Source organism: Sagittula sp. SSi028, from assembly GCF_048553715.1.
Taxonomy (GTDB): Bacteria; Pseudomonadota; Alphaproteobacteria; order Rhodobacterales; family Rhodobacteraceae; genus Sagittula.
Genome location: NZ_JBLZNC010000012.1, coordinates 1 through 57,671, shown reverse-complemented (window position 1 = coordinate 57,671; position 57,671 = coordinate 1). Strand labels below are relative to the sequence as shown.

Sequence of the window (57,671 nt, the reverse complement as noted above, 5' to 3'; positions counted from 1 at the left end):
GTGACGCTGGTCTATATCTTCCTGCACAAGGGGTGGTTCTTTATCCCCGACACCAACAGCTTTACCGATGCGGATCCGCTTTTGGGCACGATCAAATCGACCTCCTTCGGGGCGGTTGGTGCGGCGCTGAACTTTGCCGTTGCGTTTATCGTGTCGCGGATCACCGCCCCGATCCCGCGTGAAATCGAAGAACTGGTGGATTCGGTCCGCGTGCCGCGCGGCGCCGGTGCTGCTGTCGATCACTGACGCATTGCACAATGACTGTGATGACCGGCCTTTGGAAACCGAAGGCCGGTCATTGATTTAAGAAGGCCATGTTGCGGGGGCGCTGCCCCCGCGCCCCCGAGGTATTTAAGCCAAGAAAAAACGATGTGTTTGGGCAGGTGAGGGCCCAAGGGAGGACGTGCAGATGGATCGGCAGGAGATAAGGGACTTTCTGGCGGGCGTGCATCCCTACGACACCTTGGAAGCAGATCAATTCGGCGCTGTGGCGGGGGCGTTTCGCTGCGCGCGATTTGCAAGTGGCGATCTGGTTTACGGCTATGGCACGCCTTTGGCGGGGGTGTTTTTGATCTACCGTGGCGCCGTGGAGGTCTGCGATGCGCGCGGTTGTGTGATCTCGGAGTTGGGGCCGCGGAATTCCTTTGGGGAACGGGGCGTGTTGCGCGATGGTTTTGCGGTCACGCAGGCGCGCGCGGTGGACGACTGCGAGATATTGGTGCTCCCACCTGCTGCGTTTCATGCGATGTATGATAGCGCGGAGGCGGTTCGGCGGTTCTTTGATCGCGGGCCGGGGGTGCGCAAGGCGGCGTCCGGGACCGGGCGTTTGATCCGCTCTGTCATGGAGGTGGATGTGGTCACCTGCCCGGGATCGACGCCCGCGCAGGAGGCGGCGGCGCTTTTGTCGGAACGACAGGCCACGGCTGTCTGTGTTGTGACCCGGTTCGGGACAGCGGAGGGCATCGTGACTTTGGGGGATCTGGCCCGACGGGTTCTGGCCCAAGGGGTTTCGCCGTTGACCCCGCTGTCCCAGATCATGTCGCGCGACCTGCTGTGCCTGCCGCCGGAGGTGACATGTGACAGGGCGCTGGAGTTGATGCAGGCACGCGGTGTGGACCATTTGCCTGTGGTCGAAGGCTGTGTCTTGGTTGGCATGGTCAGGCGGTCCGATCTTTTGCAGGTGCGTGATCCCAGCACCACCGGTTTGGTAGCGCGGATCATGCGGGCCGCTGACGTGGCCGCCATGACGCAGGTGATGGAGCAACTGCCGATCGCGCTGTCGCGCATGGTTGGTCAGGGTTTGCGGCACGGGTTGGTGACGCGGTCTGTCAGCGATGTGGCCGACGCGGTGACCCGCCGCCTGCTGGATTTGGCAACTGCCCGCCTGGGCCCGCCGCCTGTGCCCTTTGTCTGGGCGGCCTGCGGCAGTCAGGGGCGGCAGGAGCAGACCGGCGTGTCGGATCAGGACAATGTGCTGATCCTCGACGACCGGTTCACAGAGGACATGCGCCCCTATTTTGCCGAGCTTGCGCAGTATGTCTCGGACGGGTTGAACGACTGCGGCTATGTCTACTGCCCCGGCGGCATGATGGCCACCACGGCGCGGTGGTGCCAGCCCCTGTCCGTGTGGCGGGGCTACTTTCGCCAATGGATCGACCGCCCTGACACGTCGGCGCAGATGCTGGCCTCTGTGATGTTCGATTTGCGCGCGATCTTTGGAGAGGATGCGTTGCTGACGGAATTGCAGGAGGCCACGATGCAGGCGGCGCAGGCCAACAGTATCTTTGTTGCGCATATGGTGTCGAATGCCCTGACACATTCACCGCCGCTGGGGCTGTTGCGTGGCCTTGCCACAATCCGGTCGGGCGAGCATCGCAACCAGATCGACATGAAGCTGTCCGGTGTCGTGCCGGTGGTCGATCTGGGGCGCATTTATGCCTTGCAGAACGGGCTGCGCGTCGTGAACACGCAAAGCCGGTTGCAGGCAGCCATGGACGCAGGCGGGCTGAGCCAATCGGGCGGGCGGGACCTGTTGGCGGCGTATGAGTTGATCGCGGACATGCGGCTGGAACATCAGGCACGCCAAATCCGGCGGGGCGAGGCTGCGGACAACTATGTGGTGCCGGCGCGACTGTCAGATTTTGAGCGCAGTCATCTACGGGATGCGTTTGTCGTTGTGAAATCAATGCAATCGGCCGCCGGACATGGCAGAGCATGGATGAGCTGACAACGGGTTTCGGCGAATCGGGGGGAGGTCCACACCATGATATTCGAACTGCTTGCGGTCATATTCGCAGGGCTGGCCGGTGCGGGTCTGATGCTGATGATCTCGCGGTTTGCCTCCCTTCCGCGCTGGTGGGTGCCGATGGGGGCCGGGGCTACGATGCTGGCCGCGACCCTGTCGTCGGAATACGGGTGGTACGGGCGCACCGCAGCCTCCTTGCCGCAAGGCGTGGTCGTGGCGCAGACCCTGCCCGTCAGCGTGCCATGGCGGCCATGGAGCTACGTCATGCCCCTGACCGAAGGTTTCGTGGCCGTGGATCGTGGCAATTTGCGGCCCAACAGCCAGACCCCTGATCTGTATCTTGCCGATGTCTATCTTTTTGGCCGCTGGCAGCCTGTCCGCGTGATCGAGGTCATGGTCGATTGTGCCGGACAGCGCCGCGCCGATCCCGGCCAGAGCCAAGCGGCCGAGCCTGTCTGGCGCGATGTCGGAGCGGACGATCCCGTTGTGGCCAAAGTTTGCGAGGTGGCGTGATGTTCGACAAACTGTCCTTACGGTTGCGGGTGTTCTTGTTCTTCTGCCTGATGGGATTGGGCGGCGCGGCGCTGTTTGTGGGCGCGCTTTATGCCGGCTGGTTGCGCGCCATGAGCTCTGGCATCACGGACGGGTTTATCTTTGCCGCTGTCTTGGCGTCTTTGGCCGTGGTGGCGCTTGCGACCGGGGTCTGGCTGTTGTTTGACGAACATCTGGCCAAGCCGATCCAGCGCCTGTCCACCGAATTGCGCATTCGCGCCCATACCGATGCAGCCATCGATTTCGATTTCAACTCGACCCGCTATCTGGGGGATTTGACGCCCGCCGCATCGGCGCTATCGACGAAGGCCACGCAAAGCGCCATGGCGATTGCCGACCAGATCGCTGCGGAAACCGCGCGGCTTGATCGCGAGCGCGCCAAGCTGACCGCGCTTTTGTCCGATATTCCGGTGGCCACTTTGCTGATCAATGCCTCAGACCGGATCGTGCTGTACGACGGGCAGGCCGCCGAGGTGCTGGGCAGTCAGGCAGTGCCAAAGCTCAACGCCGCGCTGTCGGATTACTTCGACGAGGCGTCTTTGATGCAGGCGCGCCAAAAGCTGGGCCAATCGGGGCGCGAAGTCAGTTGCACCCTGAAGGGGCGCAACGCGGTGCAATTCTTTCCCGCGCGCCTGCGCCCCATGCGCGAAGGCGGCTACATGATCTTGATCGACGGCGCCGAAGTTGACCTGAAAAGCGATGAAGACCGCCCCCTGACCTATGATTTCGACCTGCTGGAAACAGAGACCACTGAAACCGATGAAAAGTCCCTGCGGCGGCTGAGCTTTACCGTCTTCGATACCGAAACCACCGGGCTTTTGCCGCATAAGGACGACGTGGTGCAGATTGGCGCGGTCCATGTGGTCAATGGCCGGATCGTCCCGGGCGAGACCATTGACCAGCTTGTTGATCCCGGGCGGCCGATCCCGGTTTCCTCGACCCGGGTTCACCACGTCACAGATCAGATGGTGGCGGGCCAGCCCGATATCATCGAGGCCGGGCGCGCCCTGCACCGTTTCGCCAAGGGGTCGGTGATCGTGGCGCATAACGCGCCCTTCGACATGGCCTTTCTACACCGCCACAAAGGGCGCATGGACGTCGATTGGGACAACCCCGTGCTGGACACGGTTTTGTTGTCCGCGATCCTGTTTGGCACGACAGAGGACCATACGCTGGATGCGCTTTGCGCGCGGCTGGATGTGTCGATCCCGTCCGAACTGCGCCACAGCGCGCTTGGCGATGCGATGGGCACGGCACAGGTCTTTGTGCGGATGCTGCCCATGCTGGAAGCCCGCGGCATGATCAAACTGGGCGATGTCATTGCCGAATCCAAACGCCACGGGCGGTTGCTCAATGATCTGAACTAGGCGCGCGAGGCCCGCGCGCCTGGACCGTATCAGCGCTGTGGCAGTCGCACAGCGGCGTCCAGCCGGATCACGGTCCCGTTCAGATAGCGGTTCTCGCAGATCTGGCAGACCGTCTGCGCATATTCCGCAGGATCGCCCAACCGGTGCGGGTAGGGAATGTTTGCGACAATGCCGTCAACGGTCTCTTGCGGCAGGCCTTGCATCATGGGAGTGTTGAACAGCCCCGGCGCAATGGCCATCACCCGCACGCCCTGCTTTGCCATTTCGCGCGCGGCGGGCAAACACATCGACGCAATGGCCCCTTTGGACGCGCTATAGGCCACCTGCCCGATCTGACCGTCTTCATAGGCCACCGAGGCGGTGTTCACGATCACGCCGCGTTCTCCATCCTCAAGCGGCTCCAGCGCCATCATCGCACGTGCCGCATGGGACATCACGTGATAGGTCCCCAGAACGTTCACCTGCAGCACGCGGGCAAACATATCGGTGGCAAGCTGCCCGTCGCGGCCCACGACCCGTGCCGCCGGAGCGATACCCGCGCAGTTCACCACGATACGCGGCGCACCCAGTTTGTCCACGATGGACTGGACCGCCTGCGCCACCGATGTCTCGTCCGACACATCTGTCTGGACCGCATGACCGCCGATCTCGCGGGCGACCTCAGCCGCGCCGTCGAGGTCGAAATCCAGAATGCCGACACGTGCGCCTTCAGCGGCCAGCTTGCGCGCCGTTGCCGCCCCCAGCCCCCGCGCACCGCCTGTGACGATCGCTGTCTGTCCCGATACTTGCATGAATCCTCCCCTGTTGCAGGCGCCCCCTGCCCCCCGCGCGATCGTCTGCACGGGTCAGGCTCCTCCACCAAAGGGGCGCTATGCGGGTAACAAGAACAGCGTGATGGCGGGAAAGGCAACCAGAAGCACAACGCGAAGCAGATCGGAGGCCACGAAATAGGTCACCGCCGCGTAGGTCCGGCTCATGGGCGTCTCAGGGTCCATGCCGTTGATGACGAACAGGTTCATCCCCACCGGTGGCGTGATCAAACCGACCTCCACCACGATCAGCACCAAAATGCCGAACCAGATGGCCGTGTGTTCGGGGCTTAGCCCGAAATCCATCGCCTCGATCACCGGAAAGAAGATCGGCACCGTCAGCAGGATCATCGACAGGCTGTCCATGAAACACCCCAGCAGCAGATAGATCACAAGGATCGCCGCCAGCACCGCCAAGGGGGTCAGACCCAGATCGACCACCCAGGCCGACAGCTCTTGGGGCACGCGGGTCCGGGCAAGGAAGGAGTTATAGAACGCAGCCCCCAGCACGATGAAAAAGATCATCCCCGATGACCGCGCCGTATCGGTGAACCCCGCCCCGAGGCTGCGCCACGTCAGACCGCCATTGGCCCATGCGATTACACCGGTCCCCAGCGCGCCCACGGCGGCCCCTTCGGTCGGGGTGAAGATACCGCCATAGATGCCACCCACCACGGCGATAAACACCAGCAGCACCGGCCAGACGTCCCGCAGCAGCCGGAACCGTTCCGCAATCGCCACCGGCGCACGCACGCCTGCGCTGGCGGGGTGGATGCGCACATAGAGGGAGACGGCGATCATATACCCGACAGCGGCCAACAGCCCCGGAACAAAGGCCGCAAGGAACAGCTTGGCGATATTCTGTTCGGTCAGCATCGCGTAGATCACCAGCACGACCGACGGCGGGATCAGGATGCCCAGCGTGCCGCCCGCCGCCAGCGTCGCGGTCGAAAACCCGCCATCGTAGCCGTAGCGGTTCAGCTCTGGCAGGGCGACGCGGCTCATGGTGGCGGCTGTGGCCAGCGACGACCCGCAGATTGCGCCGAACCCGGCACAGGCTCCGATGGCGGCCATGGCAACGCCGCCCCGCCGATGACCCAAAAAGCTTTCGGCGGCGCGAAACAGCGATTGCGACATGCCGCCCAGCGTGGCGAAATACCCCATCAGCAGAAACATCGGCACGATCGACAGCGTGTAGCTGGAGAACGTCGTGTAGGCGAGATCCTTGAGCTGGGCCATCGGCAAACGGGTGTTGCCCATCACCAGCCACAGACCCGCAAACCCGGTCGAAAACATGGCCAGACCGATGGGCATGCGGGCAAAGATCAGCACCAAAAGCGCAGGCAGGGACCAGATCCCGATTTCCAGATTGCTCATATGCGGACCTGCTGCGGCGCGCGGACAAAGGCCCGCCCCGTGATCAATTCCATCCCAGCGATCACCGCATTCACACAGGCTGCCACGGCGGTCAGCACGGCGCCGGCCAGACAGGCAGCATAGGCCCACCAGATCGGCAGCTCCAACAGCGTGGTGGTCTGACCGGATTTGAGCTTGCGGGCCAGCCCCTGTTCAAGTTGTAGCGCGATGATCACCAGCACCACGGCCATCAGCACCGCCACGACAAGTTCCAGACCACGGTTGATCCGCTGCGGCAAAGCCCGCGCGAGAATGTCCACGGACGCGTGCCCCTTGGTCAACGTGCACAGCGGCAAAAAGGCGAAGATGCAAAAGGCCATGCCTGCTTCGACCAGCTCATAGTCGCCGCGCACCGCGCCAATGCCGGTGTCGATCAGCGATTGCATCAATTGCGGCGCAAAGCCCGTATCGCGCAGACTGTGCAGAACCGCGTTGATCTCGCGCCCGAGGATGGACAGGCAGGTCAGCACGATCAAGCCCGCCAGAACCGCCCCCCCGATCCAGGCCGCTGCCCGCGCCAGTATGTCCACCATGCGGTATGCCACCGTCATCGCAGTCCCCCAAAACCCGTTTTGCCGCGTCCGTCTGCGGTATTTTTGCCGCGCTGTCCATCTTGGCCGCGCAGATGTACCACCAAAAACCCCAGCCTGTCGCGCAAACGGCATACTGCCCGGATCGGCATAAACCGGCGCAAACCCTTACCCGATCAAGACCTTGCCTGCCAAAGCCAGACGTCGCCAAGCTTGCGCGATGGCCATTTCCGCGTCTATGCTCGGTGCCATACTACACCGGTTTTCAACAAATTATCAGTTCGCCAACAGGACCGTTTGCCCCGTATGTCACGCCTATTGCTCAGCTCTCCGGCAGATCTGCGACATTTCTCGGTGCTGCAAACCCCGATCTGGGTGTTTGATCTGGACCGTCACGGCATCTGGTGGGCCAATGATCCGGCTATCACGTTCTGGAAGGCCGACAGTCTGGAGGATCTGCGCGGGCGCGATTTCTCGGACGACAGCGACACCGTCCGCACGCGGCTGCGCCAGATTGTGCGGGATTGGCGCGGTGGCCCTGCGGTGCAGGAAACCTGGACGCTTTACCCCAAGGACGAGACCATTCCGACGCTTTTGTCGTTTCAGCCCGTGCGCCTGGGGGGGGCCGTCGATCGTGACGGTGTTCTGGTCGAGGTCTGCCGCACATTCGAGGAGGTCGACGACCCCGACACCCGCCGCCTGATCGAGGCCGCGCGCGGCATCTCGGCGGCAGTGGCGAGCTTTACGCTCGACGGGCAGTTGCTCACGCAAAACCCCACGGCGGCCAGCTGGTATGGCGGCGCGACCAATCTGCAGGACCGCTTTGCCGATCCTGAAACCGCACAACGCGCGCTGACCTGCGCAAAGACCAATCAGGCCCTATCGGTCGAGGCGCTAATGCGGCGCGATCACGGGTTGCGCTGGCATCTGGTGTCCGTGCAACGCGGACGCGATCCCGTCACGGGGCAATACACCCTTGTGCTGTGCGAGGAAGATATCTCTGCCCAACGCATGAACAGCATGCGCCAGCAACAGGCCAACCGCATCCTGAAGGGCACCGTCGCCGAGCGCACCAACCGGCTGCGCCTGTCCGAGGAACGCTTTGCCCTAGCTGCCGAGATGGCCGCGATCTGGGATTGGAATGTGCTCGAGGACAAGGTCTTTCTCTCTGCCAGCCTTGCGCGCGATCTGGGCTACACCGAGGACGAAATGCGCGACATCATGCGCGCGGAGGGTGTTCTGGCGCTGGTCTCTCCCAAGGATCACGCCCAGTTCCGCGCCATCATCGATCTGCGCAGCCGCTCCCCCGAAGATCCCATTTCCGAAGAGCTGCGTTTCGTGCGCAAGGACGGAACGCTGCGCTGGTATCACGCGCAGGGCCGTATGCTGTGCGATGCGACCGGGCAATTGGAACGCTCTGTCGGCCTGCTGACTGACATCACGCAACGCAAACAGCTTGAAAGCACCCTGCGGGCCGCGCACCGGCTGGAGGCCATCGGCCAGCTGACCGGCGGCATCGCCCATGACATCAACAACCTGCTTACCGTCATTCAGGGCAATGCTGAACTGTTACAGGAGCTTGGTCAGGCGGACCCCGATCTGACGCAGGAAATCGTATCCGCTGTGGCGCGGGGCGCGCGGCTGACCGATCACCTGCTGGCCTTCGCCCGTCGTCAGCGGCTCAAACCCTGCACGAATGATCTGGCCGAGATCCTTGACCGGCTGGAGGGGTCGCTGCTGCGGCTGCTGAATGACCGCGTCAGCGTCAACATTGATGTGGCCGAGGAGCTTTGGCCGGTCTGGGCCGACACCGGCCAGCTTGAGGCCGCGCTGATGCATGTGGCGCTGAACGCGCGGGACGCCATGCCCGACGGTGGGCAGTTGACCCTGACCTGCCGCAACCGCGTGATCCATCCCAAGGATCTGGGCGAGAACAGCGAGCTGACACCGGGCACCTATGTGGAAATCGCCGTCTCGGACACCGGCGCCGGCATGATCCCCGACACGCTGTCGCGCGCCTTCGAGCCGTTCTTTACCACCAAGGGGGTCGGCGGCGGTCTGGGCCTGTCGATGGTGCTGGGCTTTTCGCGGCAATCAGGCGGTGACACCCGCATCGAAAACCGTCCCGAAGGCGGCACACGCGTGGTCCTGTATCTGCCGCGCGCCTTGACGCCCGAAGCAACCCAAAGCCCCTCTGCGCCCGCCACATATACCCGTGGGTCAGGGGAACACGTCCATATCCTCGAGGACAGTCTTTCCGTGCGCAACGCGCTGAAACGGATGCTGCATTCGCTTGGCTACCGCACCACGGCGTCGAGCACTGTGAACGATGCCCTTGGCGCCTATGGCGGGACCGACCGACCCGATGTTTTCCTTGTCGATGTGCATTTGGGCAGCGGCCAATGCGGGCTGAACTTTCTGCACGCCTTGCGGGCCTTGGACACGGCGCATCCGGTGGTCCTGATGTCAGGGCTGCCGTTAAACCCCGAAGAGGTAGGGCTGGCCCCGCAGGACATGCCCGCGTTTCTGCCCAAACCCATTGAACGCCAGCGACTGGCCTCGACCTTGGCCGGTGCCGTTCGCGCGATGCCGCGGGTCACGTGACGCGCTTGGAGCGCGAGAGGCATAGCGAAAGCAGTTGACGGCACACAGGGTGACTGACAAAAGTCAGGCAATTGAGCCAGGAGCCTGTCATGCCCACCGATCCCGTCGCGCGCATGCGCCGTTTCAACCGCGCCGTCACCACCGAAGCAGGGCTGCTCGACAGCTCGTTTCTGGGGCGTGGGCGTCCGCTTGGCCCCGCGCGGGTTCTCAATGCGATCGGGCATGGGCTGTGCGATGTGGCCGAAATCCGCGCCTATCTGCGGCTGGATTCCGGTCTGACCAGCCGCCTGCTGCGCGGGCTGGAGGAGGAGGGGCTGATCACGCTAAGCCCGTCGCCCCAAGACGCCCGCCGCCGGATTGCCGCACTGACCCCTGCGGGCGAGGCCGAGTTCGCCGCCTATGAAAGCCTGTCAGACGATCATGCCCGCGACGTGCTGGCCCGTCATCCCCGCCCCGATATCCTGCTGGATGCGATGGATGTTGTCGCAACCGCACTTGGGCTGGACCGTATCACGCTGGAAGAGGTCGCCCCCGAAGACCCGCGCGCTCGCGCCTGTCTGGACATCTACTACGGCGAATTGGCCGAACGGCTGCGCACCGGTTTCGATGTCACCCTGTCCGCCGACCCCGAGGCCGCCGATATGACCGCACCGCGCGGGGCGTTCCTGATTGCCATGTCCGACGGCATGCCCATCGGCTGCGTGGGGCTGAAAGGCACGGACAAAGGCTATGCCGAGATCAAACGGCTTTGGGTGTCGCAGGCGGCGCGCGGCATGGGGCTGGCCGGGCGGCTGATGGATGCAGTCGAAACCCGCGCCCGGGATTTGGGCATTAGCCTGCTGCGTCTGGACACCAATTCCGCCCTGCCTGAGGCCGTGGCCTTTTACCGCAAACGCCAGTGGACCGAGATCGGGCGCTTCAACGAAGACCCCTACCCGGACATCTTTTTCGAAAAGGTGCTGTAAGACACCGCAGACGACCGCGCGCCCATGCCCAAAACCGCCTTGTTGACACATCAAAGTAATTTTGTCGGGATTGACAATGCCGAGTAAACTACTCAGGAAGGGGCAAACCAAATCCAAAGGGAACGCGTCATGAAACTGTTCAAGACCTCCGCAGCCGTCGCGGCATTGTGTGCAACACCTGCATTGGCTGTCGAAAAATCCGAAGTGCTGACAACCTATGCCGACATTGCGCATGCGGGTTACGAGGATTCGCTGATTACCGCCAAAGCGCTGCAAGATGCCGTTGCCGCTTTGGTCGACGCGCCCTCTGACGAGACGCTGGCCGCTGCCCGCGAGGCATGGCTGGCCGCGCGCGTCCCCTATCAGCAGACCGAAGCCTTCCGTTTTGGCAATGCCATCGTTGATGACTGGGAAGGCAAGGTAAACGCATGGCCGCTGGACGAGGGTCTGATCGACTATGTGGATGCCTCCTACGGCGGTCCGAGCGATGAAAACCAGCTCGCCGCGCTGAACGTGGTGGCCAACCCGACCTTCACCCTGTCGGGCAATGAAATCGACGCGACAGAAATCACGCCCGCGCTGATCGCAGACACCCTGCACGAGGCAGACGGCGTCGAGGCCAATGTGGCATCGGGCTATCACGCCATCGAATTCCTGCTGTGGGGTCAGGACCTGAACGGCCACGAGGCCGGTGCAGGCGACCGTCCTGCAAGCGATTTCGCCACCGGCGACGATTGCACCAACGGCAACTGTGACCGCCGCGCGGCCTATCTGCAGGCGGCCACCGACCTGCTGGTGTCCGATCTGGAATGGATCACCGAACAATGGGCCGAGGCAGGCGAAGCCCGCACCACCCTGTTCGACGACGAAGACGCAGGCATCACCGCGATGCTGACCGGCATGGGCTCGCTGTCCTACGGCGAACAGGCGGGTGAGCGGATGCGCCTTGGCCTGATGCTCAACGACCCCGAGGAAGAGCACGACTGCTTCTCGGACAACACCCACAACTCGCACTTCTATGACGGCAAAGGCATCCAGAACGTCTATCTGGGCAGCTACACCCGCGTGGACGGCACCGAAGTCACAGGCCCGAGCCTGAGCGACCTTGTGGCCGAGACCGACGCCGATCTGGACGCCGAACTGACCGCCAAGCTGGACACCACCATGGCCAAGCTGGGCGAGATCGTCGCGGCGGCCGAAGGCGGCTTTGCCTATGACCAGATGCTGGAACGCGGCAACGCCGAAGGCGAGGCGCTGATCATGGGCGGTGTGGACGCGCTGATCGACCAGACCCGCAGCATCGAACGCGTGGTTGCCGCTCTGGGTGCCGCAGATGTGACCATCGAAGGCTCCGACAGCCTCGACTCCCCCGACGCGGTCTTCCAATAAGACAAGATAACAGCTCAGGCGGCAGACCACGTCGCCTGAGCCATTCCATGGCCGCATCCTTCCGGCGGCGATGTCCGCGACGCAAAGGAAGGCATAGGCCAGACATGACGATTTCCCGTATCCGACCAGCCTTGGGCATGATGATCCTCGCCAGCGCCGCCACGGCGCAGCCGCTCGACGACATCCACCTGAATGTGATCCCCCGCACCCAAGCCGAGACCGCCCGCATCCAAGGCGCGCTTGCGGCACCGGACAACTTTGACGCACCGCAGCCGTTTGAACAGATGTCCGGCGGCGCGGCCACGGTGCGGGCGCGGCTCAATCAGGACGCGTTTTCGCAGGCCTCGGGCAATATCTCCTTTGAACGCGAGCTGGATTTCAAGGTCGGCAACGGGCTGTTCAAGAAGATCTGGGTCTCTGCCCCCTCCTCGACGCTGGCCTCTGACGGATTGGGGCCTTTGTTCAACGCCCGCTCCTGCCAGCGTTGCCACATCAAGGACGGGCGCGGCCATCCGCCCGAAGGCCCCGAGGACTCCGCGATTTCGATGTTTTTGCGCGTCTCTGTGCCCGCAGGCCACGACGATCTGGTCCCCGACATCGAGGGCTATCTCGCCACGGTGCCCGAACCCACCTACGGGCTGCAATTGCAGGATTTCGCCGTGGCCGGTCACAATGCGGAATACCGGCTTGAGGTCAGCTACGAAGAAAGAGAGGTCGCGCTGTCCGAGGGGGAGACCGCCTCGCTGCGGGTGCCCAGCTACCGCGCTGCCGATCTGGGTTATGGCCCGCTGGCCGAAGACGCCATGCTGTCGCCGCGCGTCGCCCCGCAAATGATCGGTCTGGGCCTGCTGGAGGCCATTCCCGCCGAGGATATCCTTGCGCTGGCCGATCCTGATGATGCGGACGGCGACGGCATTTCCGGCAAGGCGCAGATCATCTGGTCACCGGAATTCGACCGCCCCATGCTGGGCCGCTTCGGGCTGAAGGCCGGTGCCGCCACTGTGCGCGAACAATCCGCCGCAGCCTTTGCCGGTGATATCGGCATCTCCACCACCATGTTCTCGGCAGGTGCGGGCGAATGCACGGCGGCACAGGTCGATTGTCAGGCCGCCACCCATGGCGACAACGATTTCCGCGGGGTGGAGATCGACGACGACGGCCTGGATTTGGTGACCTTCTACAGCCGCAATCTGGCGGTGCCGGAACGGCGCAATGTGGACGACCCGCAGGTTCTGCGCGGCAAACAGGTGTTCTACGACACCGGTTGCACCGCCTGCCATACGCCGAAATTTGTCACCCATCGCCTGTCGGACCAGCCCGAACAATCGTTCCAGCTGATCTGGCCCTACACCGATATGCTGCTACATGACATGGGTCCGGGACTGGCGGACATGCGCCCCGAGGCCCGCGCCACGGGCCGTGAATGGCGCACGCCACCGCTGTGGGGGATTGGTTTGACCAAGGAAGTCTCGGGCCATACGCAATTCCTGCATGACGGGCGCGCGCGGTCCCTGCTGGAGGCGGTCTTGTGGCACGGGGGCGAGGCCCAGCCTGCCCGCGACCGCGTGGTGTCCATGCCAGCCGCCGACCGCGCCGATCTGATTGCCTTTCTGGAGAGCCTTTGATGCTGAAACGTCTCACCCTGACTTGTACCTTGATGGCTGGCAGCGCGCTTGCCGCGCCCGACCCTGCCGATGTGGTCGCACAGGTCGTGCTGCCCGCGTTTGACAACTTTGTCCAAGAGGCGTCCGGTTTGGATGCGGCGGCACAGGCGCATTGCAACTCCGACGATGCGGAACTGCGCCGCGCATGGGGCGAGGCATTCGACGCATGGATGCGCGTCAGCCACCTGCGGTTCGGCCCGACAGAGGCGGACGACCGCGCCTTTGCGCTGGCCTTTTGGCCCGACAGCAGGGGTGTGACGCCAAAGACGTTGCAGCGCCTGATCGCCGAGGCCGATCCGGTGGTCCAAGACGCGGATGCCTTTGCCGAAGTGTCCGTGGCGGCACGCGGTTTCTACGCCATGGAATTCCTGCTCTATGACGATGCCTTTGCCGCGCAGGGCGATTACACCTGCGCGCTGACGCAGGCCATGACGCATGACATCGCCAAGATCGCGCAGGATATTCGCGCCGACTGGACAAACTTCGCCGAAGAATTCGACCAGACCGGCGGGCGCTACCGCAATGATGCCGAAGCCCTGCAAGAGCTGTACAAAGCGGTGCTCGGCGGGCTGCAATTCACATCCGATGTGCGTCTGGGGCGCCCCATGGGCGACTTCGACGCCCCCCGCCCTGCCCGCGCCGAGGCGCGCCGGTCAGAGCGCTCTCTGCGCCATGTCGCCCTGTCGCTGGAAGGCACGCGCACGCTGGCCTTGGCGCTGGCCGCCGATCATCCCGAGATCGCCCAGTCCATCGAAGACGCCTATGCCGCGGCTTTTGCCGAAATCGACGCGCAGGACAGCCCCGTGTTTGCCGGTGTGACCGACCCAATGGGCCGCTTCCGTGTCGAAGTGCTGCAGCGCGCCATTGATACCATTCGCTACACCATCGGCACAGAACTTGGCCCGAAGCTTGGCGTGGTCGAAGGCTTCAACGCTTTGGACGGGGACTGACATGCTCTCACGACGCGGGATGTTGCGCGGATTGATGGCCGCAGGCCTGTGCCCTGCCCCCACATGGGCGGACACCGGCAGCCCGCGCTATCTGGCGGCGGCGCAGGCATTGGGCGGCGGTTATGAATTGCACGGCTTTGACCGTGGCGGTCAAAGCCTGTTTGCCATCGCCCTACCGGATCGCGGGCACGCAGCAGCGGCGCATCCGACGCAGGCCGTTGCTGTCGGGTTTGCCCGCAGGCCCGGCACCTACGCGCTGGTCATCGACTGCGCGCTGGGGGCGGTCCAGACCCGCCTGACAGCGCCGGAGGGGCGGCATTTCTACGGCCACGGCGCCTACACGCAGGATGGCCGCTATCTGTTTACCACAGAAAACGCCTTTGACACCGCCGAAGGGCGCATCGGCGTTTGGGATGCACTGGACGGCTATCGCCGCGTTGGGGAATTCGCCTCTGGCGGGGTGGGTCCGCACGAGATGCTGCTGATGCCCGATGGCGAAACACTGGCGGTGGCCAACGGCGGGATCGAGACCCATCCCGACGCGGGACGTGCCAAGCTCAACATCCCGTTCATGGAACCGAACCTCAGCTATCTGACGCTGACGGGCGCGCTGCTGGAACAGGTGGCACCCCCGGCCGCCGAGCACAAGAATTCGCTCCGCCATATCGCAAGCGGCCCTGATGGCCAAATCGCCGCCGCCCTGCAATGGGAGGGTGATGTGGCGCAGGCCCCTGCCCTGCTGATGCTGCACAGCCGGGGCGAAACGCCCATCTGGTGCCGCGCGGACGGGGCGGATCACGATGCCATGGACGGCTACGCAGGCAGCGTGTCCTTCAGCGGATCAGGGGCCGAAGTGGCCATCACCTCGCCGCGTGGCGGGCGTGTGCAGGTCTTTGATGCGCGCGATGGGCAACTTCTGCGGCAGGTCATGCTTGATGATGTCTGCGGACTGGCCCCGCATGAGGGCGGCTTTGTGGCCTCTACCGGCGGCGGAGAGGTTTTTGCCCTGCATGGCGATGGGGCCGTCCCGCTCAGCCGTGCGGAATTGGCTTGGGACAACCACATCGTCGCGCTGTAACCATCGCCTAGTGCGAGATCATCCACGGCCGCGCGCTGGGAAAGCTTTTGGAGCCGTCGGGCCGGTGCAATGTCCGCGACGCGGTCTTTGACGTGCCCGAACAACAGCCACAGCCCGGCGGATGCGCGCGGGACGATTTCGGCGCGTGCTGGCTGCGTTCATTGGTGGCAAAGGCCGTCCGCCGCCCCGCGTCCATATTGGCAAAGCGCGGGGCCTGCAGCAGGACGCGCGGCGCAGCCGTGCCACAGGCGGGACAGTCGCAGGGCTTGTCGAAATCCGCCATGGGCGCGCTTTCGGTGAAAGGCCCACAGGCGTCGCAAAGGTAGTCGTAATAGGGCATGGTCTGTCGGTCCTCGAAAGGGTCTGAATGCGCGGCGGCCCGAAATGGCCCGCCGCCCTGATCTGTCAAACAAAGGTCAGATGTCCGGTGCCAACGGAATGTCTACCGACCCGTCAAGGAACTTTTTCGGGCCATCGCTGCCGGGCATGATGTCGAATTCAAAGATCTCGTTGGGCAACCACAAAGTCGCGCAAGCATTGGGAATATCGACCACCCCGGAGATATGCCCCTGCACCGGAGCCGTCCCGAGGATCGCATAGGCCTGCGCACCGGTGTAGCCGAATTTCTTCAGGTATTCGATCGCGTTAAGGCAGGCCTGACGATAGGCGATATGCACATCGAGATAATGCTGCTCGCCCTGTTCATCGACGGAAATCCCCTCGAAGATCAGGTAGTCGTCATATTTCGGCGTGATCGGCGAGGGTTTGAAAATCGGGTTCTTGATCCCGTATTTCTCCATCCCGCCCTTGATCAACTCCACCTGAATGTGCAGCCAGCCGGCCATTTCGATGGCCCCGCAGAAGGTGATCTCGCCGTCGCCCTGACTAAAGTGCAGATCCCCCATCGAAAGCCCTGCGCCATCAACATAGACGGGGAAATAACAGGTGGAGCCGCGCGACAGATCCTTGATGTCGCAGTTGCCACCGTGTTCGCGCGGCGGCACGGTGCGCGCGCCCTCGGCTGCGGCCTTCATGCGCTCGTCGCCCTTCATTGCACCCATATGCGCGCTTTGCGTCGTGGGCAGCGCCGCCAGTTGCGGCGTGCGGTCCGGATCCGTGTCGAACAGCGCCTTTTCACGGGTATTCCACATATCCAGCATCTTGCGGTCGGGCAGACAGCCAATCAATCCGGGATGGATCAGACCCGCATATTTGACCCCCGGCACATGCCGCGACGAGGTGAACATGCCATGGAAATCCCAGATCGATTTCTGCGCCTCGGGGAAGTGTTCGGTCAGGAAACCGCCGCCGTTCTGCTTTGAGAAGAAGCCGTTGAAGCCCCAGTTCATCTCTTCCTTGGCGCCGATGTCGAGGATGTGGACCTTCAGAAGATCCCCCGGCTCTGCCCCTTTGACGCCGATGGGACCGGACAGGTAATGCACCTGTTCCAGCTCCACATCCCGCACATCTGCGGCATCGTCGTCATTGGCGATCTGCCCGCCCGTCCAGTCGTAGGTCTCGATCTTGAAATCGTCCCCCGGTTCAACCCAGACCGCAATCGGGATATCGGGATGCCAACGGTTATGGACCTTTTCGTTGGTGTGCGGGCTTTCCGATAGATCGACGGAAATCAGCGTGTCTGCCATGTGGTTAACTCCCTGTGGTTGGTTCAGACGGATAGGAATTTCGAGACCTTGGCCTCGTCGATGCCCGCACGCGGGCTGTCGTGGACAAATTCGCCGTTCTCGATGACGACGACGCGGTCGGCCACATCCAGCGCGAAAGACAGCACCTGTTCAGACACCACGATGGACAGCCCCTTTTCGTCGCGGATGCGGCGCAGGGTGCGGGCCATTTCGCGGATGATCGACGGCTGGATGCCTTCTGTCGGCTCGTCCAGCAGCAGCACCTTGGGTTTGGAGGCCAGCGCACGGGCAATCGCCAATTGCTGCTGCTGCCCCCCCGACAGGTTGCCGCCGCGCCGCCCCTTCATTTCCAGCAAAACGGGGAACAGCTCGTAGATGTCGCCGGGCACGGTCCGCTCGCCGGTGACGGTCAGACCGGTTTCGACGTTTTCCTGCACCGTCATGGACGAAAAGATCATCCGCCCCTGCGGCACATAGGCCAGCCCGTCGGCCACCCGCTGATGCGGCTTGCCGGTGGTGACCTCGCGGCCGTCTACCGTGATCGCGCCGGATTTGGCGGGAACAATCCCCATCAGGGACTTCATCAGCGTGGTTTTGCCCATGCCGTTGCGGCCCATGATGGCCACGATTTCGCCCGGCGCCACGTCGAGGTTGAGCCCGTGGAGCACCTCGCTTTCGCCATAGGAGGCGCGCAATTGGTTTACGTTCAGCATGTTGACCTCTCAGTGACCCAGATAGACTTCGACGACTTTGGGATCGTTCTGGACGTGGTCCATCGACCCTTCGGACAGCACCTTGCCCTGATGCAGAACCGTGACGCGTGTGGCGATATCGGCGACAAAGCCCATGTCGTGTTCGATCACGATGACCGAGCGGTCCGCGATGATCCGGTTGAGCAGCTCGGCGGTTTTCTTGCGTTCCGCCACCGACATGCCCGCCACAGGTTCGTCCAGCATCAAAAGCTCGGGGTCCTGGATCAGCAGCATCCCGATTTCCAACCACTGCTTTTGGCCGTGGCTGAGATAGGCGGCTTTCTGGGTGAGCAGATCCTTGAGAAAGATCATCTCCGCGATCTCTTCGATGCGTGCCTTTACGGCGGCGTCACGGCGAAAGAACAGCGCACCGAACACGCCATGTCCCTTGGGGTAGCTGAGTTCGAGATTGGCAAAGACCGACAGATCCTCGTAGACGCTGGGCGTCTGGAATTTGCGCCCCACACCTGCGTGCACGATCTGGTCCTCGCGCATCTTCAGCAGCTCGTTGCCCTTGAACGCCACCGCGCCAGAGGTCGCCTTGGTGCGTCCGCAGATCAGGTCCAGAACCGTGGTTTTGCCTGCACCATTGGGGCCGATGATCACGCGGCATTCGTTGGGCTCTACGTAAAAGCTCAGGTCGTTGACCGCCTTGAACCCGTCAAAGGACACGGTCAGCCCCTCGACCATCAGCACATAGTTGGGATTGGTTGCATCAAGCATGTCAGATCACTCCGCCGGGGTGGCTTGGGCTGCGGGTTTCGGCCCGCGTCCCAGCAGTTTCATCAAGCGTGGTTCAACCTGTTCAGCCCAGACCCCCGCCAGCCCGTTGGGGAAGGCCATGACCACGGCGATGAACAGCGCCCCCAGCCCCAGCAGCCACAGTTCGGGAAAGCTTTCGGAAAAGGTCGTCTTGGCCCAGTTCACCAGAAGCGTGCCCCAGACCGCCCCGAGGATGGATAGCCGCCCGCCGACGGCCGCAAAGATCACCATCTCGATAGAGGGCACGATCCCCACGAAACTGGGGGACATGAACCCGACCTGCAGCGTGAACATCGCCCCGCCAATGGCCGCAAAGGCCGCGCCCAGACAGAAGACGAAGATCTTGAAGTTGGCGACGTCATAGCCGGAAAAGCGCACCCGGTCCTCTTGGTCGCGCATGGCGATCAGCAGACGGCCCAGTTTGGATTTGCGCACGAACTGCGCCACCAGCAAAACGGTGAACAAAAGCGCTCCGTTGACGAAATACAAGATGGTCTTGGCGCTGTCGGTGCGGATGTCCCAGCCGTGCAGCGTGCGCAGATCGGTGATCCCGTTGACCCCGCCGGTGAACCCTTGTTGCCCGATGATCAGGATCGTCAGGATCGCGGCGATGGCCTGCGTGATGATGGCGAAATAGACGCCCCCCACACGGCGGCGGAACATGGCCACGCCGATGATGTAGGAAAAGATCACAGGCACCGCGATCACCGCCACCAGCGTGAAGGCAAAGGAATTGAACGGGACCCACCACCACGGCAATTCGCTCAGCTGGTTCCAGTCCATGAAATCGGGAATGCCGGGGGTCGATTGAATGGCGGTGTTCTCGGGGCTCGAGGCCTCGAGCTTTAGAAACATCGCCATGCAGTAGCCGCCAAGGCCAAAGAACACCCCCTGCCCCAGTGACAGGATACCGCCCACGCCCCAGCACAGCACCAGCCCGATCGCCACAAAGGCATAGGTCAGGTATTTGCCGAACAGGTTGAGCCGGAAGGGTTCAAGCAGCAGCGGAAAGACCACAAAGATCACCGCTGCAAGGATCGCATAGCCGATCATGTCGCGCGGCGTCATGAAGGCCTGTTTGAAGGGTTGAGCTTGCATCATATCCTCCGGGATCACTTGCGCAGTTTCAGGGCGAACAGGCCCTGCGGACGCAGCATCAGGATGCCGACCACGGTCAGCAGGGTCAGAACCTTGGCCATCGAACCGGAGAGGAAGAACTCCATGATGGATTGGGCCTGAGAGATCGAAAAAGCGCTGGCGATGGTGCCCAGTAGGCTGCCCGCACCGCCAAAGACGACCACAAGGAAGGTGTCGACGATATAAAGCTGCCCTGCCGTGGGCCCGGTCGAGCCGATCATGGTAAAGGCGCTGCCCGCCACACCTGCTACACCGCAGCCGATGGCAAAGGTCATCCGGTCGGTCCAGGCGGTGTTGATCCCGACCGCATCCGCCATGACACGGTTGTTGTTGATCGCGCGCACCTGCTGGCCCCAGCGCGAGCGGTACATCATGATGTAGACCGCGACGGAAATGCCCACGGCCAGAACCATGACAAAGATCCCGTTGATCGGCACCTCGATCAGGTCGGTCAGCGGCAGCGACCCCATCATCCAGTCAGGGATGGTCACGCCGACTTCGCGCGCGCCAAAGATCGACCGGTAGAGCTGCTGCAGGATCAGCGACAGCCCCCATGTGGCCAGAAGCGTGTCCAGCGGGCGCTTGTACAGATGCCGGATCAGCGCCCATTCGACCAACATTCCGAGCGCGCCGGAGGCTATGAACGCAAGGATCATCGCCACAAAGAAATAGCCAGAGAACAGCGCCGGCATGAAGTCGGCAAAGAGATTGGACACCAGATAGGTGACATAGGCCCCGAGGATCATGAATTCGCCATGGGCCATGTTGATGACGCCCATCTGGCCGAAGATGATCGCCAGACCCAACGCCATCAGGACGAAGACGGAAAAGAGGATGAGACCGGCAAAGCCCTGCATCGCGAAAATCGCGCCGAGCTCGCTGGCAGTGTAACTGGAGAACATGCGCAGCCTATGAGGTTTGTGAGGAAAAAACGGGGGAACGCACCGCTTTGCGGATACTCGTCCCCCCAAAATGCAGACCCGGGGAGCGCGGGCGCTGCCGTGCCTTGACGCGGTGCCCCCCGGAACCGGTCACCGGCCCAAGGGGGCGCGTTATGCGTCTTACTGGTAGCCTTCCGGGAAGGGGTCCGGCTCCACCAGCTCGGCGGTCTCGTAGACAACTTCGTACTGCCCATCGGCCTGCGCGCGACCCACGCGGGTCTTCGACCACAGGTGGTGGTTCTCGTGCACTTTCACATAGCCCTCTGGCGCGGTTTCCAACTCGATCCCGGGCGAGGCCTCGCGCACCTTGTCGATGTCAAAGGACCCTGCCCGTTCGACCGCGGCCTTCCACAGCCATGGCCCCAGATAGGCCGCCTGCGTGACGTCACCGATCACGATGTCATCGCCCCACATTTCCTTGAATGCGGCAACGAAGGCCTCGTTGTTGTCGTTCTCCAGCGACTGGAAGTACTTCATGCAAGCGTAGGAGCCTTCGATGTTCTCGCCGCCGATGCCAAGGATCTCGTCCTCTGTCACAGAGATGGTCAGAACGATGGGGCTTTCTTCGGTCGGGTCGATGCCGGCCGCCTTGAGCTGCTTGTAGAAGGCCACGTTCGACCCGCCCACCACGATGGCATAGATCACATCCGGCTTGCGCAGGCGGATCTTGTTGATGACCGAATTGAACTGCGTGTGGCCCAGCGGATAGTATTCCTCGCCGACGACTTCGCAGCCCTCCATGAAGTTCTCGATATGCTTGCGCGCGATCTTGTTCGAGGTGCGCGGCCAGATGTAGTCGGACCCCAGCAGATAAAAGGATTTCGCGCCCTTGGTCTGGTTCACCCAATCCAGGCCCGCGATGATCTGCTGCGTGGCCTCTTGGCCGGTGTAGATCACGTTGGGGCTTTCTTCGAGCCCCTCGTAGAAGGTCGGGTAATAGAGCATGCCGTTGTATTGTTCGAACACCGGCAGCACAGCCTTGCGCGAGGCAGAGGTCCAGCAGCCCATGACCGATGCGACCTTGTCCTGCACCAGCAGTTTCTTGGCCTTCTCCGCGAAGGTCGGCCAGTCAGAGCCGCCGTCCTCCTGGATGTATTCAATCTTGCGCCCCAGAATACCGCCTTGGGCGTTGATCTGCTCGATGGCCAGCTTTTCCGCCTGAACCGATCCGGTCTCGGAGATGGCCATGGTGCCGGTGACGGAATGCAAAATGCCCACTGTCACTGTGTCATCGGTCACCGCAAGGCCGGTTGTGTTGACCACATCGGTCGGAAAGTCCTGAGCGCGCAGGCTTTTGGGTGTGAACAGCGACGCGGTCAGTGCCGCGCCCCCTGCCAGAACGGCACGGCGCGACATGCCATTCGCAGAGACGGGTGTGCCCTTGGATTTGTCGGATTTCGTCATCTTTCCCTCCAGGTTGGACGGTCATCTGGTGACCGGCGCTTTGTTGTTTTGGTGTCGATGAGGGGAGGCTGACAGCAATTGCCGCGCCGCAGTATACGTCAGATGACGTATGGAGCTGCGCGTTTTTACCGTGCATCTTTTACCCAAATGGTGCCGGGACCACGGCCTTTGTTGCGTAATCCCTTGCAATCGTTGACACCTCACTGGTCCCCTGACGCCATGCAAAGGCCTGCCCCCGCAGGCCGCCAAAAACCGGAGCCGTCCCGACACGGCCCAGACAGGGACAATATGGTCGTCGCATTCAGCGCCACTGGCGGTCGCCGCAGTTACAACCGGTGGGTCGCCAACGAGACGAAAGAGGATTTCGCGCTCCGCTATACCGCGCGGCGCACGCGGCGTTGGTCGCACGGGCGGGTGGCCAACACCGCACTCGGGTCGATTTCATTTCTCGCGCTTGAGGCGATTGGCGGTGCGATCACGCTCACCTACGGCTTCGAGGCCGCCATCGTCGCGATCATGCTGGCGGGGCTGATCCTGTTTCTGACAGGGCTGCCGATCAGCTATTATGCCGCGCGTTACGGGGTGGACATCGACCTGCTGACGCGGGGGGCGGGCTTTGGCTATATCGGCTCGACGATCACATCGCTGATCTATGCAAGCTTTACCTTTATCTTCTTCGCGTTAGAGGCCGCGATCCTCGCCTTTGCGCTGGATTTCTGTTTCGGCGTGCCAGTGGCCATTGGCTACTTGTTGTCCACGCTAGCGGTCATCCCGTTGGTCGTGAACGGTTTTGCCAAGATTTCCGCCTTTCAGGCATGGACACAGCCGATCTGGATCATCTTACACGTGCTGCCTTTTGCCCTGCTGGTGATGAGCGGCGTGGACATTGCGGCGTGGACGGAATTCACCGGTGCGCGCGGAGCATCCGGGCCCACGACCATGATGGTTGGCGCGGCCATGGGGGTTGTTCTGTCGCTGATTGCGCAGATCGGGGAACAGGTTGATTTCCTGCGTTTTCTGCCCGAACCCAAAACCCGCACGGACCGTGTACGCTGGTGGGCGGCGCTGCTGGCTGCTGGACCCGGCTGGACGGTTCTGGGCGTGGCCAAAATGCTGGCAGGGTCGTTTCTGGTGGTGCTTGTGCTGGCCTCTGGCGTGTCGCTCAGGGCGGCGACAGATCCCACGCGCATGTATTTCGTGGCCTTTGATGCGGTGCTGCCCTCTGCCGGTCTGGCGGTGGTGTTCACCGCCGCCTTTGTGATCCTGTCCCAACTCAAGATCAACGTCACCAACGCCTATGCGGGATCGATTGCCTGGTCGAACTTTTTCGCCCGCCTTACCCATTCCCACCCCGGGCGCGTGGTCTGGCTGGTGTTTAACGTGGGCATTGCGCTGATCTTGATGGAGCTGGGCGTCTTTCACGCCATCGAGGCCATTCTGGGCCTCTACAGCCATATCGCGCTGGCGTGGATCGGCGCGCTGGTGGCCGATCTGGTGATCAACAAACCGCTGGGATTGAGCCCGCCGGGGATCGAATTCCGCCGGGCGCATTTGTATGACATCAACCCCGTCGGCACAGGGGCGATGCTGGCCTCGGCCATTTTGTCGCTGCTGGCGTGGAGCGGGGCGTTTGGTCCCTTGGCGGAAAGCTTCTCGGCGCTGATTGCGCTTGTGGTGGCCTTGGCGGCCGCGCCGGCCATCGCATGGGCCACGGGGGGACGGTATTACACGGCGCGCCCTGTCCCACGGGCGTGGCAAGTGCCCCACGGCCCCCTTCCGTTGCCGGACAGCTGCGACCACGGAGAGGCCGGTCACACCACGGAATGCTGTGTTTGCGAGTTCCGCTTTGACCGTGAGGACATGACCGACTGCCCGTTTTACGCAGGCCCGATCTGTTCGCTGTGCTGCACGCTCGATGCGTCGTGCCGCGATGCGTGCAAGCCACAGGCCCGCGTCGGATATATCTTTGTCACTACCATGAAACGCTTGTTACCTGCCCGCATCTACGATGTTCTGGCCACGCGGGTTGCCTTGTTCATTGCCGCGACACTGGTGCCGGTGTCCATCTTTGCCGCACTGCTGCTGCTGATCCGGTCGAATGCAGGCGGCGCCAATTTCGACGCGGTTCTGGCCATCATATTCTGTTCGGTTCTGGTGGCCATCGGGGTGATTGTCTGGACTTTTATCCTGACCGCCGAAAGCCACCACAAGGCGCGCGACGAGGCGGACATCCAGACCCAGCGCCTGCTGCGTGAGATCCGCGCCCATGAACGCACCGATGCCGCCCTGCAAGCGGCCAAGGAAAAGGCCGAGGCCGCCAATCTGGCCAAGACACGCTACATGGCGGGCATCAGCCACGAGCTGCGCACACCGCTGAACGCCATCTACGGCTACGCGCAGGTGCTGGAACGGGACCGCGCCCTGCCCCCACGCAGGCGCGATGCGGTGCTGGCGATACGGCGCGGGTCAGAGCATCTCGCCGGTCTGATCGAGAACCTGCTCGACATCTCCAAGATCGAGGCGGGCCGGTTGGAAATCCATCGCGACAGGATCAACCTGCCCGGTCTGTTGAACCAGATCTCGGCGATCTTTGCCCGACAGGCCCGCGAAAAGGGGCTCGACTTCGGAATCCGCACCCACGGCAATATCCCCGAATGGATCGATTTTGACGAAAAGCGGCTGCGCCAAATTCTGATCAACCTGCTGTCCAATGCGATCAACTATACGGCCAGCGGATCCGTTGCCCTGACATTGACCTACCGCAATGAAATTGCCCGTTTCGACATTGCCGACACCGGCATCGGCATCAATCCCGCGCAGCAGGACCGCATCTGGAAGCCCTTTGAACGGCTGGCGCAGAAAAGCGCCTCCGGTTCGGGTCTCGGGCTGACGATCACCCGCCTGCTGGTCGATATCCTTGGCGGAGAGATCACGCTGGACAGCGAACCGGGCCGCGGCACTACATTCACGGTACGGCTGATGCTGCCCTCGGTACAGGCGGGCGAGGCAGGCCAGACGCAATGGCACGGGCCGGAACGGCTGGCGGCGGCAGGCTACAACGGACCGCGCAAGACCATTTTGGCCGTCGATGACGCCGGCGATCATCTCAGGCTGTTGGAGACGGTTCTCAAACCCATGGGGTTCTTGTTGCATTGCTGCCCGGATGCCGAAAGCGCGCTGGGAGTTTTGGACGATGTCAAACCCGATCTGTTCCTGCTCGACATCGATATGCCGGGGCTGACGGGATGGGATCTGGCGGAGACCTTACGCGCGCAAAAACGGTTTCGCGCCACCCCGATCGTGATGGTCACCGGCCATGCGCTGGAGGCGCGGCAACCGGTCGATCGTGAAGGGCTGTATGATGCCTTTGTTGTGAAACCTTATTCGCTCAATGATCTGGTCTCGCGCATTGGTGGACTGCTGCAGATCGATCTGTATCTCGAAGCGGGGCCATCATCGCAGCCGGGCCAGCCCGATAGCATTCCCGCCGAGGCGCGCCGCACCCTGCTCAGCATGGCAGAGATCGGCCATGCGGCCGGGATAAAGCGCGTCTTGCGCACGCTGGAGGAGAACGGAGAGATCGCTGACGGGCTAAAGATGCGGCTGGACGCGCATCTGGCGGAATATGATCTGGCCGCAATGACGCGCATTCTCAAGGAGATGGAAACATGACCGCGCCGATGTCGACAAACAGCCTGACCGCTGGACGCTATATCGTTCTGGTGATCGACGACGCGCCAGAGACACTCGGGATGGTCAGCGATGCCTTGGAAGATGACGGTATGACCGTTCTGGTGGCGCGCTCAGGCGCCGAGGGGATCCACCTTGCGCAGCGTGTGCGGCCCGACGTGATCTTGTTGGATGCCATGATGCCGGAGATGGACGGGTTCGAGACCTGCCGTCGCCTGAAATCACCGCCCCTGTCTGAAACCGCGCCTGTGATTTTTATGACCGGGCTGAGCGACGGCGCGCATATCCTTGCGGGGCTAGAGGCGGGCGGCGTCGACTATGTGACCAAACCGGTGGTGGTCGACGAGCTGATCGCGCGCATCACCCGCCACGTGATGAACGCCCGCGCCATTCATTCCGCGCGCACCGCGCTGGAATATTCCGGCCAGTCTGTGCTGGCCGTGACCTCCGACGGGCGGCTGTCATGGGGCACGCCCGGGGCCTTGGCCCGCATTGAGGATCAGGAAGGTGCCACATTGTTCGAGGCAGGCCGCGCGGTGCCCGATCTGCGGCTGTGGCTGACCGAGATCATCCGCCAGCCCGTATCACAGGCGCGCCCCTTGGTGATTGGACCGCTGACCCTGACGGTGATCGGTCAGGCCGATGACGAGCTGATTTTGCGCCTGCGCGCCGATACCGGACGCTCGGAGACCGAACGGCTTGAAAGCGCCTTTGAGCTGACCGCCCGCGAAGCGGAGGTGCTGCTTTGGCTGTCGCATGGCAAGACCAACCGCGACATCGCCGATATCCTGACGCTCAGCGCGCGGACCGTGAATAAACATCTTGAACAGATCTTTCACAAAATGGGCGTCGACAACCGCACATCGGCTGCTGTGAAAGCGGACCGTATCTTGCAGACGACCTGAATTGTCGGCCATGTGCCCGTTTATCGCTGCAAGGCCTAAGAGGCTTTCCACGCGGTCACATCGCCCGGATCACAACAGTCCGACAGAATACAACGTGATTACGCACGGTTTGCGGCCTACACGGTGCGGAATGCCTGCGCGCTGCCACGGATATTCTATAGCTTCTCCATTTTTCGATAACATTTATGACAGCCTTTCCCTTTGAGGGGATTGATCCAAGTCTACCCTGTAGAAACGTCGTAAAATTGCGGGTTTTCAATATGCTGCCAAAGTACCAAATTGTGATAGGCTCGCTTTTAACCTTCGGCGAATGGTGACCTTTATGGACGAAAACCATGCAAGATCCACTTTACGCGCGCATCCTGCGTAGCCTTATCAGCGAAATCGGGCGCGGCGAAATTGCCCCCGGTGAACGTCTGATGGAAAACCGGATTGCGGACCGGTTCGGTGTCTCGCGCGCGCCCGCGCGTCAGGCACTGTCCGAACTCGCGGCAAAAGGTCTGGCGGTGAAGGCAAAGCCACCCGCCCGCGGGTTTGCCGTGGCGCTGGACGCCGCAGAGGTCGCGCGCCCTCTGACACATTCGGATGATACCCCGTTTTCATCGCAAACCGTGCCGACGTGGCAATTGCTTTTGTCCGAGGTCGAGAAGGAGCTGACCCGCCGCGTGGCCTATGGCAGCTGGCGGCTGGTGGAAACCGCGCTTGGGCGGGAATACGGTGTCAGCCGCACCGTCGCCCGCGAGGTGCTCGCCCGACTGGAGGCGAATGGCCTTGTCATCAACGAGGGGCGCGGCTGGGTCGCGCCAGAGCTGTCTGCAAAGCGGGTGCGCGATCTGTACCAGTTGCGCAGCTTGCTGGAACCCGCGGCACTGGCCAATGTCAGCACCACCCTGCCCGCCGCACGGTTGGACCAGATGATTGACGACCTGCAACAGGCCGCAGACCTCCCCCCGACGGCGTCCCTTCTGGACAAGCTTGAGGCGGATCTGCATATGGATCTGCTGCGACAATGCGATAACATTCCGCTTCGCAAAGCCATGACCGAGGCTCAGTCGCTGCTGTTGGCGCACCAGTTCCTGTATGCACATACCGCCGACATATACCCACAAGAGCCCCTCATCGCAGAACACCTGGCAACGCTGACAGCCCTGCGGGCTGGACAGCTGGAACAGGCGCAAACGGCGCTGCGCGACCATCTCCTTGCCGCAAGCGATCGGGCGATTGAACGCACCGAACGTCTTCGCGGCGCGTTCCAGAACACGCCGGTCAGCTATCTCGAACAGATCTGACGGCATGCGCGCACCTTGCGGCGGGCCTGTTGCACAGGACAATAGCGGCAAGAAAAGATCCAATGCGACTTGCCTTTGCGCGAGATTCACTCCTTTCGCCTAAAACGCGTGAAACCTTTGGTGTTTCAAGCGGACGGCGCAGATGACCACTTACGCGATCACAGCTATCAATTGGAACGATCCGTCTTTCTGGGCCGGGATCACCGAGGGCAGTGGAGGGCATAGCTTTGATTTCACTGCCTTGCCGTCCAATTTCAGCGTAGATTTTGATCCCTCATCCAGCAGCCTGATAATCGAAGACGGCTCTACCAGCTTTGTGATTCAGGATGCCAGTGGGTCTGGCGGCGCGGATGCGACGTTGGGCGGCGCAACATTGCTGAGCTATTTTACCAACGTCAGCGGAGGCGCAGGCCACGACAGCCTGCAGGGCGGGGCAGGTAGTGACACGCTCACGGGCGGAGACGGGCGCAATACGTTGGAAGGCGGGGATGGCGACGACCGCCTTATGGGCAATGCCGCCTCTGGCGGGCACACCCATTTCGTGGGCGGCGCGGGCGCAGACACGCTGGACGGATCGGCGGGATCCTACGATATCGCCAGCTACTATAATGCCACCACCGGCGTCACAATCGACCTGAGCGACGGTCTGCCCGAAACTGGGGGCGAGGCCGCAGGCGACGTGCTGATCGGGATCGAGCAGATCGATGGCTCGAACACTGCGGACGATTTTATTCGCACCGATGACAGCGGCACCCAGCTCAAAGGTTGGGGTGGCAACGACACCCTGCAAGGCGGCGCAGGCAATGACCGGCTGTTGGGCGGCACCGGAAATGACAGGCTGACTGGCGGTGCGGGCGACGACAGGTTCTTCTACGCGGCAGGTGACGGGCATGATACGATCACCGATTTCAACACCGGCAACAGTGGCACCTTGTCTGACGGGAATGCCACGAACAACGATGCCATCGACCTCTCCGCCTTTTACGACAGCATCTTTGAACTGCACGCAGATCAGGCCGATGATGGCATTCTGAACCAATCCAATACGGAGACCGATTATAGCAATAACGCGCAATTCGGGAGCGGGTCTCTGACCTTTGACGGAGCGTCTGGCGACAATTCGTTCTTCACCGCCGAGAACACCAATGTCACTTGTTTCACCAAGGGCACCGCCATTCTGACACCCACAGGGGACCGGCTGGTCGAGGATCTGCGCGTCGGGGATCTGGTCTGCACCATGGACAATGGCCCCCAGGCAATCCGTTGGATCGGGGTGCAGCGGTTCGGTCGAACCGTGCTGGTTGCGGTGCCGCGACTGCACCCCGTTGTGCTGCCACAGGGTGTACTGGGCCTGCGACGGCCCCTGCGGGTATCACAACAGCACGGCATGCTGCTGGGCCAAGATCGCCTGATCCGCGCGAAACATCTGGCACAGGCGCCCAAAAGCGGCGTTCGCATTGCGCGTGGTTGCCGGTCGGTGACCTATATTCATCTGCTGTTCGACGCCCATCAGATCGTCTTCGCCGAGGGAGCCGCGACCGAAAGCTTTTATCCCGGTCCGATGATCCGTCGGATGCTGCACGCCTCGGCCCGTGCCCAGTTGCGCCGGATCGTGCAACCGAAGTTTTTTGCGGGGGGCGCTCCCTCTGCACCGCCCGGTCAGGTGCGCGGGTTCCTGAGTGGGCGCGCGGCACGCGATACCTTGCGGCGAACACCCTTGGGGGCCTTGGTTCGCCCCCAGATGTGATGCGGTTCGCGGTCGCGCACGCGGGCAAACCTTTGCCACCACTCGGGTTTTCTGCGTGACTTGGCTTGCGATGCACTTAGGTGTGCTCCCAGACCCTATGAAACAAAAGGACACAGCCATGACCACAACCGGCAAACAGCTGTTCACCACCCTAGAGGCAAATGGCACCCTTACCGTGGCCATTGAGGATGTGACATTCCCCGACCCGACCGGCAATCAGGTGCTGGTCCGTATGGAAGCTGCACCGATCAACCCGTCCGATCTGGCGATCCTCGTCGGGGGCGCGGATATGGAGAACGCCGAGTACTCGTCCGGCAAATACGTGGCGCAGATGCCGGAAGGTGCAAATGCCGCCTCCACGGCGCGCCATGACATGAAACTGCCCGCCGGCAACGAAGGCGCAGGCATCGTGGTGGCCGCAGGCGACGGCGAAGCTGCACAGGCGTTGATGGGACAACGGGTGTCCTGTGTGCCGGGCAATGCCTACAGCCAATACTGCATTGCCGACGCCGCCATGTGCCTGCCGCTGGGCGACCATACTGCCGAGGAAGGTGCCAGCGCTTTCGTCAACCCGATGACCGCCTTGGGCTTTGTCGAGAATGCCAAGGCCGATGGGCAAAGCGCGATCCTGCACACGGTAGGGGCGTCAAACCTTGGGCAGATGCTGACGCGCATCTGTCAGGAAGACGACATCGGGCTGGTGAACATCGTGCGCAAGGACGATCAGGTCGAACTGCTGAAAAAGCTCGGTGCCGCGCATGTGGTCAACTCGTCCAAGGATGACTTTATGGCGCAGCTGACAGAGGCGGTCCGCCAGACCGGGGCCTTTTACGGCTTTGACCCTGTGGGCGGTGGCAAGCTGGTGGACACGGCCTTTCGCGCGATGGAACGTGTCGCTGTCGAACAGATGGACGACTATTCCCGCTACGGATCGAACCAGCAAAAGCGCATGTTCATCTATGGCCGTCTCGACACCAGCCCCACCCTGCTGACGCCCAGCTATGGCTTTGGCTGGACGTTGTCGGGCTGGCTGTTGTTCCCCTTCCTGCAGTCAGTGGGCCAAGAGGTCATGGGCCGGATGCGCCAGCGGGTCCGCGACAACCTGACCACCACGTTTGCCAGCCATTACAAGGCGCATGTCACGCTGGAAGAGATGCTGACCAAAGACGCGGTCATGGACTACCGCGAGATGCGGACAGGGGAAAAATACCTCGTCACCCCTTGGGGCTGATGGCATCGTCTGGCGCCGCTTGCATCACGCGGCGCCAGAATTTCAAAGGGGTCGCCGTGGCGGCCCCTATTTCCCCTCACGCTTGTCGGCCAAAGCCGCAATATCGGATCGAAGCGCACGGATTTCCGCACGCAGGGCATCCAGATCCTCGTGTTGGGCGGCGTGCTCCTCATCGCTGGCTTGGGCTTGCATGCCCTCGACGATGATACCGATGAACAGGTTCAACACGGTGAAGCTGGTCAGCAGGATAAATACCACAAAGAACACCCAAGCTATGGGGAAGACTTCCATGATGGGACGCACGATCCCCATGGACCAGCTTTCCAGCGTCATGACCTGAAACAGCGTATAAAAGGACTTTCCGACAGAGCCGAACCATTCCGGAAAGGCGTCCCCGAACAGCTTTGTCGACATGACCGCAAAGACGTAGAACACGAGGCTGAGCAGCACCACGACAGAGGCCATGCCCGGAAGCGCGGCCATCAGCCCGTTCACCACCCGCCGCATGGACGGCACGACCGACACCAGACGCAGCGCGCGCAACACCCGCAAGGCACGCAGCACCGACAGTCCGCCCGACGACGGCACAAGGGCAATGCCCACGACAGCCGCATCAAACAGGTTCCAGGGGTCAAGGAAAAACCGGCTGCGGTAGACGATCAGCTTGGCTACAAGCTCCGCGACAAAGATGGCCAGACAGATCGTATCGATTGCCACCAGCAACGGCCCCACGGCGCGCATCACGGCGTCGCTGGTTTCCAGCCCCAGAACGGCTGCGTTCAAAACGATAATGCCCATGATCGTCTGCTGGAAAACATTGCTTTCCAAGAGGCGTTCCAGCCGCGCCAGCGGCCCGGTGTTTGCGTGGTTTGGTTCAGCTGCGCTCATCTGTCGTCGTCCGTGTTATTCACCCGCCCAGCGCCGTTGTCAGGCGGTCGGGCGGGCTTGTGTCAGCTCGATTTAATGTGCACGGCGCAGGTGTCTGCAAAAGCGCCGATTGGCCTGTCCACTAACGGATGACGAGGATTTTCACCACACAAAACACCGTCAAAGGCGACCAAGGTGATCCCCGTCCGCGTGCCGCGTTGCCCGTGATACAGGATGCATTATAACCGTGAGTAACGGGGGGATCGCGCGCGTCATTTGCCTGCCGCGCCGACTGAAATTCCGCAGGTCAGCAAGCGACATGGTGTCAATACAAAACGGGCGGCCCAGCGCAGTGGACCGCCCGTTTTCTTCACTACATCAGGCCGTTACAGCAGGAAATTATCAACACCCAAATCCGCCAGATCCACCGACTTCCGGATCAGCTTGTCCTCTGCCTCTGCGCCATCGAGTTTCGACAAATCAACAATGGTGGCCCACCCCTGATCGTCACAAACACCCAGCAGCGATGCCATGTCGGTCTTGTAGCCCGTCAGATCCAGCACGTCATGCTCGGCCTCGAAATCATGGACAAAGTCTTTGCCCGACCCGGTGGCAAACACAAAGGTGTCCGCGCTGTCATCAGCAGACCAGTTGCCGCCCCAAAGGTGATCGTTGCCGGCGCCGCCTTCGATGGTGTCGGACCCCGTGCCGCCAACCAGCTTGTCAACATCCGCACCGCCAGACAGCGCATCCGCGCCCTGCCCGCCATTGAGGTAATCGCGACCCTCCTCGCCCGACAGGCTGTCGTTGCCGTTCTGACCCTGCAGGCTGTCGTTGCCGATGCCGCCCGACATGATGTCGTTGCCGTCCGCGCCGCACAGGTTGTCGTGGCCTTCGTCACCGTTCAGCGTGTCTTCGCCAGCGCCGCCGTTGAGCGTATCATCCCCCGCGCCGCCAAAGATCAAATCGTCGCCGGTCCCGCCGTTCAGCGTGTCGTTGCCGCCCTCGACAAGGGTCAGGCTAGGCTCGCGCAGCAACACGGCCGAGTCCGCATCCACAGTCAGGAACGCATCGGTCGAGCGGGGATCAACGGCCCCGTCATTCGATCCGGTGGCGGGGGCGGTGGACATGAACGCGGCATAAGCCTGGCCGCTATCCCAATCCATCTCGACCTTGAAGATCGCGCCTTCCGTGCCGGTGCTCGCGTCAAGATCATGGTCGCCCTTGTTCAGACCGTAATACAGGTTGCCGTCGCCATCAAAGAACACCGCACCATAGGCTCCGCGCGCCATGCTCGACACCATTTCATCGCCGTACAACGTGCCGGTGATAGCCAATTCAGACACCTCAGGCGTGCCGCCATCCGCCACACGGGAGACGTCGATCTTGACCACCTTGCCGTCACCACCATTGGTGGTGGGCGACACCACGGCGTAAAACGCCCGATCTGCCGCGCTATAGGCCAGATCGTAGGTGCGATCGGTGAACATGCCTGCATCAAAATGGTGGAAGCTGATGGCGGGGTTGCCGTCGGCGTCGCGGTTGTCCACATCCACAACGCTGATCCGGTCGAGGGAGGTGTGGAAGGTCCACAGATTGCCCTGATCGTCGAAATCACCGACGTAATCGCCGTAGAAGCCCTCACCGATGCGGTAGGTCGCGCCGTCGGCATCGATCATCACGATGTCGGAGGAGTTCACCTGTGTGCCTTGCGAATCGACCCCGCGCGACTTGGCCACACCGTAGATCAGGTCGTCTTCGACGTTAAAGCCGACAGCATTGATCTTGAACGACGGCGCATCCCCCACAGCGGTATAATCGCCCGCCTTGGTGTCAAAGACATGCAACTGGCCATCGATGACCTGATACAGCGCGCTTTGACCGGGGGCGAAGGCGGCCACGGTTGTCTCGGCCCCGCCGATGGTCATAGCCTTGTCGTAAGAGACGATCACACCGGAGTGGTCGTAGGCCACGGCATCGACCGGTTCGACCGCACGAAAGCTCAGCGCGCCTTCGGCACCGGTGCTGACCACGTCGATTTCATAGGTGGTGTAGGCTGCGCTGTTGGTCTGGACCGTTTCGACAAGTTCGCCATTCCACAGGACCTCGACCATGGCGGCAGAAAAACCACCCGCAAGGTTCGCCGCCAGATCAAAAGAGATGGTGTAGGTTTCGCCCGCAACCGTGGCCGCCGATTGTGCGATGGCGTCGCGGCCCGCATCGTCAGACACGGTCCAACCGCCCTGCCCTGCGAGCGCATCAAAAGACACCGGCGCTGCGCCATTGTTGAGAAGGTTCACCCCCGCATCATCGCCGTAGATCACATCGTCGCCCGCGCCGCCGTTGATCAGGTCATTGCCCATGCCGCCCTCGGCATAGTCGTTCCCTTCTTCGAGGTTCAGGGTGTCGTTGCCTTCGCCGCCGAACAGATCATCCGCGCCCCAGCCCGCGTTCAGAACGTCATCGCCCAGACCGGCGCGCAGGGTGTCGTTGCCACGGTTGCCCAGCAGAACGTCGTTGCCCGCGCCGGTTTCGATCAAATCATCAAAGGAATGCGCGGCGCCCCAAGCGCTGGCCACAACTGCGGCGGCGTCATAGACCCAGCGGCCATCGACATACTGCCATTCATCACCAACCATATCGCCCGCGGCCAGATCGTTGCCGAGGCCGGTGTTGATCACGTCATCGCCCTGGAGGCCGTTCACACGGTCAACCACCTCGGCCGAGGGTGCGACCGGCGTGGCATCTGTGGCAGCAAAGCCTTCAACAATGGCGTCGTCCAGCACGGTGCCCAAGGTTTTGACAACGGGTTGGTTCAGGATCGTCGGCATCGGTCTTCCTTTCGTAGCGGGCTGTTTCGGCCCGTTGGTGGGACGCGATTTGCTGCGGCCACATCAGGGTTAATGCTTGCTGAGATCTCTGTGCCACCCGGCGGTGGCCTGCCGCTATTCCACGGCGGGATCACAATCGGGACATAGGGATAGGGTCACTGTACCGACTTGAACCGCCCTCCCCGAGCGGAGACGCCCTACGCTCCTTCGTCCCTTGCAAACCCGTTTGTGCGGTCAATCGTTGGGCTGAGCATTCGGCTGAAATACGTTGGCTTCCGGTCGAATTTTCGAGGATTCGACGAGGTGCGGGCAATCGCCATGTTGGCGAACTACAAACACCCGCCATCTGGAGGATGACGGGTGTGGTTTCAGGGCCGCGCGCCCAGCGGACGCAGCACACCGTTTCAGAACGTCCTAGTCCGGCGTGGTGCAAAGCAGCGCATCGAGGGCGTCAAGCGCCTGCGGGATCTCCAAAGCACGCGCCTCTTCTCCCAGCACTTGGGCCAAGGCGTCGCGCGTTTTGCGGCCCGGCAACCCGTCGATCGGGCCGGGATCGGCGCCGGCGTCAACCAACAGCAATTGCAGCGCGCGCCCCGGTTCTGCATCGCCAACGGTGGTAAGGCCACATGGCGCGGGTTCCGGCTGTGTCTCTGGCTCTGGCTCGGGTTGCACCGTTGGCTCTGGAGCAGCGACCTCCGGTTCAACGGTATTGTTGGTTGCATCGTCCTCCTCCGTAGTCGGGGCCAATGCCCAACCTTCGGTGGGCGGGGCCACCTGAACCGGATCAGGCGCCGGTGGGGGGAGCACGCGCACCTCATCAGGCGCCACGAAACAGCGCCCCATCATCTCGCCCACCTCGCGCATATTGGCGGGCGGATCGCCCTCTTGCGTCACATCACAAGTGGCGGCCTCCAGATCGCACTGGACAAAGACGGACCATGCCGGCTCTTCCGCGCCTTCCTCGATTGTCGCTTCTCCGTTGGCGTAGAGGACATACGCGTGACCGTTGATCCGCCCCTCCTGCCACAATCCGGGAAACCTTGGGGATGGGACATCCGCGCGGCGGGTCTGGACACCGGTGGCCCCGGGAAACGGCAGATCAAAGGCTGCGCCGACACAGGGCTCCGCCCCCGCCTGCCCTGCCATCACAATACCGGTCAGCGCGCCTGCCACCAGCGCACGGCCAAGGCGACCCGTCATTGATCCACCCGCCCAAGCGGGCCGTTTGCCCGAAACGCCAAAGCCGCCAAAACCACCGCATTGGTGTTGGTTGTGACCGATCCGTTTGTGGAACCATCCGCCTCGTACAGACCTTCGGGCCAGCCGCGGTCCGGATCGCCCAGCGGCGACAACGCCGTCACCAGCTCGCGCGTGTAATCGGTGCCAAAGAGCGCATCCCATGCAAAGGCGGTCTTGACCGTCACAGTGCGTTTGCTGTCCAGCCGGTCACCTTGGAACGTCATCACAGCCCAAGGCGCACCCCCGCCCCAGATTGTAGAATAGATAAAGTACGGCGCCTCATCGAGATGGCTTTCGCTGACGGCGGTCAACTGCCCCGTGTCGCGCCAGCGGGTTTCCTGCGCCTGATAGATCGCCGTGGCAAACCGATGCGACCGCGCGTCAAAGCCGAATTCCAGACCGTCGAACACGTAAGGCTCAGACACGGTAAAGGCGGGCGTCACATTGCGGTGCAGACGGTCGTCCACCGGGATGGGCTGGCCGTCCACATCCTTGACCATCAAATGCGCCTCGGCGTCGTAGGCGTGGACCATGTCATAGCCGAACAACATCATCGCCTTGGCCGCATATTGGCCATAGCCCACACGGCCCTCTTGGTCGCGGCGCAAGCCGTTTTCGCCGATGTTGCCACCGATCAACTGGCCGCTGTCCACCATCTGGTCGAGATCCCAGTGATCCATCACAGCCGCCACTTTGGGCGACAGGGCGGGATAGCTGTTTTGCGCATGCGCCATGGCACCGACCATGCGCGCGATGTCCAGCGCCGACCAGCCAAGCCCCCGCTCGACCGGCTGGTTGGCGTAGTTCACCAGTTCCGCCGTGCCCGTGTGATAGGCCTTGTTGGGCAGCATGTCGTCGAACAGGCGGATCGTGGCCAGCGTATCCAGCGCGCGGCCCAGCCGGTCCTGCGCCGCATCGCTGTCGATCAATCCCAACAGATCCGCAGAAATCACCGCAATGAAATAAGATCCTGTCTCCCACATGGTGGTTGACGGGTATTGATCTGCCGAATTCACAAGGCCCGTGACGGGGTCTGTGTTGTTCTCGAAGTAGGTCCAGGCGATGCGCGCATGGGACAGATCCTCGGGGCGGCTGGCCCCTGTGTGTGCCAGCGGCAAGGGCGTGACCGCGTCAAAGGACGCAATCGCGGCGGGGCGCGCCACGGGTGCGGAAAACTCGGCAGGCTGGCCCGGACGGGCGGTGCTGCGTGTCGGGGTGGGCTCGGCGGGCATGTTCTTCTCCAGCGAGATCACCAAGCCCAGACCACAGGCAAGCGCGACCAGAAAGATGATATGACTGCGTGCGTTTATCAGATTCTGACGGAAACTCATGCCGCGTGATCCTTTTCCAGTTCTGCAGGCTGCCAAAGGGCCGCCGCGATAATCCCGCTCATGGCGAAACAGTTGTTCAATCCCCAAAGAACGTTGGCGACAACGCCGCTGGCGGAATGGCTTGTCCCGCCCAGCCACAGCGCCCCCAGCCCCCAGGCCGCCCCCGCCACAGTCAGGACAACCACCGCGATCTGTGGGCGGACCAGCGACAGGAAATTGCCGGACTGGCGGACCTTTGGCGTGACCTTGAAGCTGATCTTTTCGCCCCGTGCCACGGTCGCAATCGCCTTAAGGCCCAGCGGGAAAAACGACAGGTAGCTGGCCTTGGCCGCGTAGCCCGCGATCCCCCAAGTGCCCATCATGATCGCCAGTTCCAGCGTGACCAGAAAGGGGATGAGGTGCAGGAAAAATTCCGTCGAATAGGCCGAGACCGGCGAAATACCGGTGAACAGATACAGCACCGGTGCAAACAGGAACACGATGTTCCACAGCGGGGCGAGGTAGCTGTAGAATGTGGTGCCATACATCAGCCGCTGTCCAAGGCTCAGCCCTTTGCGAAAGATCGGGTTGTCATGCACCAGAATATCCAGACTGCCCCCGGCATATTTGAACCGCTGCACTGTCCATGTCAGCAGATCCTGCGGCGACAGCATCTTGGATTCCACGATGGGGTGCATCTTTGACTTCCAGCCGCGCTCTGCATCCGAATGCAGCACAATCGAGGTGTAGATGTCTTCGGAGACATGGAAACGGTAGGGTGTCAGCACCTCGTCGGCGGCGGCCTCTGTTTTGATCGCTTCCATTAACTCGGGGGCGATATCGCGCTCTTTGGAGGACACGGTGATCATCTCTTCGACCGCCCATGTGCGTTCTTCGACTTTGCGGCCAAAACTGCGCAAGGCGGCCTCCATGACGGCTTCGCGCCGGTGAATCGACCCCGCGCCACAGCAAAAGGACGCGTTGACCCAGTTCCGGCGGCGCTGGATGATGTCGTAGAACATCTTGGGGTCGTTCACAAAAGGGTCTGCGCCATAGGTGACAGGGCCGATGATCTTTTCGATACCACACCCCAGCAGCCGCCCCGGCGCGCCCAGATAATTCGCCAGACGCGCGGGCAGACGTTCGCCCTCGGGCAGATCATAGAACCATTGCGGCGTCTGCACCCAAGCCATCTTGGGATCGCGGAAATACCCCATGGTGTGTTCCAGCAAGGTCGAAAACGGACGGGTGTCCGCATCACAGATCACCAGAAAATCGCCGTGGGTTTCCTCCATCGCGTTGCGCAGGTTGCCCGCCTTGAACCCCTCGTTGGTCTGCCGCGTGATGTAGCCTACGCCCTCTTCTTCGGTGACGGCGCGCATCTCGGGGCGGCGGCCATCGTCAAGGATATGAATGCGCACATCGATGGGGTGCGGATAGGTCATGTTCTTGGCGTCCAGAATGCCAAGCCGCACCAGCTCCGGGTCTTCGTCATAGGTCGCAAACATCACGTCGACGACAATCTGGCGGTCGCCTTCGGGGTGGGACGGGTCCACATCGCCCAGGCGTGCGGGCGGCTCTTCAAGGCGGACCGGCTCGTCTTTCCACAGGTTGAAAGCAAACAGCAACATGCCGAAATAAGCGCAGGTTTCGGCCAGCGCCAACGGCACCGCAAACCACATGGCATCGGGGTTCAACGACCCCGTCCAACGCCACCAGATGTACCAGCCGCCGACCACCAAGGCGACCGTGACAATGAACTGCCACAGCGCCTCGCGCCACGGATTGTAGACCAAGGGCGGCGGTGGTGTGCGATCCTCGAACTTGAGGAAATAGTCGTCTTGTATCATTTCACCGCCTGCGCCCGCCGCGCTTCCCAAGGTGTGGGGCCAAGCCCGATGGTCCAGGCCAAGGCGCCCACTTTGGACAGCCCCAAGGTCACCAGAAACGATCCCGGCAGAGCCACCGCATAGCGCAACACCACAATCGCCGTGGGCGACATGCCGTCCGACGCGCCAGAGGTGAACAGCGCAATGTCACACAGATCGATCACCGCCGGGTGGACCAGATAGACGCCAAAAGAATACTTCGCCAGCTTCGACCAGATCGGCGACCAGTCCAGAAATTGCCCGCCGAGAAAGATCAAAAAGATACAGATCGGCATCAGGAAATGGCCGTAGAAATCCCAGCCTGCACGAATGCCCCAGTTGCCGGTCTCATAAGCCACGTGGAAAAACGGCAAGGTCGCCACGTAGGCCAGCGCCGCAAAGTAAAAGCCGCCGCGCCGCAACAGGCGGCTTTCCCCGCGCGGGATGCCGTCCTTCCACAGCCCATACAGCGCAAAGGCCGCAAACCCGTAGCCCACATAGCCAAAGATCTTGAGCGCCCGGATGATGTAGTCACGGGTCTCCGCCTCCAACCCCAGCCCCCAGACCCAGGCCTGCGTGTTGTTCATAATCCCCAGTGTGACAAACAGCGTCAGCCCAAGAATGGGATAGCGCGTTGCCCCGCGCATCAGCGGGTAGAACAGGAACAGGGCGAACAGGGTGGGCAAAAAGTGCATGTGGTACTGCACCTTACCCAGCACAAAGTACCCCGCCCAGGATTGGACCTGCCCCAGCTGGGTCCAGATGTAATCGGTGTAGTTAAACGCTTCGGCCTTGAGCAGCCGGAAGAAGGCGTAAAACACCACCCAGAACGCGAACGGCACCAAAAGCCGCGAGGCCTGAGTTCCGATGGCCGACCCGTAGCTGGGCATTTTGCGATCCACCCGCATCGCCATCAAAAACAGCGAGAACAAAAAGAACATCTCGGAGCCGGAAAACTCCCCGATGGACCGCAGCAGGATCGGGATCAGACGCTCTGAGGGCTCTGCATCGGCAAAGGGCTTGCCGCCGAAATCGGTGGTCGAATGGATCAGCACCACCCCCATCGCGGCGAACACGCGGTTGGCGTCAAACCAGACAAGACGTGATTTGGCGCTCATGGGTTGGCCACTGTGTTAGGTGCCGAGCAGGACGCGGGCAGAACGCGGCGCGGCGTGGGGACCGGCAGGTTATGGGCCTTGGTGTCGCAGTCCGTGGCGGCGGTTTCGCCCGTAGTCGGCACCGGACGGCAGTAGCGGAATTCATCCAGCGGGATCACCGGCGGGATATCGGCACCTGCGCAATTGCAGCAGTTCACCACCTCTTCCATCATACGCGGATGGCATTTGTTGTCGCGCAGGTCGGTCCCGGCAAAGCGCGTGTCCCAGACCTGCGTGGCGTTGGACACCTGTTGCAGGATCGGGCCTTGGACCTTGTACAACAGGGCCGCCAGAATGATGCCGTTGTTGTTGGCGGTCTGCAGCGGAATATAGCCATTGCCGTTCTCGTAGAGCCCTTCAAAAAAGCCCAGCTCGGGATCGTAAAGATCGGCCACGCTTTCAAACAGAAGGTCGGTGTACTCCGTCTCCCATAAAGCCCACATGCCGATTGCGGCCTTGGCCGCGATGGCGGCGCGGTCGGGCTGGTATTCTCCCGTCGGATCAAGCGTGTTCCACGCATAGCCGTCCGCGAAGATGGAATCGTAGACGAAATAGGGCTTGCCGTTGACCTGATGTTCGGATCGCGCGGTGACCACGCCGGTCTGTTCGTAGCGACGCTGCTGCACCAGATAGATGCGCTGTGCAAACTCCGCGCGCCACCCGTGGCTTGCCGTCAGACCGTCGTTGGTGCGATCATTGGGCATGTCCCAGCCCATCTCCAGACCGTCCAGAATATAGCCTTCGGTCAACACGTAGTTCTGGTTCTTGAACACGCGCGGGTCACGCCCGTCATAGGGCACATCGACGTCGTAAATCGTGGTGTAGGCCAGCGGTTCCGGCGACATGGCGCGGGAGACATCAAAGCCCCAAAGCGCAAACCCTTTGGCGGCATATTCCTCGTAGCCCAGACGCCCCTCTTGGACGTAGCGGGTGTTGCCGTCCCCTTGGGTGAAGGAGCCGAACATGCGGCCGTCCTCGTTCACGAGGTTACAGAAATTCCAGCGCATCGGCACATTGTCGACGCTGTTGGCCAGATGAGGGTGCCGTTCCTTGAGAATGCGCAGCCAGACCAGCATGCGCCCGATGTCCAGCGCGGACATGCCCACTTCGCCGGCCTCGTTGGCATAGTTCACCTTGGCGCCGGTTTTGGTGTTGTACACCTTGTTCGGCGCCTCGCCCCGATACAGGTCCAGATTGCGCAACGTGTTGATCAGCTTGGTCGCGCGCGTGTCGAAATCCCGTTTGTCGATCACGCACAGCTCATAGGCCGCAACCAATGCGCTGATGTAGGAGGCCGTGTCCCAAAGGGTCGTCGACGGGTAGGAGCCCACAGCATTCACAAGGCCGGTTTCGGGCTGAAAGCGCTCTTCGAAGTAGGACCACGCGATGCGCGCCATCTGGTATTCGCGGTCGGTCAAAGCGCCGCTGCGGCCGAAATGCGCGCTCGACATGGTGGCCGCGCGATCACAGGACCGCGCAGCCATCGCATCGTCAAAGGTGACGGTCATCGGCGTTTCAGACGTGATGGTCACGCTGTTGTAGCTCGCGCCGTTCACGCTGACATTGTCGATGGTCAATGTGCGCGGAGTCGCCGTTTGATCGGTCTCTTGGGCGTGGGCAGAACCGGCCAAGGCAAAGGCCACCAAAGCACCGCGGGCTGTGTTCTGAGTCAGGGTCTTGAACATCGTGTGTTACTCCGGTTCCAGAGGCCGCTCGGCGCCCCGATTTTATGTCACTGAGGCTTTTGAAAGCCCAAAAGCAGTCGATTGCCATTCGGTGTGGGGCCGTAATCCACGCGATCCGCGCATTCCATGATCAGCCCAAGCCCCCGCCCGGATTCCGCCATGACATCCACGTCGGACAAGGCCTGCCCATGCTCGCGCAGATCGAACGGCGGCGCGCCTTCGGGGTCGAACATTTCGATCACCACCTCGTCGTCGGTCACAGTCAGGGAAATGCGCACAGGGATCTCGTTGTCCGTGGTGGGCGCGTGCAGCACGAGGTTCGTCAGCGCCTCGCTCAGGCTGATACCGAAACGGGACTGCGCCATCTGCGACAGGTGATCCTGTGCAACGCCCGTCAACAAAACGACCATCGGATCAACCGCTTCGAGCGTGTTGGCCATATGAAACCCTTGGCGGTTCACGACTTTTCGCTCAGCCCCCGAAGTGCGGCATCCTCATCGCGGTAGATGACGAACACACGGTCCATGCGGCAGATCTTGAACATCTGTGCGATGTCGGCATTCAGCCCGCAAATGACCAGCTCCCCCCTGTGGCCGATCTTTTTCAGCACGCCGGTCAGCGCCCCAAGACCCGAGGAATCAAGAAAGCTGGTGCCTTTGAAATCCACCACAAGCTGGCTTGCGCCAGCGTCGACCAAGGCCACAACTTCTTCCTTAAATGCTTTGGCGTTGATCGCGGTCAGCCGTTCGACACCGGGCCGGACCACTGTGATATCGTTGTCATGCGTCGTGGAATGGATCATCCCATCACCTTTCGTTCAAGGGCAACCACCGTCAGATCGTCTTCCAGTGGGGCGCCGTCGCGCCAGTTCATCAAAGCCGCCACAATAGTTTCAGGCAACGCGTCTGTTCCGTTTGTTCGGGCTGTCTGGATGGTGTCGCGCAGCCGCTCTGTGCCGAATGCGTCATTTTCGGGCGTTTCCGCCTCGATCGCCGCGTCCGAGCAGATCACCAGCCTGTCGCCTGGTTGAAACTGCGTGGCATTGTTGTCGTAGCTGAGGCCGGGAAACATCCCCACTGGAAATCCCCCGTCCCCGATGGGCGCGACCTCGCCCCCATCCGCCGGTATGCGATGCGGCGACGGATAGGCCGCCTGACAGTAATCAAGCCGCCCAGACGCGCAGTCCAGAACACCGCAGAACATGGTAAAGTAATCGTCGTTGTCCGACACACTGAACCGCTGATTCAGTTCAAACACCAAAGCGGCAGGATCAGGGCTCTCCCCGTCCCGCAGCACCGTGTTGGCGAAATAATCACGGGTGATGAGATGGCCGATGGCCACGGACAAAAGCGACGCATGGATGCCGTGGCCTGATACGTCCACCGCATAAAATCCCACCCGCGTCTCATCCAGCGGCACACAGCCAAACATATCGCCCGACACCACCGCCGAGGGCACAAAGGCCGAGGCGATCCGCATGCCCAGAACATCGGTGTGCAGGTCCGGCAACAACTGGCGCTGCGCGCGGGCGGCCGCCGTCAGATCCGCATGGATACGGGCGTTCGCTTCCTTCAGGATGCGGTGCTGTTCCGCCAATTCGCGCGCGTGGTGGATCAAACGAGACGCCGCCCCCAGCCGCGCCTGCAGCGGGGCGATCTCGCGCCCCTTGCCCAGGAAATCATCCGCGCCTGCCGCAAGTGCATCGCGGCGGACCTCGTCCTCTTCGCTGCCGGTCACCAGAATGATGTGGACATAATGATCCAATGCCATCTCGCGCACGCGCCGCGTCAGCTCGATCCCGTCCATCTTCGGCATGCGGTAATCGGTGATCAGAATTTGCGCACCGGTCTTGGCGATCAGCTCCAATGCGTCGTCACCGTCCTCGGCCTCGAACGTCCGGTAGCCCAGCTTTTCGATCACGCGCAGCAGATAGGTCCGCTGGATCAGGTTGTCGTCGGTGACGATCACATCAAGAGGATCACTCATGCGCCGCGCCCCTTGGCCAAGACACCCGGTATAGCGCCTTGCCCCATATCGGGCAGGCGGCAAAATCCGGGGCAAAGGGACAAACAAAAATTTCGGCGCATCACTATATCAATAGATCCAGTTGACCGGAGTGTCCGGGAATTGAGTCGTGAAGTCTTGGGGAAAACATAACCTGCACGCCCCCAAACCGAGACTGCGAGAACGTGGTAAACGCGTGGCATCCGCGCGCCTCCCATCACGCCTAGGTAGATCACCTATACGAATGCGCCGTTCAAGCCAAAGCCGCATAGGCCCGAAATTCGCCGTAGCCGTTGTGAAAAAGCAACAACCTATCCGGTATCACATGCCCCGTAGCACACCGCGAGATGCTGAACAGTCAGAACTTGAAACTGTAAGTCATCGACAAGCTGCCGCCGGTAAAACCGCGCCCCGGATCTTCGCCCTTGTTCCACGGCCAGCGGTTGTTGGAATAGTTGTTGTACGACAACAACCAGTCATCGTTGACGCGGTAGCTGGCGGTGTAGCTGTAATCCGGCTGATAGGTATCCTGCTGACCCGGCAGGTAGAAATAGGCCGACCCGCTGATGCGCAGCTTTTTGGTCACGGCATAGCCGCAGGACAGCGACAGGCTTTCCTTGTCCGGGCGCGGCAAACCAAAGCCCGCCGTACAAGGGATGGTTTTGTCGTTCTTCAACTGGATCGGTGGCAGCTTGAAGCTCGCGCGGAATTTGCCTTCTAGCAGACCCGCCACCGGATTGCCGCCCCCTGTGAAGCGGGCGGAATAGTTGCTGTAGCCCAGATTGAGCTTACCATTCACCTTGTAGTTGAACGCATAGGTATAGTCGGGGTCCCACGGCTGCTGCGATCCCGCCACGGGATAGCCGATGACGGCCCCGCGAAAGGTCAGCCGCTCTGTCAGTCGCATGCTGCACCCAAGGCTCAGCCTTGGCTTGGCATCGCCGGATCGTGTCGGATGCAAAGGCGCAAGCGAGGTCGTGCCTGTCGCGGTGCAACGCAAATTCACACGGTCCACCCATCGCTGCGGCTCAGGCGGCGGCGCGGCGGGCGCTGGCGCGTCTGCCACGGTTGGCGCTGCGGCAGATGGCGGCGCGGGCTGCGCCATTGTGGTCGCCAGTTCCGGTCGGGGCGCCGGTTCTGAAGGTTGCGCGCACAGCGTCGGAATAAAGGAATCCTGCTCCGCGCAGACCGCGTCATCGGTCGCGGCTGTGTCGCTCTCCAACGGGGGCTGCTCCTCTGGCGCGTCTTCCGGTTCAGCAAATGGTTCGGCAGGTATTTCAGCGCTCGGCGCAACCGCCGCTTCCGCGCCCGCCTCCAAGGTCTCTTGCAGCAGGGGTTCTGAAGGCTCGGTCTCTTGGGCTACGTCGGCTACAACCGGGGGCTCAGGCTCAGGCTCAGGCTCAGGCTCAGGCTCAGGCGCGGTACCAGCTAAGATCCATTCCGCAAGATACTGGACAACGCTGTCCAACCCATCGTCAGAGGGCAAGCTCGGAAGCAGCCCCTGCCCGACCGGCACAAAGAGGTCCGGCGCACCGGCCCGTGTCACCACACAGCCCTCGCCTGCTTCACAAGACAGCACAGCCTCTGCCACGGCACGCTCCCCCGCGCGCATTACCCGAGCGGACCCGTCTGGAAAAATCGCATAGCTCCACGGCCCGATGACCCCTTGCTGGTAACGCGACCAATGCAGCGCGCTCGGCAGGTCTAGGACCACCTCTTGCGCACCAGACACGGCAGGATCAGCGGTGTTCACAAACGCAGGCTTTTGCGCGGACCTCGCAGCAGAATCGACATTCCCCGGAGCAACCTGCGGCCCCAGCAGGGCAACCGCGAGGCCGCAGCAGAGCGCGTGGTTTGTCCGAAAACCCCCAATCCCCGCCATGCAACGAAATCCACCCTACAGTCTACTGCGCCGCACGAAACACGGTCGAATGCTGGCAAACCGGCCTAAAACTCGGCCCCTTACAAATCCCCGGGTCTTTCGACGCGTTGCCTGTTTTAGCACTGGAGGGGATGCCACCTTAAATCCTTACAGACTTGACCGACCAAGCAAAGCCTGTAGGGCCGCGATGTCGGAATTTCGGGCACATCGTGTCTTTTGCGACCACAACAGTGGGTCAATAAATGGCGTGCCTCATAACTGTGAAATGCGCTGCGGATCCTGCGGCCCCCTTCGGTTTGTCGCGTTGTACCTTCCGGAATGCAGACACACGAATGCCAAGCTTACGTCGCTTTAGGCATATGCGGAACACCCCGCGATAAGGGCATCTTAGCACCGATGACGATAGGGTTGGCGACCGGTCACGGCCAGGAGAATACCGTTGAGATTGACGCCACTTCCCGAAAATCAAACCGGACAGCGATCAGGATGGGAGTGAAAAAAAGGGGGGCGTGGCCACCTGATCTTTCGAACCAAAGGCGGCTTGAACCACTGCCCCAAGGTGTTCTTTCCGCGATCGCCCTTGCCGAACGCATCATCTATTGATTATGCACCCTGCCCGCAATTAACTGCTGATCGTGGTCGCATCTCAAAAAAAACGCGCCTGAAAGGACGTCGCGGTCAGCGAGACATGCGCGTCCAGCGGCGAATGCAATTCAAACGCGTTCGGCGCGCGCGCGAAGTTCCAAAGTCGGAACAGAGACCATTCCGAACGCCGCTCCTCTGCCACAGCCAATTCGTTCCGGCTAATATGGAAAGGTGTGCGTTCCCAGCCATTCGTCGTCTTCACTTTGATCAATCGCGGGCGTCCGTCCGGCGCGAAGCTGGCGATATCGTAGCCGGCCCCATCGCCATCCTCCTCCGACACCCACCGGACCTTGCACGCAAGATCGTGGCGGCCCGCTGATTTTAAAGCGGCACGCTCATGCGTCAGCACGCGCTCCTCACCGGCACGGCCGAGGGCGCGGTTTCGCTCGTATCTCTCCGCAACATCGAACTTTCGCGCGATGTGCTGCATCTGCTCCAGCTCCTGTGGCAGTGGCTGGTTCGACAGCGTCGGCGGTGGTCCGATCCAGATGGGCGCGGCGTCAGCCAAGCCGGTCGGCGGTCGCGCAGCAGGGTGGCGACCAAGCCAAGCCGGGTTCGACGCCAGCCAGCGCGCCACGGCATCCACCAAGGTCATTTGAAAATTGAACGCAGGCTTGTAGCCGGGGATCCAATCCTCCCCGAGCCCTTTGAGCACGGCGCTGATATTCTGGTGCTTGAACTCGACCGATCGGGGGTGCGGACGAAAAGTTGGACTATCTTGGAGATAGTTCATGTACAGCTACGAAGAACGACTGCGCGCGGTTAAGCTTTATATCAAGCTCGGCAAGCGCGCGCAGGCCACCATCCGTGAGTTGGGGTATCCAACGAAGAACGCCCTTAAGGGGTGGCATCAAGAATACCAACGTCTGCAGGACTTGCCGATACGATCAACACCGCGCCCGCCTAAATTCTCGGTGGCGCAAAAGCAGATGGCGTTGGAACATTATGCAACCCATGGCCGCTGCATCTCATGGACGTTGCGTGCTTTGGGCTATCCATGCCGAACCACAATGACGGCTTGGGTGCGCGAGGCCTTTCCGGGCATGAAGCCGGCCTCCAACACGGCATATGGCCCTGGCAGTCACCCTGATGCCGTGAAGCAGGCTGCTGTGCTCGGGCTATATAGCCGTCAAGAAAGTGCCCAGGTCCTGGCCGAAAAGTTCGGAGTTAGTCGGCCGACGCTCTATGCTTGGAAAACTCAGATTCTTGGCCCGGAGGCTCCTGCCACGATGAAACGCAAGAAGAGTGCCCTTCCCCCAGAAACCGAAGAGTTGGAGCGTCAGCGTGAAGCCCTGCAGCGCGACATCCGCGAGCTCCAGATTGAGCATGATCTGCTCAAGACTGCGAGTGAAATGATAAAAAAGGAACTTGGCGGCGATCTGAGGAACCTGAGCAATCGGGAAAAGACCATGCTCATCGTCGCCCTAAAAAACCGGTATAAGACACCAACGCTGTTGGCTCGGCTCGGTCTCGCGCGCAGCTCTTACTTTTACCACAACGCTCGCATGAAGCAGGGAGATAAGTATCTTCCCATTCGACAGGCTATGAAGGAGGCTTTCGAAAGCAACCATCGCTGCTACGGGTACCGTCGCCTCAAGGCAATTATGACGCGGGAATCCGTCTTGATCTCCGAAAAAGTGGTTCGGCGCCTAATGAAACAGGAAGCTCTGATCGTCCCAAAGCCAAAGCGCCGACGTTACAGTTCATATCAGGGAGAGTTCAGCCCTGCGCCAGAGAATATCATTAACCGGGAATTCCAGGCAGCAGCGCCAAATGAGAAATGGCTAACCGATATCACAGAGTTCCACATCCCAGCAGGTAAAGTCTATCTTTCCCCGATTATTGATTGCTTCGACGGCCTCGTCATAAGTTGGACCATAGGGACCAGACCGGATGCCGATCTCGTAAATACCATGCTTGACGCAGCGGTAGAGACCATCGCTGACAGTGAAGCGCGGCCCATCGTCCACAGCGATCGCGGAGGCCACTATCGCTGGCCTGGTTGGCTGGAACGTATCGACGCAGCGAAGCTCGTTCGCTCGATGTCACGAAAGGCAAGCTCGCAGGACAATGCCGCATGTGAAGGCTTCTTTGGACGTCTGAAGATTGAGTTCTTCTATCCTCGCGACTGGCGAGCCTTCACCGTGGCACAGTTTATTGACGAGGTTGATGCCTACATCCGCTGGTACAACGAAACACGCATCAAGATGTCCCTTGGTGGCAGAAGCCCGATCGAATACCGTAAAAGCCTCGGCCTTATGCCGTGAAAACAGTCCAACTTTTCGTCCGCACCCCCGGTTAAGCCGCTGTCTGACATGACTTTGGCCATGCGACTGCGCCGCCACTTCAAAGAGAACCCGCCGACCGTTCACGGGTTCCGGTCAAGCTTCACCGATTGGGCCGCAGAGCGCGGGGGCTTCCCGCGTGAAGTCGTGGATGCGTCTCTCGCTCACCAGACGGGAAGCAAAGTGGACATGGCTTACCGTCGCACGGATTTCTTCGAACATCGGCGCGATCTCATGCAGGCTTGGGCAAACCATGTACTTGGTGACGCAGAGGCGTCGCCCAGCGCGCAAGCTGCTGAATAGGCCCCGCTATTTCGCGAAATGTCGCGCCAAAACATATAGTTGGATACCCTTGAATTGTGTAGAATAGGGCCATCCCAAAAAATACAGGAGAAGCCATGGAATTACTGAGCATCCCGGAAGTCTGTCAGCTGCTACGCATCAGCCGGTCCAAACTCTACGACCTCTGGAACGCGGGAATCGGACCAAAAAGTGTTTATATTGGAAATGCGCGGCGCGTGGTGCGCGGGGACTTGGAAGACTGGATTAAAGATCAGAGGGCCGCATAGCGGCCCTTTATTTTTGGCGATCCGGAGAGTTGAGGTGCCGAAAAAAAGTTTTTGCGCCCCCTTGAACGCCTGTAGTAGTTTGGGGGAGAATGCTTCAAAACCATCTGCCTGTGAAGCCGACGGCTCCCTTGAGTGACCTTTTCTGATACTGGATCGCTTGCGGGAGCTATTATTTTTTCTACTTCTTTCTTTTTTAAGGAGGGGGTAAATGTTAGAAAAGTATATATGCAATACAAATCCAAATCGGGTTCATCAGGGAATGTTCAATTTCGCGAAATTGATAAAAATATAGTAAGACCGATTGGGAAATGTATTGCACCCATACTTTTGAGCGCCGAGGGCTGAACATCCCTACTGGCCATTTCGCGAAACGAACCCGAAGCGCACTGCGGACAAGCAACCTCGACGCTTCACAGGCGGATGCACGTTTACCTCTTGGCAACACGCGTGAAAACCTGCTGTAAACTCCGGTAAAATTTCGCGATTTTCGAAAGCTCTTCTGAATGCCCTTGTTCAATCCCAAGACAATCAAACGTCACGCCAAGCCTGCCGCTATCCCGGAGGCGCACCTGAAGCACCTTCAGGAATGGCGAGACATGATTGACGACAAGCGCATCTTCGGCCTCAAGGAAACCGCCCTGCACGGCCAGTTCGCGACCAAGATCGTTGAAGGCGTTCTCGGGTACACCGGGGCCGCATCTGGTTCGAGCTACACAGTCGCGACGGAGAAAAGCATCCTGAGCGGCAGTGTCGATCTCGCTCTTGGCCATTTCGGTGGCAAGACGACCGAAATCATTGCCCCATTCGAATTGAAGGGGGCAAAGACCCACGACCTCGACGCAATCATGCCAGGGCGCAACAAAAGCCCCGTCCAGCAGGCTTGGGAATACGCGACCCATGCCCGAGGGGTGAAATGGGTTTTGGTCTCCAACTACGTCGAATTGCGCCTCTACGGCTTCGGAGAGGGCACGTCAGCCTATGATGTGTTCCGAATGGATCAACTCACCGATCCCGAGGAATACGCGCGCTTCATGCTCCTCCTCTCGGCTGAGAACCTGCTGTCCGGCAAAACACTCGACCTGCTCAAGGAAAGCCGGAAGGAAGACAAGGACATCACCGACAGCCTGTATCGGGACTATAAAGCTTTACGCCTCAAACTCCTGTCTGGCATCCAAGACGCGGCCCCGGCACTCCCCGGCCTAGAAGCCATCGCGCTGGCCCAGAAAATTCTCGACAGGGTCCTTTTCATCGCCTTTGCCGAGGATACAGGCTTGCTGCCCCAGAACACGCTGGAGAGCGCCTACGAGGCCCAGAACGCCTACAACCCCCAACCCGTCTGGCAGAACTTCAAGGGCCTCTTCCAAGCCATCGACAAGGGTAATGAGGCGTTGAAGATCCCGCGCTACAACGGGGGCCTTTTCCGGGAGGACGCCGTGATCGACGGCCTCACCCTCTCGGACGAGATTTGCGAGGGCTTCAAGGTCCTAGGTGGGTATGACTTTGCCTCGGAGGTGTCCGTCACTGTCCTCGGCCACATCTTCGAGCAATCCATCGCGGACGTGGAGCGGCTGCAAGCCGTCGCCCGTGGTGAGCAGGAGGAACCCGAGAAGGCCACTGGCACCACCGGGCGGCGCAAACGGGACGGAGTGGTTTACACCCCCGACTACATCGCGCGCTTCATCGTGGCGGAAACGCTAGGCGTTCACCTCAAGGAAATCTTCGACGGCATCCTGCGCGACCATGCGGTCAAAGGCACCGACCTGACCGATTACGCAAACATCAAATGGCGAGCCAAGAAGTCTGGCGAACTCAAAGCATGGCAAGCCTATCGCGACCGTCTGCGCACCCTGCGCATCGTTGACCCAGCCTGCGGCTCTGGCGTCTTTCTCATCATGGCGCTGGACTTCATGCGCGCCGAACTCACCCGCGTAAACGACAAGATCAAGGAACTCTCTCCCAAGCAGGAATACTTCGGCGACCTGCTCACCTACGTCCCCGACAGCGAAATCCTGACCAACAACCTGTTTGGCGTAGACGTGAACGAAGAGAGCATTGAGATCACCAAGCTCTCGCTCTGGATCAAGACCGCCCAGCGCGGCAAGGTGCTCGACAGCCTGTCTGGCAGCATCCGCGTGGGCGACAGCCTTATCGAAGACAGCAACTACGCCTACCTCGACCATGCCTTCACGTGGGAAACCGCCTTCCCCGAGGTCTTTGCCGAAGGTGGCTTTGACGTAGTGCTGGGCAACCCGCCTTACGTGCGGATGGAGTTCCTAAAGACGCTCAAACCCTATCTGGAAGGCCGGTATGAGGTCGTGTCGGATCGGGCGGACCTCTATTGCTATTTCTACGAACGCGGGCTGCGCTTGCTGAAACCCGGTGGCCGTCTGGGCTACATCTCGTCCAACACCTTCTTCAAGACCGGCTCGGGCAAGCCGCTGCGCGGCTACCTGTTGCGCGAAGCTACGCTGGAAAAGGTTGTGGACTTTGGCGACCTGCAAGTTTTCGAAGGGGTGACGACCTATCCGGCCATCCTGACCATGCGCAAGGAGACGCCCGCAAAGGATCACGAGGTACAGTTCTGGAAGGTCGATAGCCTGCCGGACAACAACTTTCAGGCCACGTGGGAGGCCGCAGCAGGGCCGTATCCGCAGGCCGGGGCAGTGGCTCTTGGGAGCTTGAGAACCCCGCCCTGCGCGCGCTGAGGGACAAGATCAGGACAGGGCGACCCACCCTCAAGGAGGTCTACGGAGCGCCTCTGAGAGGCGTTGTAACGGGCCTCAACGGGGCATTCGTGATCGACACCCCGACCAAGGAGGCGCTCTGCGCTCAGGATCCGCGTTCTGCCGACCTGCTGAAGCCATTCCTCGAAGGGAAGGACCTGAAAAGGTGGCGGGCGGAGCCACGCGGGCTTTGGCTGATCTATATCCCGAAGAACCGGGTAAAGATCGACGACTACCCGGCCATCCGCGATTGGCTGCTGCCCTTCAAGGAGGCCTTGGAAAAACGCGCGACCAAGCAGGAATGGTTTGAACTGCAACAGGCGCAGGAAGCCTATGCACCACACTTCGAAGGGACGAAGGTGCTTTACCCCGAGTTCTGCAACGTCCCACAATTCCAGCTAGAGTGCGGGCACTTCACGAACAACAAGTGCTATTTCATCGGCTCCGGCGAAGCGTGGTTGGCCGCATTCCTCAACTCAAAGGTCGCTTGGTTCACGATTACCGGCAACAGCGTTCCCGTGCGTGGCGGGTTCCACCAGATGCACTCGCAATTCGTAGAGCAAGCGGTGCTGCCAATCATGACCGATGCGGCCAAGGCTGATTTGACTTCACTGGCACACGCAAGCCACATCGCAGCCCAAGCCCGCCTGAAACTCCAGACCAACTTCGCCCGCCGCATCCCCGACCTCTGCCCGCCGGAGCGCGTCACCAAGCTGAACACAAAGCTCAAGGAATGGTGGACTTTCCCCGGATTTGCCGAGTTCCGCGCCGAGGTGAAGAAGGTCTTCAAGGCTGACATTCCCCTGTCTGAACGCTCAGACTGGGAAGACTGGCTGACCCGCGACCGCGCCGAGATCAACCGCCTCACCGCCGAAATCGCTCAGGCCGAAGCCGAGATAGACGCCATCGTCTACGACCTCTTCGACCTGACCGAAGAGGAGATCACCCTCCTCGAAGCCGCCGTATCCTGACCCGTAACCGAGCAAGACAATGGAACTACCCCGAATTTTCGAGACCTGCCCACTCAGGAACAAAAAGCCTTATTAGATGCGAACAGAAACCGAGGAGCCGACGAGGCGGACCTGCCAGCGGAATCCGCTCACGAAGCTTTAGAGACCAGCGGAAGGCCGTCTAGCGTCGTTGGTGCGCGCCGCCTGAGACCTTATTCCGACCTGACAGCAGAAGAGCGTGAATACATCCGGAAAAACGGCAAGGTACCTCCAAGCGCGTATGGCGCGGGTCCTTTTCTGGTAAAGGAAGTGACCGAGGAAGGGCTGGTCTACGCCTTTGCAAACGGCCTCCGCATTACGCCATCACAGGTCCGACTTGATGGAAAGTTTTGGCGCATCAAACATATCAAAAGCGTGTGGATCGACCGCGCCTCTGGGGGCATCGGCATCCCGTTCTACGGCCTACTTACGGTTGTTCTCATTATGATGTTCTTTGCCGGGTCATTTAGTCTCGGAAAGATGTTCATATTGGGTCTCGCGCTTTGGTCCGGCTACGGCATGTGGGCCTCTTGGGACGGTCTTCATATTAGCCAAGTCCGCATGAAAATCGGCGCAACACCGATTATCATCTTTCAGTCACGAGACGAACGTGAAGCCAAACGCGTAAAGAATATTCTCGAAGACGCGATCGCGGAGTTGGACAAGGCATAACATGACCGACCGTTTTCAGCACGTAACACGCCAAGAACTTTACGAAAAGGTCTGGGCGGAACCCATGACAAAGGTGGCCGAACACTTCGGTCTCTCCGATCATGGTCTCGCCAACCTCTGCTCACGCCACAACATTCCCAAACCGCCGCGTGGTTATTGGGCAAAGCTGGCCGCGGGCAAGCCATCGCCTCAAACCCCGTTGCTAGACCCAAACGACGGCGACCGCACGATCACCATTACCCGAACGCTCGAACCGCCCATGCCTGTAGCCGCCACCAGAGACATCAAGAACGCCGACCCAGAACCCGTGGTCATTCCCGAAACCATGTCTGGTTTGCACCCTATCGTCCGAGGCTGGGTCAACGACCATAAAGAGGAGCAGGCCCGCCTGCGCCGCGAAGCCAAGGGCCGCGACCCAGTTTTCAGGACCGCAGCGTGGCAGCGTGCCGACCTGACAGAGCGGGACCAATATCGCTTTCGCGTCACCAGTGCTTTCTTCAAGGAACTCGACCGCAAAGGCATTCCGATTTCGGATGCTCATGTCAACGGACGTTTCAAGCTGACCATTTCGGGGGAGACCGTCAACGGCACAGTCGTGGAAAGGATGCACAAGGCCTACACCGCTGACGTAGAGCCTTGGACGGCATGGCCAGAACACCACGCAGGACGGCTTAAACCGAGTGGCTTCCTGCGGCTGAAGATTGAGGCCCCTTGGGCTATTCAGATGGAACTGGTCGAGAGCGAAGCGCGCAAGGCGAGTACATTAATCCCTCAGTTGATGCTTTTCGCGGACGCATTGGAACCCCGCCTGCGCGAGAAGCAGGCGGAGCAGCGGCAGTGGCAAGAGGAGTATGAGGCCCGCAAGCAAGAGGAAGAACGCCGCGCCCGAGAGGCCAGACAGGAAGAGGAGCGCTGGCAGCAGTTTCGCTCCAAGGCAGGTGATTTCGAAGAGGTCCAGCGCCTGCGCGCGTTCATCGCCGCCTTACGCTCTTCGTGCAACGAGACAGGCGAAGACATCGACGGGAAGTCTATGGAAGAGTGGCTGGCGTGGGCCGAAGAACGTGCTACCGAATTGGATCCGCTCACAGACCCAACCCAAGTCTTCAAGCGGCCAAGCAGAACTGGTGGCGGTGAGTTCAGCCTGCACCAGTGTGAACCACCTGAAAACTGCGCCAGAGCATCTGGGCGAATTTCTCACAGTGAATAGATGGCGCTGACTTCGACCACGAAAAAGGTGGTACCCGTGTTGGGTGGTGTGCGAATTGTGAGTGTGGGGTAAAGTGTGGGGGTCTATGCCGTTCGGACCCCGGCCCCTCCACCTAGTGTATTGCAATTAGATGAAGAATTCTGGGTATAGTGGCGGAGGCTCAGTCCGCTTGGTATACGTCTTACCCAGTCTCATGCGAATTCACTATGCCCACCGTAGTAACTGATTTAATTACATTAATCCGAATTTCCATGTTCACATCGCATCATCTAGCCTCACCAAATCTCTTTCCTATTGTGGGCCTGAATGTGGGGCTGTTACTACAGACCCACGTGAAAAGGTGGTTAACGATGCTGACGGATACAAAGCTTAGGAAGGTGAAAACCGGTGAGAAGCCGCTTTCGGTGGGAGGTGCGCCGGGGCTCTGGTTCAAAGTGGGCGCACAGAATGGCCAAGGTAAGTTTTACCTCCGCTTCACTTCACCCCAGACCAGCAAGCGTCGTGACATGGGACTTGGGAAATATCCTGAGACAAGCCTTGCTCAGGCGCGCGCGGCGGCGCTGTCCGCTCGTGAGCTGATCGCACAGGGGCTGGACCCCATCGCCCAGCGCGATGCCAAGGCTAAAGCCGCAATCGCGGAACCAACGGTGCCGACATTCGAATGCGCAGCGCGGCAGACCTTTGCAGCCATCCAAGACAGCTACAAAAACGACAAGCATCGCGCGCAATGGCTCTCCACCTTGGAAAGCTACATATTCCCTGAGATCGGCAAGACACCTGTTGACCAGCTAAGCACTGCCGATTTCGCGACGGCTCTGGCGCCGATCTGGCTGACCAAGGCGGAGACGGCGTCGCGTGTCCGGCAGCGCTGCACACGTGTGATGAACTACTGCGTGGCGCAGCGATGGTCGGATATCAATCCGGTCTTTGCCGTCGATGCGCTGCTACCGAAACAGCCGAGCAAGGCAGACCGGGTCGCGCATCATCCTGCCGTGCCGTGGCGCGAACTGCCTGAGGTCATGCCAAAGCTTTTTCCCGATGACCTCTGGAGCGCCAGCCGCGATGCGCTCTTGTTCCTGATCCTCACGGCCTCCCGGTCTGGAGAAGTGCGCGGCGCGTCATGGGACGAGTTCGACCTAGAGGCAGCTGTCTGGACGATCCCTGGCGCGCGGATGAAGGCCAAACGTCAACATCGCGTACCTCTTTCCGTGCAAGCAGTTGAAATCATCGAGCGCCGTAAAGTGCGCTCGCCGGGCGGTGCGTTGGTGTTCAGCCACCGAGGCGACAAACCATTGAGCGACATGACGCTGACCAAACTCTTGCGAGACCGCAGGATTCAGAGCGATGTTCCGGAGCGTATCGCCACAGCACATGGGTTCCGCTCCAGCTTCCGGGATTGGGCGTCGGAGAACGGCTACGCCCGCGACCTAGCGGAACGGGCACTGGCCCACACCATTAAAAACGCGACCGAAGCAGCTTACCACAGAACCGACCAATTGGAGCAGCGCCGCCCGATGATGCAGGCTTGGGCGAAGCACGTGAGCCCGACGGAATAGTAATCGCCTTATGCTGCGACTGTTGCATTACCTCTTGCTGTCGGCCAAATTTTGGCTTTTGAGGTCCGCCATGCCAAGAAAATCCCCTTTCAAACATCATCGCTTTCCGAAAGAGGTCATTCTGTGCGCGGTGCGCTGGTAACTGCGGTATCCATCGTCTTATCAGGATATTGTCGATCTGCTGGCCGAGCGCGATGTCGCGGTTGATCGCTCTACAGTGTATCGGTAGGTGCAGAGATTTGGCCCGGAACTGACCAAGCGTACGAAAAAGCATGTCCGGCGCGCCAGTGTCGATCGGCACGTGGACGAGACCTACATCCGCGTCGTGGGCGGGAGTGGCGCTATCTCTGGCGCGCTGTCGATGCGAACGGGCAGATGATTGACTTCTGCCTAACCGCGCGGCGGGATACGAAGGCCACCAAGGCCTTTCTTAACAAGGCGATCGAGCGTAACACTCGAAACAAGTGTTCCCCTGCGACCGCTGAAGGTTGCTCTTCAGCCTTGGGCCTTCTTCGGTCTTCTGGCGGAAATTTCGTGGTTCGATACGTCCATGATCAATGAAGCTGACCTGCTCCCCATAGAGTCCGCGTTTATGAGTTCGCTCTGTTCAGGGTTTGGTCCTCTACTGACCGTTGGTGATACTCGCACGGGGTGAGCCCGTCGAGGCTCGTGCGCGGGCGATGGTGATTGTAATCTTCGCGCCAAGCCGAGATCAGTTCCCGGGCATGGCGCAAATTGGCAAACAGGTGCTCGTTCAGGCACTCGTCACGTAGTCGGCCATTGAAGCTTTCCACGAAGCTGTTCTGCATGGGCTTGCCGGGCGCGATGTAATGCCACTCGACCTTGCGGCTGTCAATCGGCACCGAATTTTGGCTCTGTCGCATATTGTGTGATTTTTGGCGGCCTCGTTCCTACATCTGGCTTGGATGCTGGAGAGGGGTGATCACCATGACAAAGCGTTTTAACACCGAGCTTTTGCCTGAAGGGCTTCGCGCCACCGGATATCACGTGGGCGGCGCGATCCTCGCGATTGACGCGGAGGTTACGGACGCAAGAGTAATTTGCCCGGGTTGCGGACAGAGGTCTACCCGTCAACATGGTCGTTACGT

At 61.1% G+C, this 57,671-nt stretch carries 45 protein-coding genes and 2 pseudogenes (1 of these 47 running past the window's edge); 24 read left to right on the top strand and 23 right to left on the bottom strand.

Annotated features, from left to right (window positions below; genetic code table 11):
- The 4 genes from ACN5AZ_RS17225 to ACN5AZ_RS17210 form a co-directional block, all read left to right on the top strand.
- Positions 1-246 carry the 3' end of a sodium:solute symporter family protein gene (locus ACN5AZ_RS17225; protein WP_419430145.1) on the top strand. It extends 1,539 nt beyond the left edge of the window, so 246 of the gene's 1,785 nt are visible here — the last part of the coding sequence; its start codon lies off the left edge, out of view; it ends in the stop codon at positions 244-246.
- 163 nt (positions 247-409) lie between these two features.
- Entirely contained in the window at positions 410-2,227 is a 1,818-nt protein-coding gene (locus ACN5AZ_RS17220; RefSeq protein ID WP_419430144.1) for a putative nucleotidyltransferase substrate binding domain-containing protein, read from the top strand.
- A 36-nt stretch (positions 2,228-2,263) separates the two neighbouring features.
- Entirely contained in the window at positions 2,264-2,758 is a 495-nt protein-coding gene (locus tag ACN5AZ_RS17215) for a hypothetical protein (RefSeq protein ID WP_419430143.1), read from the top strand.
- A complete protein-coding gene (locus ACN5AZ_RS17210) occupies positions 2,758-4,164 on the top strand; it encodes an exonuclease domain-containing protein (protein ID WP_419430142.1) in 1,407 nt (468 codons plus the stop codon). The genes ACN5AZ_RS17215 and ACN5AZ_RS17210 overlap by 1 nt, the downstream gene beginning before the upstream one ends.
- 29 nt (positions 4,165-4,193) lie before the next feature.
- Here the strand turns inward: ACN5AZ_RS17210 and ACN5AZ_RS17205 are convergent, their stop codons facing one another.
- From ACN5AZ_RS17205 to ACN5AZ_RS17195, 3 genes are all read right to left on the bottom strand, one after another.
- Positions 4,194-4,955: an SDR family NAD(P)-dependent oxidoreductase gene (locus tag ACN5AZ_RS17205; protein WP_419430141.1), complete on the bottom strand. Its 762-nt coding sequence runs from the start codon at positions 4,953-4,955 to the stop codon at positions 4,194-4,196.
- 78 nt (positions 4,956-5,033) lie between these two features.
- Positions 5,034-6,350 (bottom strand): TRAP transporter large permease, encoded by a 1,317-nt coding sequence (locus ACN5AZ_RS17200; protein WP_419430140.1) that lies wholly within the window; start codon positions 6,348-6,350, stop codon positions 5,034-5,036.
- A complete protein-coding gene (locus ACN5AZ_RS17195; protein WP_419430139.1) occupies positions 6,347-6,940 on the bottom strand; it encodes a TRAP transporter small permease in 594 nt (197 codons plus the stop codon). The genes ACN5AZ_RS17200 and ACN5AZ_RS17195 overlap by 4 nt, the downstream gene beginning before the upstream one ends.
- Before the next feature lie 285 nt (positions 6,941-7,225).
- Between ACN5AZ_RS17195 and ACN5AZ_RS17190 the strand changes: the two genes are divergently transcribed.
- The 6 genes from ACN5AZ_RS17190 (at position 7,226) to ACN5AZ_RS17165 (ending at position 15,569) form a co-directional block, all read left to right on the top strand.
- Entirely contained in the window at positions 7,226-9,523 is a 2,298-nt protein-coding gene (locus tag ACN5AZ_RS17190) for an ATP-binding protein (RefSeq protein WP_419430138.1), read from the top strand.
- Between the two features lie 89 nt (positions 9,524-9,612).
- Positions 9,613-10,488: a bifunctional helix-turn-helix transcriptional regulator/GNAT family N-acetyltransferase gene (locus ACN5AZ_RS17185; RefSeq protein WP_419430137.1), complete on the top strand. Its 876-nt coding sequence runs from the start codon at positions 9,613-9,615 to the stop codon at positions 10,486-10,488.
- Between the two features lie 129 nt (positions 10,489-10,617).
- Positions 10,618-11,877 carry an imelysin family protein gene (locus tag ACN5AZ_RS17180; RefSeq protein WP_419430136.1) on the top strand — a complete coding sequence of 420 codons (1,260 nt, stop codon included), beginning with the start codon at positions 10,618-10,620 and terminating at the stop codon, positions 11,875-11,877.
- Positions 11,878-11,981: 104 nt separating this feature from the next.
- Positions 11,982-13,502: a di-heme oxidoredictase family protein gene (locus ACN5AZ_RS17175; RefSeq protein ID WP_419430135.1), complete on the top strand. Its 1,521-nt coding sequence runs from the start codon at positions 11,982-11,984 to the stop codon at positions 13,500-13,502.
- Positions 13,502-14,491 carry an imelysin family protein gene (locus ACN5AZ_RS17170; protein ID WP_419430134.1) on the top strand — a complete coding sequence of 330 codons (990 nt, stop codon included), beginning with the start codon at positions 13,502-13,504 and terminating at the stop codon, positions 14,489-14,491. The genes ACN5AZ_RS17175 and ACN5AZ_RS17170 overlap by 1 nt, the downstream gene beginning before the upstream one ends.
- A 1-nt stretch (position 14,492) precedes the next feature.
- Positions 14,493-15,569 (top strand): DUF1513 domain-containing protein, encoded by a 1,077-nt coding sequence (locus ACN5AZ_RS17165; RefSeq protein ID WP_419430133.1) that lies wholly within the window; start codon positions 14,493-14,495, stop codon positions 15,567-15,569.
- Positions 15,570-15,576: 7 nt separating this feature from the next.
- Here ACN5AZ_RS17165 and ACN5AZ_RS17160 read toward each other — a convergent pair whose 3' ends face one another.
- The 7 genes from ACN5AZ_RS17160 to urtA form a co-directional block, all read right to left on the bottom strand.
- Positions 15,577-15,909, bottom strand: coding sequence for an FmdB family zinc ribbon protein (locus ACN5AZ_RS17160; RefSeq protein ID WP_419430132.1), 333 nt, complete (start codon positions 15,907-15,909; stop codon positions 15,577-15,579).
- 76 nt (positions 15,910-15,985) lie between these two features.
- Complete coding sequence (gene fmdA, locus ACN5AZ_RS17155) at positions 15,986-17,215, bottom strand: formamidase (RefSeq protein WP_419430131.1); 1,230 nt, start codon at positions 17,213-17,215, stop codon at positions 15,986-15,988.
- Between the two features lie 23 nt (positions 17,216-17,238).
- On the bottom strand, positions 17,239-17,928 hold the full coding sequence (urtE, locus tag ACN5AZ_RS17150; RefSeq protein ID WP_419430130.1) for an urea ABC transporter ATP-binding subunit UrtE: 690 nt from the start codon (positions 17,926-17,928) through the stop codon (positions 17,239-17,241).
- Positions 17,929-17,937: 9 nt separating this feature from the next.
- Positions 17,938-18,690 carry an urea ABC transporter ATP-binding protein UrtD gene (gene urtD / locus ACN5AZ_RS17145; protein ID WP_419430129.1) on the bottom strand — a complete coding sequence of 251 codons (753 nt, stop codon included), beginning with the start codon at positions 18,688-18,690 and terminating at the stop codon, positions 17,938-17,940.
- 6 nt (positions 18,691-18,696) lie between these two features.
- Complete coding sequence (gene urtC / locus ACN5AZ_RS17140; protein ID WP_419430128.1) at positions 18,697-19,827, bottom strand: urea ABC transporter permease subunit UrtC; 1,131 nt, start codon at positions 19,825-19,827, stop codon at positions 18,697-18,699.
- 14 nt (positions 19,828-19,841) lie between these two features.
- Complete coding sequence (urtB, locus tag ACN5AZ_RS17135; protein ID WP_419430127.1) at positions 19,842-20,768, bottom strand: urea ABC transporter permease subunit UrtB; 927 nt, start codon at positions 20,766-20,768, stop codon at positions 19,842-19,844.
- Positions 20,769-20,927: 159 nt separating this feature from the next.
- Positions 20,928-22,211: an urea ABC transporter substrate-binding protein gene (gene urtA / locus ACN5AZ_RS17130; protein WP_419430126.1), complete on the bottom strand. Its 1,284-nt coding sequence runs from the start codon at positions 22,209-22,211 to the stop codon at positions 20,928-20,930.
- Positions 22,212-22,499: 288 nt separating this feature from the next.
- Between urtA and ACN5AZ_RS17125 the strand changes: the two genes are divergently transcribed.
- From ACN5AZ_RS17125 to ACN5AZ_RS17105, 5 genes are all read left to right on the top strand, one after another.
- The gene (locus ACN5AZ_RS17125; RefSeq protein ID WP_419430125.1) at positions 22,500-25,883 is read left to right on the top strand and encodes an ATP-binding protein; all 3,384 of its coding nucleotides are present in this window, start codon (positions 22,500-22,502) and stop codon (positions 25,881-25,883) included.
- Positions 25,880-26,806 carry a response regulator gene (locus ACN5AZ_RS17120; RefSeq protein WP_419430124.1) on the top strand — a complete coding sequence of 309 codons (927 nt, stop codon included), beginning with the start codon at positions 25,880-25,882 and terminating at the stop codon, positions 26,804-26,806. Before ACN5AZ_RS17125 ends, ACN5AZ_RS17120 begins: the two co-directional genes overlap by 4 nt.
- 335 nt (positions 26,807-27,141) lie before the next feature.
- Entirely contained in the window at positions 27,142-28,095 is a 954-nt protein-coding gene (locus ACN5AZ_RS17115) for a GntR family transcriptional regulator (protein ID WP_419430123.1), read from the top strand.
- A 142-nt stretch (positions 28,096-28,237) separates the two neighbouring features.
- The gene (locus ACN5AZ_RS17110; protein ID WP_419430122.1) at positions 28,238-29,842 is read left to right on the top strand and encodes a Hint domain-containing protein; all 1,605 of its coding nucleotides are present in this window, start codon (positions 28,238-28,240) and stop codon (positions 29,840-29,842) included.
- 118 nt (positions 29,843-29,960) lie between these two features.
- On the top strand, positions 29,961-31,073 hold the full coding sequence (locus tag ACN5AZ_RS17105) for a zinc-binding dehydrogenase (protein ID WP_419430121.1): 1,113 nt from the start codon (positions 29,961-29,963) through the stop codon (positions 31,071-31,073).
- Between the two features lie 66 nt (positions 31,074-31,139).
- On the opposite strand, the gene ACN5AZ_RS17100 is transcribed toward ACN5AZ_RS17105, so the two are convergent.
- The 12 genes from ACN5AZ_RS17100 to ACN5AZ_RS17045 form a co-directional block, all read right to left on the bottom strand.
- Entirely contained in the window at positions 31,140-31,961 is an 822-nt protein-coding gene (locus ACN5AZ_RS17100; RefSeq protein WP_419430120.1) for an ion transporter, read from the bottom strand.
- Between the two features lie 365 nt (positions 31,962-32,326).
- On the bottom strand, positions 32,327-34,771 hold the full coding sequence (locus ACN5AZ_RS17095) for a DUF6923 family protein (protein ID WP_419430119.1): 2,445 nt from the start codon (positions 34,769-34,771) through the stop codon (positions 32,327-32,329).
- 414 nt (positions 34,772-35,185) lie between these two features.
- Positions 35,186-35,971, bottom strand: coding sequence for a peptidoglycan-binding domain-containing protein (locus ACN5AZ_RS17090; protein ID WP_419430118.1), 786 nt, complete (start codon positions 35,969-35,971; stop codon positions 35,186-35,188).
- Positions 35,968-37,341, bottom strand: a complete 1,374-nt coding sequence (locus ACN5AZ_RS17085; RefSeq protein ID WP_419430117.1) for a DUF3131 domain-containing protein — start codon at positions 37,339-37,341, stop codon at positions 35,968-35,970. The genes ACN5AZ_RS17090 and ACN5AZ_RS17085 overlap by 4 nt, the downstream gene beginning before the upstream one ends.
- Positions 37,338-39,170, bottom strand: coding sequence for a glycosyltransferase (locus tag ACN5AZ_RS17080; RefSeq protein WP_419430116.1), 1,833 nt, complete (start codon positions 39,168-39,170; stop codon positions 37,338-37,340). The genes ACN5AZ_RS17085 and ACN5AZ_RS17080 overlap by 4 nt, the downstream gene beginning before the upstream one ends.
- Positions 39,167-40,306: an acyltransferase gene (locus ACN5AZ_RS17075; RefSeq protein ID WP_419430115.1), complete on the bottom strand. Its 1,140-nt coding sequence runs from the start codon at positions 40,304-40,306 to the stop codon at positions 39,167-39,169. Before ACN5AZ_RS17075 ends, ACN5AZ_RS17080 begins: the two co-directional genes overlap by 4 nt.
- Positions 40,303-42,030, bottom strand: coding sequence for a DUF3131 domain-containing protein (locus ACN5AZ_RS17070; RefSeq protein ID WP_419430114.1), 1,728 nt, complete (start codon positions 42,028-42,030; stop codon positions 40,303-40,305). Before ACN5AZ_RS17070 ends, ACN5AZ_RS17075 begins: the two co-directional genes overlap by 4 nt.
- Before the next feature lie 47 nt (positions 42,031-42,077).
- Positions 42,078-42,470, bottom strand: a complete 393-nt coding sequence (locus ACN5AZ_RS17065) for an ATP-binding protein (RefSeq protein ID WP_419430113.1) — start codon at positions 42,468-42,470, stop codon at positions 42,078-42,080.
- A gap of 17 nt (positions 42,471-42,487) precedes the next feature.
- On the bottom strand, positions 42,488-42,832 hold the full coding sequence (locus ACN5AZ_RS17060; RefSeq protein ID WP_419430112.1) for an STAS domain-containing protein: 345 nt from the start codon (positions 42,830-42,832) through the stop codon (positions 42,488-42,490).
- Positions 42,829-44,016 (bottom strand): PP2C family protein-serine/threonine phosphatase, encoded by a 1,188-nt coding sequence (locus ACN5AZ_RS17055; protein WP_419430111.1) that lies wholly within the window; start codon positions 44,014-44,016, stop codon positions 42,829-42,831. The genes ACN5AZ_RS17060 and ACN5AZ_RS17055 overlap by 4 nt, the downstream gene beginning before the upstream one ends.
- 376 nt (positions 44,017-44,392) lie before the next feature.
- The gene (locus tag ACN5AZ_RS17050) at positions 44,393-45,787 is read right to left on the bottom strand and encodes a hypothetical protein (RefSeq protein ID WP_419430110.1); all 1,395 of its coding nucleotides are present in this window, start codon (positions 45,785-45,787) and stop codon (positions 44,393-44,395) included.
- Between the two features lie 775 nt (positions 45,788-46,562).
- Positions 46,563-47,294 carry a DUF3883 domain-containing protein gene (locus ACN5AZ_RS17045; protein ID WP_419430109.1) on the bottom strand — a complete coding sequence of 244 codons (732 nt, stop codon included), beginning with the start codon at positions 47,292-47,294 and terminating at the stop codon, positions 46,563-46,565.
- Here ACN5AZ_RS17045 and ACN5AZ_RS17040 point away from each other — a divergent pair.
- From ACN5AZ_RS17040 to ACN5AZ_RS17000, 9 genes and pseudogenes are all read left to right on the top strand, one after another.
- On the top strand, positions 47,293-48,828 hold the full coding sequence (locus ACN5AZ_RS17040) for an IS3 family transposase (protein ID WP_419430108.1): 1,536 nt from the start codon (positions 47,293-47,295) through the stop codon (positions 48,826-48,828). The two genes, ACN5AZ_RS17045 and ACN5AZ_RS17040, sit on opposite strands and share 2 nt — an antisense overlap.
- Before the next feature lie 48 nt (positions 48,829-48,876).
- On the top strand, positions 48,877-49,149 hold the full coding sequence (locus ACN5AZ_RS17035) for a hypothetical protein (RefSeq protein WP_419430107.1): 273 nt from the start codon (positions 48,877-48,879) through the stop codon (positions 49,147-49,149).
- 95 nt (positions 49,150-49,244) lie between these two features.
- Positions 49,245-49,415: a helix-turn-helix transcriptional regulator gene (locus ACN5AZ_RS17030; RefSeq protein WP_419430106.1), complete on the top strand. Its 171-nt coding sequence runs from the start codon at positions 49,245-49,247 to the stop codon at positions 49,413-49,415.
- Between the two features lie 503 nt (positions 49,416-49,918).
- Complete coding sequence (locus ACN5AZ_RS17025; RefSeq protein WP_419430105.1) at positions 49,919-52,120, top strand: Eco57I restriction-modification methylase domain-containing protein; 2,202 nt, start codon at positions 49,919-49,921, stop codon at positions 52,118-52,120.
- 89 nt (positions 52,121-52,209) lie between these two features.
- On the top strand, positions 52,210-53,109 hold the full coding sequence (locus tag ACN5AZ_RS17020) for a hypothetical protein (protein ID WP_419430104.1): 900 nt from the start codon (positions 52,210-52,212) through the stop codon (positions 53,107-53,109).
- A gap of 288 nt (positions 53,110-53,397) precedes the next feature.
- Positions 53,398-53,799: a DUF6232 family protein gene (locus ACN5AZ_RS17015; RefSeq protein WP_419430103.1), complete on the top strand. Its 402-nt coding sequence runs from the start codon at positions 53,398-53,400 to the stop codon at positions 53,797-53,799.
- Position 53,800: 1 nt separating this feature from the next.
- On the top strand, positions 53,801-55,006 hold the full coding sequence (locus ACN5AZ_RS17010) for a hypothetical protein (protein WP_419430102.1): 1,206 nt from the start codon (positions 53,801-53,803) through the stop codon (positions 55,004-55,006).
- Between the two features lie 350 nt (positions 55,007-55,356).
- The gene (locus ACN5AZ_RS17005; protein WP_419430101.1) at positions 55,357-56,562 is read left to right on the top strand and encodes a tyrosine-type recombinase/integrase; all 1,206 of its coding nucleotides are present in this window, start codon (positions 55,357-55,359) and stop codon (positions 56,560-56,562) included.
- Between the two features lie 70 nt (positions 56,563-56,632).
- A pseudogene (locus ACN5AZ_RS17000) lies at positions 56,633-57,012 on the top strand (IS6 family transposase); the annotation flags it as partial.
- A gap of 140 nt (positions 57,013-57,152) precedes the next feature.
- On the opposite strand, the pseudogene ACN5AZ_RS16995 reads toward ACN5AZ_RS17000, so the two are convergent.
- Positions 57,153-57,410 (bottom strand): annotated as a pseudogene (locus tag ACN5AZ_RS16995) (integrase core domain-containing protein); the annotation flags it as partial.
- Positions 57,411-57,671: the final 261 nt, after the last annotated feature.

Bases quoted from the DNA above. Each gene is read 5' to 3' on its own strand.
- ACN5AZ_RS17220 (WP_419430144.1), top strand. From the start codon at position 410: ATGGATCGGCAGGAGATAAGGGACTTTCTGGCGGGCGTGCATCCCTAC.
- ACN5AZ_RS17215 (WP_419430143.1), top strand. From the start codon at position 2,264: ATGATATTCGAACTGCTTGCGGTCATATTCGCAGGGCTGGCCGGTGCG.
- ACN5AZ_RS17210 (WP_419430142.1), top strand. From the start codon at position 2,758: ATGTTCGACAAACTGTCCTTACGGTTGCGGGTGTTCTTGTTCTTCTGC.
- ACN5AZ_RS17205 (WP_419430141.1), bottom strand. From the start codon at position 4,955: ATGCAAGTATCGGGACAGACAGCGATCGTCACAGGCGGTGCGCGGGGG.
- ACN5AZ_RS17200 (WP_419430140.1), bottom strand. From the start codon at position 6,350: ATGAGCAATCTGGAAATCGGGATCTGGTCCCTGCCTGCGCTTTTGGTG.
- ACN5AZ_RS17195 (WP_419430139.1), bottom strand. From the start codon at position 6,940: ATGACGGTGGCATACCGCATGGTGGACATACTGGCGCGGGCAGCGGCC.
- ACN5AZ_RS17190 (WP_419430138.1), top strand. From the start codon at position 7,226: ATGTCACGCCTATTGCTCAGCTCTCCGGCAGATCTGCGACATTTCTCG.
- ACN5AZ_RS17185 (WP_419430137.1), top strand. From the start codon at position 9,613: ATGCCCACCGATCCCGTCGCGCGCATGCGCCGTTTCAACCGCGCCGTC.
- ACN5AZ_RS17180 (WP_419430136.1), top strand. From the start codon at position 10,618: ATGAAACTGTTCAAGACCTCCGCAGCCGTCGCGGCATTGTGTGCAACA.
- ACN5AZ_RS17175 (WP_419430135.1), top strand. From the start codon at position 11,982: ATGACGATTTCCCGTATCCGACCAGCCTTGGGCATGATGATCCTCGCC.
- ACN5AZ_RS17170 (WP_419430134.1), top strand. From the start codon at position 13,502: ATGCTGAAACGTCTCACCCTGACTTGTACCTTGATGGCTGGCAGCGCG.
- ACN5AZ_RS17165 (WP_419430133.1), top strand. From the start codon at position 14,493: ATGCTCTCACGACGCGGGATGTTGCGCGGATTGATGGCCGCAGGCCTG.
- ACN5AZ_RS17160 (WP_419430132.1), bottom strand. From the start codon at position 15,909: ATGCCCTATTACGACTACCTTTGCGACGCCTGTGGGCCTTTCACCGAA.
- fmdA (WP_419430131.1), bottom strand. From the start codon at position 17,215: ATGGCAGACACGCTGATTTCCGTCGATCTATCGGAAAGCCCGCACACC.
- urtE (WP_419430130.1), bottom strand. From the start codon at position 17,928: ATGCTGAACGTAAACCAATTGCGCGCCTCCTATGGCGAAAGCGAGGTG.
- urtD (WP_419430129.1), bottom strand. From the start codon at position 18,690: ATGCTTGATGCAACCAATCCCAACTATGTGCTGATGGTCGAGGGGCTG.
- urtC (WP_419430128.1), bottom strand. From the start codon at position 19,827: ATGCAAGCTCAACCCTTCAAACAGGCCTTCATGACGCCGCGCGACATG.
- urtB (WP_419430127.1), bottom strand. From the start codon at position 20,768: ATGTTCTCCAGTTACACTGCCAGCGAGCTCGGCGCGATTTTCGCGATG.
- urtA (WP_419430126.1), bottom strand. From the start codon at position 22,211: ATGACGAAATCCGACAAATCCAAGGGCACACCCGTCTCTGCGAATGGC.
- ACN5AZ_RS17125 (WP_419430125.1), top strand. From the start codon at position 22,500: ATGGTCGTCGCATTCAGCGCCACTGGCGGTCGCCGCAGTTACAACCGG.
- ACN5AZ_RS17120 (WP_419430124.1), top strand. From the start codon at position 25,880: ATGACCGCGCCGATGTCGACAAACAGCCTGACCGCTGGACGCTATATC.
- ACN5AZ_RS17115 (WP_419430123.1), top strand. From the start codon at position 27,142: ATGCAAGATCCACTTTACGCGCGCATCCTGCGTAGCCTTATCAGCGAA.
- ACN5AZ_RS17110 (WP_419430122.1), top strand. From the start codon at position 28,238: ATGACCACTTACGCGATCACAGCTATCAATTGGAACGATCCGTCTTTC.
- ACN5AZ_RS17105 (WP_419430121.1), top strand. From the start codon at position 29,961: ATGACCACAACCGGCAAACAGCTGTTCACCACCCTAGAGGCAAATGGC.
- ACN5AZ_RS17100 (WP_419430120.1), bottom strand. From the start codon at position 31,961: ATGAGCGCAGCTGAACCAAACCACGCAAACACCGGGCCGCTGGCGCGG.
- ACN5AZ_RS17095 (WP_419430119.1), bottom strand. From the start codon at position 34,771: ATGCCGACGATCCTGAACCAACCCGTTGTCAAAACCTTGGGCACCGTG.
- ACN5AZ_RS17090 (WP_419430118.1), bottom strand. From the start codon at position 35,971: ATGACGGGTCGCCTTGGCCGTGCGCTGGTGGCAGGCGCGCTGACCGGT.
- ACN5AZ_RS17085 (WP_419430117.1), bottom strand. From the start codon at position 37,341: ATGAGTTTCCGTCAGAATCTGATAAACGCACGCAGTCATATCATCTTT.
- ACN5AZ_RS17080 (WP_419430116.1), bottom strand. From the start codon at position 39,170: ATGATACAAGACGACTATTTCCTCAAGTTCGAGGATCGCACACCACCG.
- ACN5AZ_RS17075 (WP_419430115.1), bottom strand. From the start codon at position 40,306: ATGAGCGCCAAATCACGTCTTGTCTGGTTTGACGCCAACCGCGTGTTC.
- ACN5AZ_RS17070 (WP_419430114.1), bottom strand. From the start codon at position 42,030: ATGTTCAAGACCCTGACTCAGAACACAGCCCGCGGTGCTTTGGTGGCC.
- ACN5AZ_RS17065 (WP_419430113.1), bottom strand. From the start codon at position 42,470: ATGGCCAACACGCTCGAAGCGGTTGATCCGATGGTCGTTTTGTTGACG.
- ACN5AZ_RS17060 (WP_419430112.1), bottom strand. From the start codon at position 42,832: ATGATCCATTCCACGACGCATGACAACGATATCACAGTGGTCCGGCCC.
- ACN5AZ_RS17055 (WP_419430111.1), bottom strand. From the start codon at position 44,016: ATGAGTGATCCTCTTGATGTGATCGTCACCGACGACAACCTGATCCAG.
- ACN5AZ_RS17040 (WP_419430108.1), top strand. From the start codon at position 47,293: ATGTACAGCTACGAAGAACGACTGCGCGCGGTTAAGCTTTATATCAAG.
- ACN5AZ_RS17045 (WP_419430109.1), bottom strand. From the start codon at position 47,294: ATGAACTATCTCCAAGATAGTCCAACTTTTCGTCCGCACCCCCGATCG.
- ACN5AZ_RS17035 (WP_419430107.1), top strand. From the start codon at position 48,877: ATGACTTTGGCCATGCGACTGCGCCGCCACTTCAAAGAGAACCCGCCG.
- ACN5AZ_RS17030 (WP_419430106.1), top strand. From the start codon at position 49,245: ATGGAATTACTGAGCATCCCGGAAGTCTGTCAGCTGCTACGCATCAGC.
- ACN5AZ_RS17025 (WP_419430105.1), top strand. From the start codon at position 49,919: ATGCCCTTGTTCAATCCCAAGACAATCAAACGTCACGCCAAGCCTGCC.
- ACN5AZ_RS17010 (WP_419430102.1), top strand. From the start codon at position 53,801: ATGACCGACCGTTTTCAGCACGTAACACGCCAAGAACTTTACGAAAAG.
- ACN5AZ_RS17005 (WP_419430101.1), top strand. From the start codon at position 55,357: ATGCTGACGGATACAAAGCTTAGGAAGGTGAAAACCGGTGAGAAGCCG.